Annotated in this window: 34 protein-coding genes, 1 CRISPR repeat array and 1 riboswitch; of the genes, 10 read left to right on the top strand and 24 right to left on the bottom strand. The window is 63.7% G+C overall.

Annotated features, from left to right (window positions below):
* Positions 1–91: 91 nt before the first annotated feature.
* Positions 92–1,483, top strand: coding sequence for an efflux transporter outer membrane subunit (locus tag IAE24_RS25790; protein ID WP_199961334.1), 1,392 nt, complete (start codon positions 92–94; stop codon positions 1,481–1,483).
* A gap of 25 nt (positions 1,484–1,508) precedes the next feature.
* Here IAE24_RS25790 and IAE24_RS25785 read toward each other — a convergent pair whose 3' ends face one another.
* The 10 genes from IAE24_RS25785 to IAE24_RS25740 form a co-directional block, all read right to left on the bottom strand.
* A complete protein-coding gene (locus tag IAE24_RS25785; RefSeq protein ID WP_199961335.1) occupies positions 1,509–2,564 on the bottom strand; it encodes a porin in 1,056 nt (351 codons plus the stop codon).
* 315 nt (positions 2,565–2,879) lie between these two features.
* Positions 2,880–3,227: an L-rhamnose mutarotase gene (locus tag IAE24_RS25780; RefSeq protein ID WP_199961336.1), complete on the bottom strand. Its 348-nt coding sequence runs from the start codon at positions 3,225–3,227 to the stop codon at positions 2,880–2,882.
* Between the two features lie 16 nt (positions 3,228–3,243).
* A complete protein-coding gene (locus IAE24_RS25775; protein WP_199961337.1) occupies positions 3,244–4,020 on the bottom strand; it encodes an SDR family oxidoreductase in 777 nt (258 codons plus the stop codon).
* Positions 4,021–4,036: 16 nt separating this feature from the next.
* Positions 4,037–4,954 (bottom strand): amidohydrolase family protein, encoded by a 918-nt coding sequence (locus tag IAE24_RS25770; protein ID WP_199961338.1) that lies wholly within the window; start codon positions 4,952–4,954, stop codon positions 4,037–4,039.
* Positions 4,955–4,957: 3 nt separating this feature from the next.
* Complete coding sequence (locus tag IAE24_RS25765) at positions 4,958–6,235, bottom strand: L-fuconate dehydratase (RefSeq protein WP_199961339.1); 1,278 nt, start codon at positions 6,233–6,235, stop codon at positions 4,958–4,960.
* 7 nt (positions 6,236–6,242) lie between these two features.
* The gene (locus IAE24_RS25760; RefSeq protein ID WP_199961340.1) at positions 6,243–7,133 is read right to left on the bottom strand and encodes a fumarylacetoacetate hydrolase family protein; all 891 of its coding nucleotides are present in this window, start codon (positions 7,131–7,133) and stop codon (positions 6,243–6,245) included.
* Between the two features lie 18 nt (positions 7,134–7,151).
* Entirely contained in the window at positions 7,152–7,901 is a 750-nt protein-coding gene (locus IAE24_RS25755; RefSeq protein WP_199961341.1) for an SDR family oxidoreductase, read from the bottom strand.
* A 63-nt stretch (positions 7,902–7,964) separates the two neighbouring features.
* Positions 7,965–8,981, bottom strand: a complete 1,017-nt coding sequence (locus IAE24_RS25750) for an ABC transporter permease (protein ID WP_199961342.1) — start codon at positions 8,979–8,981, stop codon at positions 7,965–7,967.
* Positions 8,971–10,500 carry a sugar ABC transporter ATP-binding protein gene (locus tag IAE24_RS25745; protein ID WP_233626271.1) on the bottom strand — a complete coding sequence of 510 codons (1,530 nt, stop codon included), beginning with the start codon at positions 10,498–10,500 and terminating at the stop codon, positions 8,971–8,973. Before IAE24_RS25745 ends, IAE24_RS25750 begins: the two co-directional genes overlap by 11 nt.
* A gap of 17 nt (positions 10,501–10,517) precedes the next feature.
* Positions 10,518–11,522, bottom strand: a complete 1,005-nt coding sequence (locus IAE24_RS25740; protein WP_442778748.1) for a sugar ABC transporter substrate-binding protein — start codon at positions 11,520–11,522, stop codon at positions 10,518–10,520.
* 278 nt (positions 11,523–11,800) lie between these two features.
* On the opposite strand from IAE24_RS25740, the gene IAE24_RS25735 reads away from it, so the two are divergent.
* The gene (locus IAE24_RS25735; protein ID WP_097203029.1) at positions 11,801–12,601 is read left to right on the top strand and encodes an IclR family transcriptional regulator; all 801 of its coding nucleotides are present in this window, start codon (positions 11,801–11,803) and stop codon (positions 12,599–12,601) included.
* 49 nt (positions 12,602–12,650) lie between these two features.
* A CRISPR array of direct repeats spans positions 12,651–20,419; the repeat unit is 32 nt; unit sequence GTTTCAATCCACGCGCCCGCACGGGGCGCGAC.
* Between the two features lie 183 nt (positions 20,420–20,602).
* On the opposite strand, the gene cas2 is transcribed toward IAE24_RS25735, so the two are convergent.
* The 11 genes from cas2 to IAE24_RS25680 all read right to left on the bottom strand — a co-directional run bounded on the left by cas2 (position 20,603) and on the right by IAE24_RS25680 (position 33,348).
* The gene (cas2, locus tag IAE24_RS25730) at positions 20,603–20,893 is read right to left on the bottom strand and encodes a CRISPR-associated endonuclease Cas2 (RefSeq protein WP_016453846.1); all 291 of its coding nucleotides are present in this window, start codon (positions 20,891–20,893) and stop codon (positions 20,603–20,605) included.
* A 104-nt stretch (positions 20,894–20,997) separates the two neighbouring features.
* Positions 20,998–22,038, bottom strand: coding sequence for a type I-C CRISPR-associated endonuclease Cas1c (gene cas1c, locus IAE24_RS25725; protein WP_199961345.1), 1,041 nt, complete (start codon positions 22,036–22,038; stop codon positions 20,998–21,000).
* Positions 22,023–22,679 carry a CRISPR-associated protein Cas4 gene (gene cas4, locus IAE24_RS25720; protein ID WP_199961346.1) on the bottom strand — a complete coding sequence of 219 codons (657 nt, stop codon included), beginning with the start codon at positions 22,677–22,679 and terminating at the stop codon, positions 22,023–22,025. The genes cas1c and cas4 overlap by 16 nt, the downstream gene beginning before the upstream one ends.
* 27 nt (positions 22,680–22,706) lie before the next feature.
* Positions 22,707–23,588 carry a type I-C CRISPR-associated protein Cas7/Csd2 gene (gene cas7c, locus IAE24_RS25715; RefSeq protein WP_034391368.1) on the bottom strand — a complete coding sequence of 294 codons (882 nt, stop codon included), beginning with the start codon at positions 23,586–23,588 and terminating at the stop codon, positions 22,707–22,709.
* The gene (gene cas8c, locus IAE24_RS25710; protein ID WP_199961347.1) at positions 23,585–25,417 is read right to left on the bottom strand and encodes a type I-C CRISPR-associated protein Cas8c/Csd1; all 1,833 of its coding nucleotides are present in this window, start codon (positions 25,415–25,417) and stop codon (positions 23,585–23,587) included. The genes cas7c and cas8c overlap by 4 nt, the downstream gene beginning before the upstream one ends.
* Positions 25,414–26,088 (bottom strand): type I-C CRISPR-associated protein Cas5c, encoded by a 675-nt coding sequence (cas5c, locus tag IAE24_RS25705; RefSeq protein WP_043792880.1) that lies wholly within the window; start codon positions 26,086–26,088, stop codon positions 25,414–25,416. The genes cas8c and cas5c overlap by 4 nt, the downstream gene beginning before the upstream one ends.
* A gap of 41 nt (positions 26,089–26,129) precedes the next feature.
* Positions 26,130–28,373: a CRISPR-associated helicase Cas3' gene (gene cas3 / locus IAE24_RS25700; protein WP_199961348.1), complete on the bottom strand. Its 2,244-nt coding sequence runs from the start codon at positions 28,371–28,373 to the stop codon at positions 26,130–26,132.
* Between the two features lie 172 nt (positions 28,374–28,545).
* Positions 28,546–30,489 carry a phosphomethylpyrimidine synthase ThiC gene (thiC, locus tag IAE24_RS25695; protein ID WP_199961349.1) on the bottom strand — a complete coding sequence of 648 codons (1,944 nt, stop codon included), beginning with the start codon at positions 30,487–30,489 and terminating at the stop codon, positions 28,546–28,548.
* Between the two features lie 265 nt (positions 30,490–30,754).
* A riboswitch (TPP riboswitch) is annotated at positions 30,755–30,880 on the bottom strand.
* Between the two features lie 63 nt (positions 30,881–30,943).
* Positions 30,944–31,606: a nitroreductase gene (locus IAE24_RS25690; protein ID WP_012204232.1), complete on the bottom strand. Its 663-nt coding sequence runs from the start codon at positions 31,604–31,606 to the stop codon at positions 30,944–30,946.
* A gap of 63 nt (positions 31,607–31,669) precedes the next feature.
* Positions 31,670–32,494, bottom strand: a complete 825-nt coding sequence (gene cysE / locus IAE24_RS25685) for a serine O-acetyltransferase (protein WP_013803521.1) — start codon at positions 32,492–32,494, stop codon at positions 31,670–31,672.
* A gap of 35 nt (positions 32,495–32,529) precedes the next feature.
* Complete coding sequence (locus tag IAE24_RS25680) at positions 32,530–33,348, bottom strand: RNA methyltransferase (RefSeq protein WP_199961350.1); 819 nt, start codon at positions 33,346–33,348, stop codon at positions 32,530–32,532.
* 216 nt (positions 33,349–33,564) lie between these two features.
* On the opposite strand from IAE24_RS25680, the gene IAE24_RS25675 reads away from it, so the two are divergent.
* Positions 33,565–34,479: an inositol monophosphatase family protein gene (locus tag IAE24_RS25675; RefSeq protein ID WP_016449664.1), complete on the top strand. Its 915-nt coding sequence runs from the start codon at positions 33,565–33,567 to the stop codon at positions 34,477–34,479.
* Between the two features lie 429 nt (positions 34,480–34,908).
* Here the strand turns inward: IAE24_RS25675 and fusA are convergent, their stop codons facing one another.
* Positions 34,909–37,011 carry an elongation factor G gene (gene fusA, locus IAE24_RS25670; protein WP_199961351.1) on the bottom strand — a complete coding sequence of 701 codons (2,103 nt, stop codon included), beginning with the start codon at positions 37,009–37,011 and terminating at the stop codon, positions 34,909–34,911.
* Positions 37,012–37,269: 258 nt separating this feature from the next.
* Between fusA and IAE24_RS25665 the strand changes: the two genes are divergently transcribed.
* The gene (locus IAE24_RS25665; protein WP_012204227.1) at positions 37,270–37,620 is read left to right on the top strand and encodes an ArsR/SmtB family transcription factor; all 351 of its coding nucleotides are present in this window, start codon (positions 37,270–37,272) and stop codon (positions 37,618–37,620) included.
* Between the two features lie 37 nt (positions 37,621–37,657).
* Here the strand turns inward: IAE24_RS25665 and IAE24_RS25660 are convergent, their stop codons facing one another.
* Positions 37,658–38,041, bottom strand: a complete 384-nt coding sequence (locus IAE24_RS25660) for a hypothetical protein (protein WP_199961352.1) — start codon at positions 38,039–38,041, stop codon at positions 37,658–37,660.
* A gap of 141 nt (positions 38,042–38,182) precedes the next feature.
* Between IAE24_RS25660 and IAE24_RS25655 the strand changes: the two genes are divergently transcribed.
* The 6 genes from IAE24_RS25655 (at position 38,183) to IAE24_RS25635 (ending at position 43,143) form a co-directional block, all read left to right on the top strand.
* A complete protein-coding gene (locus tag IAE24_RS25655; protein WP_199961353.1) occupies positions 38,183–38,476 on the top strand; it encodes a helix-turn-helix domain-containing protein in 294 nt (97 codons plus the stop codon).
* A gap of 60 nt (positions 38,477–38,536) precedes the next feature.
* Positions 38,537–38,959, top strand: a complete 423-nt coding sequence (locus tag IAE24_RS25650) for an ankyrin repeat domain-containing protein (protein WP_046239490.1) — start codon at positions 38,537–38,539, stop codon at positions 38,957–38,959.
* Positions 38,960–39,343: 384 nt separating this feature from the next.
* Positions 39,344–40,318 (top strand): ABC-three component system protein, encoded by a 975-nt coding sequence (locus IAE24_RS25645; protein ID WP_199961354.1) that lies wholly within the window; start codon positions 39,344–39,346, stop codon positions 40,316–40,318.
* Positions 40,305–40,535, top strand: coding sequence for an ABC-three component system middle component 6 (locus tag IAE24_RS30760; protein WP_046239492.1), 231 nt, complete (start codon positions 40,305–40,307; stop codon positions 40,533–40,535). The genes IAE24_RS25645 and IAE24_RS30760 overlap by 14 nt, the downstream gene beginning before the upstream one ends.
* On the top strand, positions 40,526–42,289 hold the full coding sequence (locus IAE24_RS25640) for a DUF2326 domain-containing protein (protein WP_046239493.1): 1,764 nt from the start codon (positions 40,526–40,528) through the stop codon (positions 42,287–42,289). Before IAE24_RS30760 ends, IAE24_RS25640 begins: the two co-directional genes overlap by 10 nt.
* A 446-nt stretch (positions 42,290–42,735) precedes the next feature.
* Positions 42,736–43,143, top strand: coding sequence for a hypothetical protein (locus tag IAE24_RS25635; RefSeq protein ID WP_128422679.1), 408 nt, complete (start codon positions 42,736–42,738; stop codon positions 43,141–43,143).
* 474 nt (positions 43,144–43,617) lie between these two features.
* Here IAE24_RS25635 and IAE24_RS25630 read toward each other — a convergent pair whose 3' ends face one another.
* Entirely contained in the window at positions 43,618–45,666 is a 2,049-nt protein-coding gene (locus IAE24_RS25630) for a P-loop ATPase, Sll1717 family (protein ID WP_199961355.1), read from the bottom strand.
* Positions 45,667–46,362: the final 696 nt, after the last annotated feature.

Raw genomic sequence — 46,362 nt, 5'->3', positions numbered from 1 at the left:
TGCCCCCCCCCAAACGCCACCCCCTCCCCCCCCCCCCCCGCGCCGGGGGCGCCGCGCCTGGACCCCGTCCAGGCCCTCTCCAGAGATTGACATGCATATGCTCAAGACCAGCGCGCTGGCATGCGCCGTGGCCCTTGCGGGCTGCGGCGCCATCACGCGCACCCCCTACGAAGCGCCCCAGGTGGCGCTGCCCGCGCAGTTCGAACATGCGCAGGCATCGTCCCCGGCAGCCACGCCAACGCCCACGCCCATGACCGATGCCTGGTGGCGCGGCTTCGCCGATCCACGGCTCGATGCCTGGATTGACCTGGCGCTGGCGCGCAACCCTGACATGGCCACGGCCGGCATCCGCGTGCGGCGTGCCGCGCTGCAGGCGCAACTGGCAGGCCATGCGCTGCTGCCCCAGCCCAGCGGCAGCGCAGGCACGGGCGCCAGCCGCCCGCTGTCGGGCAGCCAGCGCAGCACCCTGGAGAACGCCAGCGCCACACTGGGCGTGGCCTGGGAGCTGGACCTGTTCGACCGGCTGGGCGCGCAGCGCGATGCCGCCGTCTTCGAAGCACAGGCCAGCGTGCAGGACAAGGATGCCGTGGCGCTGTCGCTGACCACCACCACGGCCAGCCTGTACTGGCAACTGGCGCTGGCCAACGAGCGCCTGGACATGTCACGCCAAAGCCTGGAGTACGTGCGCCGCACGATCGACCTGGTGCAGGCCCAGTACCGCAGCGGCGCAGTGTCCGGCCTGGAGCTGCGCGAGGCCCGGCAAGCCCTGGCCGAGCAGCAGGCCCTGCTGAGCCAATACACCCAGGCCCGCGCCGAACTGCGCCAGGCATTGGCCGAATTGCTGCAGGGAGCCGAGCCACCCGGCGGCGAGCCCCTGGCGCTGCCCGTGGCCGATCTGCCCGCCGTGCAGCCAGGCCTGCCCGCCGACCTGCTGGGACGCCGCCCCGACCTGCGCGCCGCCGAACTGCGGCTGCGCGGCGCCCTGGCCGGCAGCGATGCCACGGCAGCCAGCTACTACCCGCGGCTGTCGCTCACCGGCAGCCTGGGCACCTCCAGCAGCACCCTGCTCGATGTGCTGGCCAATCCCGTGGCGGCCCTGGGCGCCAACCTGGCCCTGCCGTTTCTCAATGTGCGCGAGATGCGGCTGAACACCGCCATTGCACGCAGCCAGTACGAAGAGGCGGTGGTCAACTTCCGCAAAACGCTGTACGCCGCGTTGGCCGAAACGGAAAAATCCCTGTCCGCCCGCACCGAACTGGCCCGCCAGGAAGAGGCCCAGCAGCGCGCCACGCAGGAATCCGTGGAAATCACGCGGCTGTACGAGGCGCGCTACCGCGCCGGCCAGGTGCCGCTGCGCACCTGGCTGGACGCCCAGGAGCGCCGCCGCGCAGCGCAGCTGGCCCTGTCCGCGCTGCACCTGGCACGCCTGCAGAACCAGCTCACGCTGCACAAGGCCCTAGGCGGAGGGTGGCCGGCTTCCTGAAGCCACCACCCAGGGTCCGCCAGAGTCAGAACGAATGCGCCATGCCCACGTAGAAGCCGGTCTGGCTGCCGCCCGGCGCCGGGTTGTTGTTGGTGGTCTCCACCGAGAAGTTCGCATTGCCGCCATTGCGCACATTGCCCACGCTGGCGTACAGCAGCGTGCGCCTGGACAGCGCGTAGTCGGCGCCCGCCATGAACAGGTTGGCGCTGCCGCCGCCGTTGTTGACCGTGGTGCGGTAGCCCGCCCCGATCAGCGTCAGCGGGCCTGACACCTTGTAGCGCGCGCCCATCCAGTACTGCCGCGCCTTGTTGGGCACGCCGGCCGCGCTGTCGGGCGCGGACAGCTGCTCATAGCCCGCGAACAGCTTGAGCGCGGACAGCGTCACCGTGCCGCCCAGCGTCAGGTTGCGGGAGGTGGTGTACAGATCGCTGAAGCGGCCATTGGCATCGCGGGCCACATCGTAGATGGCGCGCAACTCGAACGTGGGCGCGGTATAGGACACGGACAGCGCATCCTTGCGCAGCCGCGATGCGCCCTGCGGCTGCTCGCCCAGGCCGGTCAGCGCCAGCACGCGCAGGCCGCCCCAGCTGGGCGTCTCGTAGGAAATCATGTTGTCATGCCCGCCCCAGTTGCGCCCCCGCACCAGCGTGGCCGAGCCGATGAACTGCTGGCCCGTGGGGTCCAGCGCCCAGTGCGCATCCGAGATCGACAGGTCCTTGCCCAGCTTCAGCGTGCCCCAGCCGCTGCGCAGGCCCACGAAGGTGCGGCGGTTGAAGAAACCTGCGCCGTTGAATTTGGCATCGTCGATGCTGAAGCCCGACTCCAGCGTGAACAGCGCATGCAGCCCGCCGCCCAGGTCCTCCTCCCCCTTGAAACCCAGCATGCTCGTGCCCCACTGGTTGCCCACGGCCCGCCACAGATTGCCAGAGCCCCCCGTGGCCGGGTCGTACACATTGCTCTGGTAGTCCACCCCCGCGACCACACGCCCATAGAGCGTGACCGAACTCTGGGCCTGGGCCGCCAGGGCCGTGCCCAGCGCCAGCGCGGCCAGGCCAGCGCTGCGGATCATGCGTTTATTCATCTCCCTCTCCTCCTTGACATTGCCGATTGGCGAAAATCCCCATGGCCGCAGCACGGCTGCCATGGGGAGCAGCTTGAAACCGGTCGCCAGCCCTTTTTCTTGTGCTTCTTGTTCTTGTGCTTCTTGTTCTTGCGGGCGCATGCAGTCCCGTGGTTGCGATGCCCTGCAGGCTGCTTTCATGAATTCTCCGCAGGGATGGCGCCGGGCCTGAACGATTCATGCGCAGACCTATGCATTTGCGGCGCGGGCGCCCCGGTGTTTTCCCCTGGAAGGGGGCTGAGCGACGTTCGGGGATGGGGCATGGCCGCCGGATGCTCATTCCGCCGCAGCATCGGCCAGCCGGAAGATGCAGGCCATGGGAGTCCACTTGTCGCCGGGCGGTGTCCAGGGCGTGGGCGCCTGGAAGGTCCACATCAGCGCCTCCCATTTGCGCAGCTTCGGGTCGATGGCAGCGGCCAGGGACATGGCCCGGGGGTCATGCACCGCGCCATCGGTTTCCATCACCATCACCATGCGCGTGCCAAGGCGGTGGATTTCCATGACGGTGACGCCATGGCTGCGCAGATGCGCCGCCACCTCCGGCCAGATCCGGCGGTGCAGGGCTTCGTACCGGGCGATCAGCGCCGGGTCATCCCTGAGGTCGAGTGCAAGGCATTGGCGCATGGCGTCTCCATGGTGGTCAGGTCAGCGCGCGGTCCAGGTGGGTATAGCCGCCATCGACGAACAGCCATTGCCCCGTGGTGTGCGATGCCCGCTCGGACAGAAGAAAGACGACCGTGTCCGCAATCTCCTCGGCCGCCGTCATGCGCCGGCCCAACGGAATCCGGGCGCTGATCTGTTCCAGCTGGCGCCCGGGGTCATCGAAGCGGCCCAGCCAGTGCAGGTACATCGGCGTCATCACCTCGGCGGGCACCACGGCATTGACGCGCACGCCATCGGCTGCCAGCGCGGCAGCCCATTCGCGCGTCAGCGAGAGCTGGGCCCCCTTGGCCGCGCAGTAGCCGCTGGCCTGGCCCTGCCCGGTCAGCGCGGTCTTGGACGAGATGTTGACGATGGCGCCACGGCTGGCCTTGAGGTGCGGCAGGCAATGGTGGGCCATGACGTAGTAGTGCACCAGGTTGGCCTGCAGCGAGCGCACGAAGGCGTCGCGCCCTGCCTCCAGGCCCACGCCGTCATTGATGCCCGCGTTGTTCACCAGGCCGTCGATGTGGCCGCAGTCCGCCGCAGCGCGGGCCACCATCTCCCCGCATGCCTGTTCATCGACCAGGTCGAAGCGGAAGTGGCGGGCCCGGGGCTGCAGCTCCATGAGCTGCGCCTCGAACCGCGCGGACATGGTGTCCTTGCCGCAGATCAGCGGAACCGCACCTTCACCGGCCAGCCGCAGCGAGATGGCCGCCCCGATGCCGCTGGCACCGCCCGTGACGATGAAGATCTTGTCTTTCAGGTTCAGGTCCATGCTGCCTCCCATGTGGTCAGGTCATGCCTTGCGGCTGCAGGCCGTAGCAGCGCGCGGCGGTGCCGCCCCACAGCGCCTCGCGCTCGGAGGCCGACAGCCGCGACGACGCCCAACCATGCACCAACTCAAAGACCGTGGCGTATGGCGCGGCCAGCAGGCAGACCGGCCAGTTGGAGCCGAACATCAGCCGCTGCGGACCGAACACCTGCAAGGCCGTGTCCAGGCATTGGAGCAGGCATGCCCGGTCAGGCTCGCGCAGGCCGGATCGCCAGTCGGCCTCGGTCACCAGGCCCGAGAGCTTGCACGCGACATGCGACAGCGGGGCGAAGCGCTGCAGCGATGCCTGCCAGCGGCCGAACGCGGCCTGGGCCTGGCCCTTGTGCTGGTCCCGGGCCAGCCCGGCCAGTGGCGGCTTGCCCAGGTGATCCAGCACCATCCAATGCGCGTCATGCCGTGCACACAAGGCGGCGGCCGAGTCCATCTGGTGGTCGAACACCAGCACGTCATAGGCCCAGCCCTGGCGCTGCAGCACGGACAGACCGCGTGCGAATGCTGCAGAGCACAGAAAAGCCGAGGCATCAGGCTCATCCTGCACCTGATGACGCCACCCGCACAGCGCCGGCTCGGCACGCCAGGACTGCAGGCGCTCGCCAATGCCGTCGCAGGCCAGATCCTCCCATCCCACGACGCCGCAAATCCCGCTGTGCCGCTGCGCCAGATCCAGCAGGTATCGCGTTTCATCGACACTGCCCCTGGCCTGCACGGCAATCGCGCCGTTCAGGCCGCAGGCTTCCAACTGCGGCAATACCTGCTCCGGCGTGCAATCCACCGCCAGCGCCTGCATGCCCTCGCCTATCCAGGGATAGTCCCGGGCGCTGTAATGCCAGAAGTGCAGATGCGCGTCTATGCGCTGAAGGGAAGGTGCTTCGTCCATGGCTCAGGCCGGGAAGCGGTATCTGTGGAGAGAATCCGGCTTCATCGTGATGGAAAAGCCAGGCGCACCGGGAGGCATATAGGCCGCATTGCGCACCACGCAGGGATCCACAAAGTGCTCGTGCAGATGGTCCACGTACTCGATCACGCGCCCCTCACGCGTGCCGGACACGCAGACGAAATCGATCATGGACAGATGCTGCACATACTCGCAAAGGCCCACGCCCCCGGCATGCGGACACACGGGCAGACCGTACTTTGCGGCCAGCAGGAGTACCAGCAGCACCTCGTTGACCCCTCCCAGCCGGCAGGCGTCGATCTGCACCACGTCGATGGCGCCACGCATGATGAACTGCTTGAAGAGAATGCGGTTCTGGCACATCTCTCCAGAGGCGACCTGGACTGGGGCAACGGCTTCGCGCACCGCGCGGTGGCCCTCCACATCGTCAGGGCTGGTCGGCTCCTCGATGAACCAGGGCCTGGCAAAGGCCAACTCCCGCACCCAGCCGATGGCCTGCCCCACCTCCCAGGCCTGGTTGGCGTCGATCATCAGCTGGCGGTCCGGCCCCAGCACCTCGCGCGCGATGGACACGCGCCGGATGTCGTCCTGCAGGCTGCGCCCCACCTTGAGCTTGACGTGGTTGAAGCCGCCGGCCACCGCTTCGCGGCACAGGCGGCGCAGCTTGTCGTCGTCATAGCCCAGCCAGCCGGCGGAGGTCGTGTAGCAGGGATAGCCCTCGCGCTCCAGCACGCCGATGCGCTCGGCCTTGCGCGGCGACTGGCGATGCAGCAGCTCCAGCGCCTGGGCTTCGGTCAGGGCATCCGTCATGTAGCGGAAGTCCAGCGCGCGGACGAACTCCTCGGGCGTGAAATCGGCCACCAGGCGCCACAGCGGCTTGCCCTCGGCCTTGGCCCACAGGTCCCACACGGCATTGACCACGGCGCCGGTGGCCAGGTGCATCGCCCCCTTGTCCGGGCCGATCCAGCGCAACTGGCTGTCGGAGGTGATGTGGCGCCAAAAGCGCCCCATGTCCTGGCGGACCCAGTCGAGCTCCACGCCCTCCACCAGGTGCCGCATGGCCGCGATGGCGGCGCAGCAGACCTCGTTGCCGCGCCCGATGGTGAAGGTCAGCCCGTGCCCCTCAAGGCCGGGCGTGTCCGTCTCCAGGATCACATAGGCGGCGGAGTAGTCCGGGTCCGGGTTCATGGCGTCAGACCCATCCAGGTGCCTGGAGGTCGGAAAGCGCACATCGAGCACGCGCAGGGACAGGATTCGCGTCATGGTCTTCTCAGGCCTTGCCGGTTGTCGAGGGACTCGGTTGCTCGCGGGCCGCCACCATGGTCTGGCGCTGCTCGCCCAGGCCGGCGATGCCCAGCCGCATGGCCTGCCCGGCACGCAGGTACATGGGCGGCTTCTGGCCCATGCCCACGCCCGGCGGCGTGCCGGTGGAGATCACATCGCCCGGTTGCAGACTCATGAAGCGGCTCAGATAGCTGACGAGAAAGGCCACGCCGAACACCATGGTGGCCGTGCTGCCGTCCTGCATGCGCCGGCCGTCCACATCCAGCCACATGCGCAGCGCCTGCGGATCGGGCACCTCGTCGGCCGTGACCAGCCAGGGCCCCAGCGGGCCGAAGCCGTCGCAGCCCTTGCCCTTGTCCCAGGTGCCGCCGCGCTCGAGCTGGTACTCGCGCTCGGAGATGTCGTTGACCACGCAATAGCCCGCCACGTGCTCCATGGCCCGGGCCTCGTCGATATGGCGCCCGCCCTGGCCGATGACCACGCCAAGCTCCACCTCCCAATCCGTCTTCACGGAGCCGGGCGGAATCTCGATGGCGTCGTCCGGGCCGCAGATGGCACTGGTCCACTTGCCAAACACCACGGGCTCGGGCGGCACCTGCATGCCGGCCTCGGCCGCATGGTCCGAGTAGTTGAGGCCTATGCACACGAACTTGCCCACCCGCCCCACGCAGGGGCCCAGACGCAACGCGTGCTGCGGCACGCCTTCCACCAGGGGCAGTTGCAAGGGGTCCAGGGCGCCCAGTTGCGCCAGGCTGTCCGGCAGCAGCACAGGACCGGCAATGTCGTCCACCGCGCCCGAGAGGTCGCGCACACTCCCTTGCGCGTCAAGCAGGCCCGGTCTTTCATGGCCCCTGGGGCCGTATCGCAGCAATTTCATGGCGCGCTCCTGTGCAGTTCAGTTGGACCAGCCACCGTCGATCACGCTCAGCGTGCCGGTGACGAAGCGGGATTCATCGCTGGCGAGGTAGGTGGCCAGCGCGGCGATCTCCTCGGGCTGGCCTACCCGCCCCATGGGCTGGCGCGCCACGAAGGCCGCGCGCACCTGCTGCAGCGGCACGCCCTGCTGCCGGGCCTGGCCGGCGATGCGCGCCTGCAGCGACGGGGACTCCACCGTGCCAGGGCAGATGGCGTTGCAGCGTATGCCTCGCGTAACGAAGTCGGCCGCCACGGCCTTGGTCAGCCCGACCACGGCGGCCTTGGTAGCGCCATAGGCATGGCGAAGGGGCACGCCCTTCACGCTGGAGGCCGCAGACGACATGTTGATGATCGATCCGCCGCCCTGGGCCAGCATGGCAGGCAGCAGGGCGCGGATGATGCGGTGCATGGAGGTGACGTTGAGCTGCCACGCAAAGGCCCAGTCCTCGTCGCTGCAGTCCAGGATGCTGCCGTGGTGCACGAAGCCCGCGCAGTTGAGCAGTGCGTCGAAGGCCCTCTCCTGCCCGGCCAGTGCCAGGATGTCTTGCGCATCGGTCACATCCAGCCGCCGCGTACGCAGGCCGTCACGTCCCTCCAGTTCTGCCAGCGCCTGCATGTCGATGTCGGTGGCCAGCACGCTGGCCCCCTCGCGGGCAAACATCAGCGCGCAGGCACGCCCTATGCCCTGCCCGGCTGCGGTGACGAGAATGTGTTTGCCGCCAAGTCTCATGAAGCCTTCCTTCCCTTGGAAACAGGTTCCAGGTTCTGCATGGGCGATGTGCGGGGCCGGCACCTATTGCTGCTGCTCGCCCGTGAGCCTGGCCAGCATCAGGGCGCCGAGGATGATGGCGCCGTAGATCGCCTGTATCCAGAACGATGGGACCTGGGCCAGCGTCAGCAGGTTCTGCACCACGCCCAGCAGCAGCACGCCGCACAGCGCGCCCGACATGGAGCCCTTGCCGCCGTCGAGCGAAATCCCGCCGATGACGGCCGCCGCGAACACCGTGAAAATCATCGAGCTGCCCTGGTTGGCATTGATCGCGCCCACATAGCCCGTGACCACCAGCCCACCCACTGCGGCCAGCACGCCGGCCAGCACGAAGACGCCCCAGGTAATACGGTCCACATTGATGCCCGCCGCGCGCGCCGCATGGGGGTTGCCCCCAATCGCATACAGCGCGCGGCCCAGCCGGTGGTGGCGCAGCACCACGGCGGCCGTGCCGAACGCCAGCGCCGCCAGCCAGACCGACAGCGGCAGCCCCAGCAGCGTGGCCGTGGCCAGGGCGAAGAAAGGCTGCGGCATGTCGAACAGGGTGCCGCCCCTGGTCGCGCCCACCAGCACGCCGCGCAGCACGATCAGCATCGCCAGCGTGACGATGAAGGCATTGAGCCGCAGCCTGACGACCAACAGGCCATTGAGAAAACCCGTGCATGCGCCCACGGCCGCGATGGCCAGCAGCCCCGCCGCCACCGGCCATTCCGTGCCAAAGCCCCCCGAGGCTGCGGGAATCACCAGCATGGCGCCCACCGCCGGCGCAATGCCCACCGTGGACTCCACCGACAGATCGAACTTGCCCGTGATGATGATCAGCGACTCCGCCAACACCACCAGCGCCAGGGCTGCCGAGGCCCCCAGTATGCTGACCAGGTTGGCCGGTGTCAGAAAGCTGGGGCTGGTCAAGGCTCCCAGCAAGAACAGCAGGGCCAGCGCAGGGACCAGTGCATAGTCGCGCAGCCGGTGCAGGGCGGGCCGCCCGGCGGCCGGCATGGGCACAGCCGTGTTCGACGAGACAAAGGCTTCAGTGCGCATGCAGGCTCACTCCTTCCATGGATGCAATCAGTTCACCGTCGTCCCAACCTCTGGCGAGTTCGGCCACCACATGGCCATGCGACATCACCAGCACGCGGTCGCAGATGCGCAGGTCGTCCAGCTCGCTGCTCGCCAGCAGCACGGCCCGGCCCAACCTTCGCTCACCCTCCACCACGGCCAGCAATGCCTGCCGGGACTTCACATCCACACCCGCAGTGGGATCGATGAGCACCAGCACATCGGGCTCGCTGGCCAGGGCGCGCGCCATCACCACCTTCTGCTGGTTGCCGCCCGACAGGCCGGACACGGCCTGCTGCGGCCCGCTGGCCGCCACATCGAGCGCACGCATGGCCGACAGTGCCGCCGCCTGCCGGCGCGCTGGCGCAACGAAGCCGAACCGGCCCAGCCTGTCCATGATGGTCATGGTTGCGTTCTCGGCAATGGACTGCCCCGGCACCAGGCCCTGGCGGTGCCTGTCCTGCGGCACGCAACCCACGCCGTGCGCCAGCGCGGCGCCCACATCACCGGGCGGCAGCACGCGGCCTGACACCAGGATCCGGCCCGCCGTCGTGCGCCGCAGACCCGCTACCGCCTCACCCACGGCCGTGCGCCCGCTGCTGGTGGAGCCTGTCAGCCCCACGATCTCGCCACGCCGCACCTGCAGGCTGACAGCCCCGAAACCCTTGCCGCACACCTGCTGCAGCGCCAGCACCACGGGGGCAACGCCCGTGCCCCAGCCTGCCGGGGGTGCGTGGGCGGCGCAAGGCGAGCCGGCCAGGCTGTCCCGCTCGCCGGTCATGGCCTCGATCAGTGCCCGCCGGGGCAACTGCGCCACCGGCGCCGTCACCACATGGCGCGCATCGCGCAGCACGGTCACCGTCTGGCAAATCTCATAGATCTCCTGCAAGTGGTGCGAGATGAAGAGAAACGTGACGCCGCCTTGCTGCAGATCGTGCACGCGCCTGAGCAGCCGCCGCGTCTCGTCGTGGTCAAGCTGCGCCGTGGGCTCGTCCAGGATGATGAAGCGCGCGCCCAGCGACAGCGCCCGTGCGATCTCCACCAGTTGGCGCGCCTCCACCGTCAGATCCCCGGCCAGCGCATCCTCGTGCACATCGATCTGCCAGGCATCCAGCAAGGCCCTTGCCTCGCGCCGCAGCACGCGCCAGGAAATCCAGCCATGGCGCAGCGGCTGCCGGTTGATGAACAGGTTCTCGGCGACAGACAGCTCGCCGATGATGGTCGAATGCTGGTAGACACAGGCCACATGCTGACGCCAGGCCATGCGGTCGGCCACCGCAGGCGCGGGCTGGCCGTTGAAGCGGATGCTTCCCGTGCCGGGCTGGTGCAGGCCGGTCAGCAGGGCGACCAAGGTGGACTTGCCTGCGCCGTTGCGGCCAGCCAGTGCATGCGACTCGCCCGGCATGACCGCCAGGCTCACATCGTGCAAGGCCGTCGTGGAGCCGAAACGCAAGCCGAGCCCACGCGCCTCCATCACCGGCGTGCCTGGTCTGTCAGCCATGAATCCGGGGCGCATCGTCATGGCTGGTTGGCCCACAGCGACTTGTCATCCACGTTGTCGCGCGTCACGACGGGCGCGGGCAACTGGTCCTCCAGAATGCCCGGAGCCACCTCCACGATGCGGCTGCCATGCGGGGTGGGCCCGGGCTTGAACGACTGCCCGGCCAGCGCTGCCTTGATGTAGTACAGGCCGTACTTTGCGTAAAGATCGGCGGGCTGCGAGATGGTGGCGTCGATCTCGCCCTTGCGGATGGCATCCAGCTCCTGGGCGATGCCGTCGTTGCTGATCACCACGATGTGCCGCGGATCGCCGGCCGGATGCAGCAGCCCCCTGCGCCGCAGCGTCTGCAGCGTGGGCGCCAGATAGACGCCGCCTGCGTGCATGTAGATGCCCTTCAGGTCCGGATGCGCGGACAGCAGGCCGTCGAGCGCGGCAGCGGCGGCATCGGACTTCCAGGCCGCGGGAATCTCCAGCACCTGCAGCGCCGGGAAATCCTTCATGCAACTGCGAAAAGCCTCGGCCCGATCACGGCCGTTGACCGATGCCAGGTCCCCCATGATCTGCACCACCTTGCCCGCCTTCACCTGCGCTCCCAGGTACTGGCAGGACCGCGTGCCATAGGCGCGGTTGTCGGCACGCACCACCATCGCCACCTTGCCCCGGGTAGGCGCCACGTCCACCGCCACCACAGGAATCTTCCCCTGCTCGGCCAAGGCGAGCGCTCGACCAATGGCTGCCGAATCCAATGGCGCCACCACCAACCCCTTGGCGCCGAGGTTGATCAGATTGGCCACGTCGGTGATCTGCTGGGCCGGGTCCTGGTTGGAGTTCACCGGCGCCAGGATGTCGACCCCGAGGGCCTTCGCCATTTGCGGGAGGTAGCCGTTGTAGGCCTGCCAGAACGGCGAGGTCAGCAGTGGCAGGTTGACCCCGATCCTGCCCTGCGCCGGGCCGGGCTCCACCGCCAGCGCTGCCCCCGCGCATGCCAGCGCCGCAACAGCGGCTGAGAACCGCCAAGCCATGCCGACCCGTTTGGCCGGAGCCTGGGAAACGCCATGCAGTGCTGCCATGGAACTGGCCTCCTCATGTGTGCCGGGACTCCGGCGGTGCGGCGGTGTGACGGGATCGCCTCTTGCCTATGACCAAAATGCCTTGGTTCGGCAAAATCATTCATCCATGAATTTATTATTTATGAATAAATTAAAACTCGGCACCTATGGTTTACCCAGAGCATTGCCCCGATGCGCAAGGCATCCTCCAAAACAGGATCAGTCCTATCCCGAACGTAAGATCTGCACGCATGAGCAAAGCACTGGACAACGCAGAAGACAGCGAGCGCTACCGCGCGCCGGCACTGGACAAGGGGCTGGACATCCTGGAGCTGCTGGCCGAGCACCCCGATGGACTGACGCGGGCCGAGATCGTCAAGGAACTGGGCCGGGGCCCCAGTGAGATCTATCGCATGCTCGAGCGGCTGGTGGCCCGGCAATACGTGATGCGCTCGGCCGGTGGCGACCGCCATGCGCTCAGCCTCAAGATGTTCGCGCTGGCGCACCGCCACCCGCCCGTCAACCGCCTCGTGACCCAGGCGCTGCCCGTCATGGATGCCTATGCGCGGCAGGCCGAGCAGTCCTGCCACCTGGGCCTCTACGACCGTGGCAATGTCCTGATCGTGGCCCAGGTCCCCGGCCCCGGGAACTGGGGCCTGTCAATCAGGCTGGGCGCACGCGTCGGGCTGCTGGACACCGGGTCAGGCCATGTGCTGCTGGCCTGCCAGACACCCGAACGCCGCACGCAGATGCTGGCCGAGCACACGCCTTTGGAAGGCGAGGTACATCTGCCCGAGGCACAGCTGCACGACATGCTGGAACAGATACGCAGCACGGGCTACAGGCAGAGCGAAAGCCTGCAGTCCTATGGCGTGGTGGACATCTCCTGCCCCATCCTCGGGCCTGATGGCAATGCCATGGCTGTGCTCACATCTCCCTATATCCGGCGGATCGATGGGCATGCAGGTCCCTCGCTGGATGAGGCACGCGGGTACCTGCTGCAGGCAGTGGGTGGGCTCTCTCTCAATAGCGGTCTGCGCGGCGAGGAATGAGTCAGGCGCTTCGTTTCAAATGCGTGGGGCGCTTGCTGTGGCGGCAGGGGTTTCAATCCACGCGGCCGCACGGGGCGCGACGAGCGTCAGGGCCTTGGTGATGCCCTGGCTGGCGCGGTTTCAATCCACGCGCCCGCACGGGGCGCGACGAATGCCAGTCGTTGGCAACCTCCCTCTCCTGCTTGTTTCAATCCACGCGCCCGTACGGGGCGCGACCAGGCGCTCCAGCCCGAAGGCACAGGCCTCCTTATCGTTTCAATCCACGCGCCCGCACGGGGCGCGACCCACGGCCAGGCTCATCCAGGCCCCCTGCCCCATGTTTCAATCCACGCGCCCGCACCGGGCGCGACGCCGAGCGCACGTTTCATGCGACGGACCCATTCCTTGTTTCAATCCACGCGCCCGCACGGGGCGCGACGTGATGCTAACCCTACGCGTCGATACACCCCTGAAGTTTCAATCCACGCGCCCGCACGGGGCGCGACCAACCACTTCTGCATGCCTGCAGGGGTCATGCTGTTTCAATCCACGCGCCCGCACGGGGCGCGACGCCCGACCTGCAGCTGCCAGCGGCTGATGCGGAAGTTTCAATCCACGCGCCCGCACGGGGCGCGACCTGCTCGTGCCGCTTGGCCCAGGCCAGCAGGCAGTTTCAATCCACGCGCCCGCACGGGGCGCGACTCGTCAGCAACGCACGCCCCGGCTGGGGCATGCACGGTTTCAATCCACGCGCCCGCACGGGGCGCGACTTCTGGGGGACAACGCCATGAGATACGAGGCGGGGTTTCAATCCACGCGCCCGCACGGGGCGCGACTGGCCTTCGTCCTGTCTCGGGTGGTCCTCTCGTTGTTTCAATCCACGCGCCCGCACGGGGCGCGACATGAGGCCCGCCTGATATTCGACGGGAAAGCGGGTGTTTCAATCCACGCGCCCGCACGGGGCGCGACTGGCGACGCACTTGAGCAGGTATCGGGCCTGTTCAGTTTCAATCCACGCGCCCGCACGGGGCGCGACACAAGGACAAGGTGACATGCAAGCACTGCCTGCGGTTTCAATCCACGCGCCCGCACGGGGCGCGACAGCAATGGACTTGCCGGCAGCGCCCGCGAAAGCGAGGTTTCAATCCACGCGCCCGCACGGGGCGCGACGACACCGATCTTCATGCGTCAGCCCTCCCTCCGAAGTTTCAATCCACGCGCCCGCACGGGGCGCGACCCTGGACCAGCCCCACAAGATCGCGTGCAAGCTGTTTCAATCCACGCGCCCGCACGGGGCGCGACCGGGCGCCAATGATCGACTTCACCCTGCGCAAGGATGTTTCAATCCACGCGCCCGCACGGGGCGCGACTTGCCGCTTCTGCTGGAGGAACGCTGTGAAGAAGTTTCAATCCACGCGCCCGCACGGGGCGCGACTCGCGCAGCCCACACATCATCTGGGACCTCGATCCGTTTCAATCCACGCGCCCGCACGGGGCGCGACATAAACGCATCCCAATATCCTGTTCGCGTGTATATGTTTCAATCCACGCGCCCGCACGGGGCGCGACGCCAAGCTCTTGCACTACCGCCGCGCCGTGCACGTTTCAATCCACGCGCCCGCACGGGGCGCGACCAGGCCATTGGACGTGACAGCCAGGGCCCAGGTGTTTCAATCCACGCGCCCGCACGGGGCGCGACGTCATCCGCGAGCGCATGACCAAGTCCATGGAGGGTTCAATCCACGCGCCCGCACGGGGCGCGACCGGGACGTAATACAGGGTGCTGATCGAGAAGTCGTTTCAATCCACGCGCCCGCACGGGGCGCGACCAAAAGATCATCGCATCGCTCGGCCCGTTCCTGGAGTTTCAATCCACGCGCCCGCACGGGGCGCGACATCGGCGCGGATGGCGTCCGCATCGGTGCCGCTGGTTTCAATCCACGCGCCCGCACGGGGCGCGACACCGTGGGATCGCATGTCGTGGCCCCGGAAGAAGAGTTTCAATCCACGCGCCCGCACGGGGCGCGACGGCATTCGACTTTGGTGGCACTTGGATATTTTTTGTTTCAATCCACGCGCCCGCACGGGGCGCGACTGCGAAGGTCAGCACGCTGGAGCACCCACTCTCCGTTTCAATCCACGCGCCCGCACGGGGCGCGACGTCATGTGCAGCACAGACAAGCTACCGTAAGTTTCAATCCACGCGCCCGCACGGGGCGCGACATCTTTAGCCTCCCCAGCCCACACGGTCGGGCAGCAGTTTCAATCCACGCGCCCGCACGGGGCGCGACGTATCCGGCAACGTCATTGATGCCGGGAAGACTCGGTTTCAATCCACGCGCCCGCACGGGGCGCGACTGGCGGGCACCAAGACGGGCAGCGTCAAGACGCTGTTTCAATCCACGCGCCCGCACGGGGCGCGACCTGTGCGCAACTGGGGTGGCGTCATCGAGCACCCGTTTCAATCCACGCGCCCGCACGGGGCGCGACCTGTCAGCCGGTCCGAAGTCCGCGTTTGCGTAGTTTCAATCCACGCGCCCGCACGGGGCGCGACGAGTCTGGTCTCGGCGGCAACCGGGATCCAGACGTTTCAATCCACGCGCCCGCACGGGGCGCGACCATGAGGCCTCCTTGCGGCCCGCAGGCCAGAAACGTTTCAATCCACGCGCCCGCACGGGGCGCGACCGGGCCTGGGCCTCGTCCTGGGGCGCCATGGGCGTTTCAATCCACGCGCCCGCACGGGGCGCGACGTGGTGCTTGGGGTCTTCAAGACCAGCACCAAGACGTTTCAATCCACGCGCCCGCACGGGGCGCGACACACATTCTTCCCTGTCTCCCAGTTGGGTTCATCGTTTCAATCCACGCGCCCGCACGGGGCGCGACGCGGCTGCCGCTCGGGGCCGCGACGATGATGTAGTTTCAATCCACGCGCCCGCACGGGGCGCGACCTGGCACGACAAGCGCGCGCCACACCGCGACGACGTTTCAATCCACGCGCCCGCACGGGGCGCGACGCAATACCGGCGAATGTGTTTGTATTAACGCGTAGGTTTCAATCCACGCGCCCGCACGGGGCGCGACCCCGGATCCACCACCAGTCCCAATGGGGGCACCTGTTTCAATCCACGCGCCCGCACGGGGCGCGACGTGTCGACACCCTGTTGACCCTCACATATCGAGAGTTTCAATCCACGCGCCCGCACGGGGCGCGACCATTAATGCACATTGCCCCCGTGATCAGAGGCATTGTTTCAATCCACGCGCCCGCACGGGGCGCGACCGCTTTTGCAGATCACCTGAGCGGCTGGTCTAAAGTTTCAATCCACGCGCCCGCACGGGGCGCGACCTGCCAGCTCTTCCTGCCCTGGGACCATGAAATCGTTTCAATCCACGCGCCCGCACGGGGCGCGACGCGGCGCAACAGTATTTGTCCCGGGAATCAAACGTTTCAATCCACGCGCCCGCACGGGGCGCGACGCACACGCTCCGCGGCGACGTGCGACACCAAGCGTTTCAATCCACGCGCCCGCACGGGGCGCGACCAATGCCACCGCTTGTAATTGACATGGCATCGAAGTTTCAATCCACGCGCCCGCACGGGGCGCGACTTAGTCCACCGGTTTGACCACTTCTCACCGTCTGCGTTTCAATCCACGCGCCCGCACGGGGCGCGACACGAGGAGTCCCCTCATCTCGCGTGTCTGAGTGGTTTCAATCCACGCGCCCGCACGGGGCGCGACTACGAGCCGGTGTGCGCCCGCTGGGCACGCTGGGGGTTTCAATCCACGCGCCCGCACGGGGCGCGACGTCGGGCAGGACGGTGGCGTTCAGGCGCGGGATGTTTCAATCCACGCGCCCGCACGGGGCGCGACTGCAGCTGCGGTATCGCAGGTCGACGACGTCGGAGTTTCAATCCACGCGCCCGCACGGGGCGCGACAATCTCACGCACCACGGTGGTCAGGATTTCGATGTTTCAATCCACGCGCCCGCACGGGGCGCGACAGACGCTCAACGCCGGGTTCCTGGTGCGCCTGGACGTTTCAATCCACGCGCCCGCACGGGGCGCGACGCCCTGGCCGTTGCAGTGCCTGCACGCGGGATTGTTTCAATCCACGCGCCCGCACGGGGCGCGACCAGGCGGCCGCACTCGTTGAGCACGCAGCACTCGTAGTTTCAATCCACGCGCCCGCACGGGGCGCGACTATGTTCCCACGGAATTCAATGCGTGGGATGCGCAGTTTCAATCCACGCGCCCGCACGGGGCGCGACTGGGCATCATCGACTGCGACTACCGTGGCGAGCTGTTTCAATCCACGCGCCCGCACGGGGCGCGACCTCCAACTGAGCCACCGCGCCGAGCACTTGAAATGTGTTTCAATCCACGCGCCCGCACGGGGCGCGACCCAGTCTTGTGCAGGGCGATACCCTGGTGGTCTGGTTTCAATCCACGCGCCCGCACGGGGCGCGACCATCCGCGACAAGTGGCTGGCCGACGATGGCGACGTTTCAATCCACGCGCCCGCACGGGGCGCGACCGCCTATCGCCCCGACAGTGGAGCGATTGCCGCCGTTTCAATCCACGCGCCCGCACGGGGCGCGACGCCATCATCATTCCTGCCCACATCGAGGCCGCCGTTTCAATCCACGCGCCCGCACGGGGCGCGACGGGCATGGGGTGGCCTCCTTTGCGGGATCAGCGGGTTTCAATCCACGCGCCCGCACGGGGCGCGACGGTCTTGAGCGCGCGCGACGTGGCCGAGCTGCCAGTTTCAATCCACGCGCCCGCACGGGGCGCGACGTCTGTGACGAGCACGGGCGTGTCCAGTGGGAAGTTTCAATCCACGCGCCCGCACGGGGCGCGACGTGCCGCTGAACCCTATGGAGGATGCCCAATGCGTTTCAATCCACGCGCCCGCACGGGGCGCGACCGGGCGCGACCGGGAATAATGCGGTGCCTGCAAACGTTTCAATCCACGCGCCCGCACGGGGCGCGACACGCCAATGCCGAGATCCCGTTCGTGCTGGGGTTGTTTCAATCCACGCGCCCGCACGGGGCGCGACGCGCTGACGCTGCAGCTCCGCAAGCTCCTCAGCCGTTTCAATCCACGCGCCCGCACGGGGCGCGACACGCGACGGAGCGTGCAGCGGGCTAGGGATAGATGTTTCAATCCACGCGCCCGCACGGGGCGCGACCATGCGCAGCAGTCGTGCGCGATGCCACCAGGGCAGTTTCAATCCACGCGCCCGCACGGGGCGCGACACTGGCTTCCCAACGCTCACGCGGTGAAGGAGTGGTTTCAATCCACGCGCCCGCACGGGGCGCGACGCTGGCGCGGGCGTGCGAAAGCTCGGCCAAGGAAGTTTCAATCCACGCGCCCGCACGGGGCGCGACGGAGACCCGTGCCAAGGTCGATGCGCTGCTCACTGTTTCAATCCACGCGCCCGCACGGGGCGCGACTGGGCAATCCGAAAGATGGACGAAATGGACGCGCTGTTTCAATCCACGCGCCCGCACGGGGCGCGACGCTTTGCTGCGCACATATGCAGTGCGGATTTGCGTTTCAATCCACGCGCCCGCACGGGGCGCGACGCCCAGCATGGCGGCATCGCGTGTGAACTCCTGTCGTTTCAATCCACGCGCCCGCACGGGGCGCGACGCTGCAGGTCCGGGTCAAGGCCGAACTTCACGGAGTTTCAATCCACGCGCCCGCACGGGGCGCGACGCCCGCAGGCCAATGAAAAAGGCCCGTAGCGGTGTTTCAATCCACGCGCCCGCACGGGGCGCGACCAGCGGCACGGCATCGGCGGCATAAAGGAGCATCTGTTTCAATCCACGCGCCCGCACGGGGCGCGACGCCCTCGGCTGCTGTGATCGCGGAGCGCAAGGCGTTTCAATCCACGCGCCCGCACGGGGCGCGACTGCCCAAGGTTCCGGCCTTCTCCATCGCACGGCGTTTCAATCCACGCGCCCGCACGGGGCGCGACCCGGATCTGGACAACCACTGGCCCCTGCTTGTCGGTGTTTCAATCCACGCGCCCGCACGGGGCGCGACGATCAGCACGGCCTTGCCCAGGTCTTCGATGACGTTTCAATCCACGCGCCCGCACGGGGCGCGACCAACGACACGGCAGCGACAAACCAGGCACACCGGGTTTCAATCCACGCGCCCGCACGGGGCGCGACGTGCCGTGCTGATGGCACCAGCGACAATCGCGGGTTTCAATCCACGCGCCCGCACGGGGCGCGACGGCGAGCCAACAAGACCCAGCTCGATAGCTGGGGGTTTCAATCCACGCGCCCGCACGGGGCGCGACACCCCAGCTGCCGCCACGTCGCCATGTTGCAGTTTCAATCCACGCGCCCGCACGGGGCGCGACGCATCGCCCTGGTCATGAAGGGCCCTGCCGTGGTGTTTCAATCCACGCGCCCGCACGGGGCGCGACGCAGCGCGGATTCGGTCCACACAACAGCGTTACGGTTTCAATCCACGCGCCCGCACGGGGCGCGACCACCGGTTGGCGACACGGGCGCCCTGCGCGCGATGTTTCAATCCACGCGCCCGCACGGGGCGCGACGTGGGGAACAGGGTCTCAACAGTTGGCACCGGAGCGTTTCAATCCACGCGCCCGCACGGGGCGCGACGCTGCCAGCGCGCGCATGCTGGACCTCGGCAATGCGTTTCAATCCACGCGCCCGCACGGGGCGCGACGAGCGCACATAACGCTGTGCGCACCCTCTGCATGTTTCAATCCACGCGCCCGCACGGGGCGCGACGGCAGGCAGGAAGGCACGTGCAGGCAGGACAGGAGTTTCAATCCACGCGCCCGCACGGGGCGCGACGCCCGAACTGGTCGAACTTGGCCAGGCTGGCCCAGTTTCAATCCACGCGCCCGCACGGGGCGCGACTCCTGGCCACTGCTGCCACTGGCGCCATGGCTGCGGTTTCAATCCACGCGCCCGCACGGGGCGCGACCATGGCCGCTGGTGTCGTCATCTGGGGCCTGATGTTTCAATCCACGCGCCCGCACGGGGCGCGACACGGGGAGTGGCACATCCGCAATGTCGGCGCGGGGTTTCAATCCACGCGCCCGCACGGGGCGCGACCACATACAATCGCCCCTCCATTGGCCGCATACCAATGTTTCAATCCACGCGCCCGCACGGGGCGCGACCAAGACTGTGGGTGCTGGTATCCGCAGTCTCACTGTTTCAATCCACGCGCCCGCACGGGGCGCGACCTGCAGCGGCACCTCACGCCGATCAAGCAGGAGCTGTTTCAATCCACGCGCCCGCACGGGGCGCGACTTGAGCGCGTAGTCGATGTTCGCGCCACCGGCAAAGTTTCAATCCACGCGCCCGCACGGGGCGCGACCTACGGCAAGTGGCTGCTGGCTACACTGGAGAGCGTTTCAATCCACGCGCCCGCACGGGGCGCGACGGCTGCGCGTGTTGCTGCCGGTATCGTTTTCATGTTTCAATCCACGCGCCCGCACGGGGCGCGACGACATGGAGCGCACCACCGCCGCCATGGCTGCGCAGTTTCAATCCACGCGCCCGCACGGGGCGCGACCCTGGGTGGTAGGTTGGGCGGCTGCCCGTTGGAAGTTTCAATCCACGCGCCCGCACGGGGCGCGACCCCAAGGATGATAAAGACGACAAAAGCGAATGCGAGTTTCAATCCACGCGCCCGCACGGGGCGCGACTGGCAGGTCCAGAAAAGCACCCAGATTCTCGGGAGGTTTCAATCCACGCGCCCGCACGGGGCGCGACTCGCTCCATAGCATGGAACACCTCGAAACCAAGTGGTTTCAATCCACGCGCCCGCACGGGGCGCGACGGGGTACTTATAGAGCAATTTCACCGCTATGAAAAAAGCCAGGCTTCCGCGAACCATACGGCGCTGTCATGCTGCAGGATCGGCGTTCAGCCATTCGCTCGCCCACCCCCTTTTGAAAACAACAGCTTGCGCGGCTGCGAACCTCAAGGGCAGGCGGCGGTCACTTGGGGTTCGCGCGGAGGCTCAGAAGACGAGGGGGGCGTCGAGGTCCAGCACGGGCTTTGCGCCTATGTGTTCGACCTTGCTGCGCCAGTGTTGGCCCAGGTAGTAGAACCTGAGGCTGTCCTGGGCGGGGTCGATGATTTGCATCAGCCGCGCCTTGAGGGCGACCCATTGCGCGGCGTCCACTTCTATTTCGAAGACGGAGTATTGCGCGCGCTGGCCGAAGTCCCGGCAGGCCTTGGCGATGCGCCGCAGGCGGCGGGCACCATCCGGGTCCTGGGTACGGACGTCATAGCTCACCAGGACCATCATCGGCACACCTCATTTCTCATCGCCGGGCTGCCCCAAGATAAAAAAGCGGCTCCCTCGGGGGGGCAGCGGACCTTGCGCAACAAAGAGAGCGTGGGGGCCATGTTTCATTTCCAAAGGAATGGCGGATAGGCATCGAGATCACCGCGCAGGTGGCGGGCCAGCATTTGCGCCTGGATGAAGGGGAACAGTCCGATGGCGGCTTTTTCTTCGATGAAGGCGTGGCGCAGTTCTTCGCGCTTGCGCTCCTGGTAGGCGGTCAGCACGGTCTTGCGTGATGCTTCGGTCAGCAGGACCGCGCCGTTGTCCATGATCTGGAAGTCGCGCTCACCCAGCTGTTTGCGGTTGATCAGCGACAGTGCCAGCCGGTCCGCCAGCAGGGGGCGAAATTCCTCCAGCAGGTCCAGCGCCAGGCTGGGGCGCCCGGGCCTGTCACGGTGCAGGAAGCCCACGGCGGGGTCCAGGCCCACGCTTTCGAGTGCTGAGCGGCAGTCGTGCGTGACGAGGGTGTAGAGAAAGGACAGCAAGGCATTGACCGCGTCGCGCGGCGGACGCCGGCTGCGCCCCTGAAAGCGCATGGCGGGGCTGTCCACGCGAATGAGCATGTCGAACACGCCGAAATAGGCCTGCGCCGCCTCGCCCTCGTAGCCGCGCAGCATGTCCAGGCTGGTTTCTCCGGGCAGTTTTTCCGCAATGCGCCCCAGGCGCCTGTAGGCGTGCGTCAGTGCTGCCTCGGCTTCGGGCTCCAGCTTGTCGCCGTGGTCACGCAGTGCCCGGCCCAGGACCGCGCGCTGGTTGTGCAGCTTGCCCAGCAGGATGTTGTGGACGATGGCGGCGCAACGGTCCGGATCATCGCTGACCCGGTACTGCTGACGGCGCAGCAGCACGTTACCGGAAACAGGCCCCTCCACCCGCGCAAGAAAGCGCCCGTTGGGCGTGAGAAAGCTGGTGCAGATGCCCTGCTCGGCGCAATAGCCCATCAGCGGTGGAGACACCAGCACGCGCCCGAAGCAGACCAGGCTCTCGAGCATGTGCACCGGCAGCCGGGCACGCTCGCGCTGCTCGACCTCCATTACGATGTTGGCACCGTCCTTGCGCAGCCAGGCGCCTTCGGTGGTCACGTACAGGGTGTTCAGTTGCCGTCGCATGGACCTTCTTCCATCTGCTGGCCCCATTGCGCTGACAGCCAGGCATTGACACTCTGGGTGCGCCCCAACAGCCTGGGCTGGCACAGGTCCAGCAGCGAACAGGCATCGCACAGCCGGGGGCTGTAGCGCGCCGTTGGCGTGGTGCCCGAGTCCAGCATGGAGCGCACCGCGGCAATGGTGCCGCAGGTGAGCTGGCGCAGTTCGTCGTCGAAGCGCACATCGGTGCGCCTGCGGGCCTCGCCGTAGTAAAGGGCGCCCGCCTCTACCGGCTGGCCCAGCATGGACTCCAGGCACAGCGCCTGCGCGCAGAGCTGGACTTCATCGGCACGGTGGGCCTTGGGCCGGCCGCGCTTGTATTCCACGGGAAACGCTCGCTCGCCCTGTCGGCCCTGGTGGAACTCCACCACGTCGGCAATGCCGGTGATGCCCAGGCGCGTCTCGGCCAGCGGCATGGCCGTGACAGTGCGCACACCCTTGCGCCGCTCCGCCTTGGGCTTGTCGGCCTTTTCGTGCAGCAGCCGGCCTTCAGCCGTATGCCGGCTTTCGGCCCACAGCTGCTCGACATGGATGAGGGCGCATTGCCTTGGGCAGTACAAGTAGTGCTGCAATGCCGACAGGGCAATGGCGTCGTCTTCGCTCATGGTGCGTCGGCGGCTTTGCCACCCGTCTCAGATCAGTTCCCGCAGGGTCACGCCCGAAGGCACGGCCGCAGTGTCGATGTGCACACGGTAGTCAGCAAAGCGCCGGGGAGCGCCCGCATCGGCCGGCTGTGCGGACTCCACCTTGACGGCGTCAAACAGCACATGCGCAGGCGCGTTGCCCATGGCGCTTTCATGTTCGAAGACGATGAGTTTGCGCGCCGCCATCTCGCCGCGTGCGGCGGAGCGGTCATGCTCGAACATGTTGATCAGCGCGCGCCAGAACAGGTCCAGGTCCTCGTTGGAAAACCCGGTGCGCTCGGCCAGCTTGGCCGAGATGAAGCCATGGGCACGGTACAGGCCGTAGGGAATGATGTGCTTGCGGCCCATGGTGCGGTTGTCGCCACTCTGCGCTTCGGCCTCTTTTTCCGTGGTGACGGCCATGCGCGTGATGGAGATTTCCAGCGGCACCACGGGGTCGATGGAGGTGGCGAAGGCCATCTGTATGGGTCCGCGCACCTGGCCGGCATTGACGCCCGTGGTCATGACAGCGCCGAAGGTGCGGATGTCGAAGAAGTTGGCGCACATCCAGGCCGTGATCTCGCGGGCCTTGGCTTCGTCCTTGGGCAGTTTCTTGTCTTCGGGCTTGATGCCGATGGCCTCGTAGGCCTTGCGATGCTGGTGGTTCAGGATGGCCTTTTCCTGCATGTAGATCGCATGGCCCGGTGCATCGTCCTTGTCCAGGCTCACGAAGTTGCGGATCTTGCGCTTGAGGCAGACATCGGTGACCAGGCCTCGATTGGTCTCGGGGTCCAGGCGCGGCAGGTTGCCGGCATCGGGATCGCCATTGGGATTGCCATTGGTGATGTCGAACAGGTAGACGAATTCGTAGCGGTGGGCGATGGCGGTCATGCGGAGGCTTCCTCGGAGGTGTCTTCTGTGGAATCGTTGCTGTCGTCGTTGGCAACCGATTTGCTGAAACGGCTTTGCGACTGGTGGTAGTAGCCGATGGCGAAACGGCCCTGGTCTTCGATGCGCAGGCTGCGGGGGAAGCTGTCGGTGAGGCCGCCGACAATCTCGCCGATGTCCTTTTCCAGGCCCACGGCAGCGCCCGGCCTGTCCTTGCGCAGGCGCCCCAGATGGTTTTGCGCATTGCGCAGCAGCATGGGAAATACCGATGCCGGCGTGGCCGAGGCGGCGCCGTAGTAGCGGTCGCGGATGGTCGCGTTGACCTGCCCGCCCAACGCCTGGCGCTGCGCGCTTTCCAGCACGGCGAAAAGGCGGCCCAGCCGGTAGGCCGCGTTGGTGGATTCCTTGTCCAGACTCACGGGGATCTCCTCCTTGTCACTGTTGATTCCGAGGCGGCGCTCACGCGCCAGAATGCCTTTGCAGATACCCACGCGCAGCCCCGACAGATGGCCGTCGCTGCGCATGCGCATCAGCACGTTGGCCAGCAGGCTGCGTGGATAGGGGCGGCCGGTGAGCACGGCGCGCATGAACTCCCCCACGAGATTGCTCATGGCGTCATCCATCTTGGGCGCGCTGCCCTCACGGTGCGGTGCCGTGGCCAAGACCACGCGGTAGGCCGACGGGGCCGTCTTCCAGGGCCGTGGCTCCAGCGCGAAATCATGGGCATGCTCCGCCAGGCGGCGCGCAAACAGGCCCAGCGTGCCGACCTCCCAGAAACGGATGGAGATGCGCGAGGCATTGGGCGCCAGGCCCAGCACGTACATGCGCGTGTCTTCCTCAAGCCTGGGATCGATGTCGCTGAGCGGCCGGCCTTTCTGCACCTTTTCCAGTTCGATGCGGATGCGCGCGGCCTCCTGGTCGTCCGAGGGACGGTCATCGAGCAGGTCGGCCAACAGCGACTCGGCCCGTACGGCTTGTTCGGCCTCCTGGCCATCTGCGGCCTCGGCCCAGAAGACGATGCTGGTATCACCGATCTGCAGGCGCTGGCGGTTATGCTCGCCGCGCCGCAGCAGGTGGTTGAGCACGGTGGTGTAGGCAAAGGCGGCCTGCTCCGAGACAGGTGCGTTGTCGCCCTGGCTTTTGCCGTAGGAAGTGAATGACTCCTGGTTGAAGGAGACGATGGAGGCGCCGGAGCTCTGGGCACCACTGACGCCCTTGATGACCGGGTGCAGGCGCGCCACGGGCAGGCTTTCACCGCTCACAAGGCAGGTCGCCACCGATTCCTGACCGCTTTGTCCACCGTCGTCGCTGGCGAGCAGCCGGGCACGCAGGGCCTGAGCGGCCGGGCGTTCGTGCAGATAGGCCTTCTCGCCATCCATGCGGAACACCATGTTGGCATCGAGCATGTCCGGGGTGAAATGGGCCGCTTCGAATTGCTGCGGCGTCCAGGCGTCGAAAAAGCCCAGCAAGGCCTTCAGGCCCGCATCCTGCGTGCCGGCCAGATGCTCGCGGTGCAAGGCCTTGAAGGCTTCATGCTCCTTGTCCGCGCGCTTGCTGGTGGCGCTCACACCCAGCACATAGCTGGTCTTGTCCCAGAGGAAGTTGGACTTGATGCCCACCGTTCTTTTCTCCGGCTGGGGCACGTTCATCACGCACGGCAGCGGCTTCTTGCCCGTGGTGTCCCGGATGTCGTTGACCTGCACCACACGGCCATCGGCGGACAGCAGGATCTCGTAGCTGATCTTCTCGGGGCTGTAGCCAAAGGGCGCCAGGCCCTCCTCACGGCGTTCCAGCAGCCGCTGGTAGTAGGTGGCAAGCGCCTGCAGGATCATGACTTGAGCTCCTCGCTGTGCCAGGGCGGCACGGCGATCACACCACCGGCCATGCTGGCGCGGAAAAAGCGCGGGGCCATGCCGTTGGCAAAGTCGATGTCATGCAGCATCCAGCCCAGGTCCCGCTCGGGCAGCAGGCTTTCGTGCGGCGTGGGCAATGCCTCGCCGTCTTCGAGCAGGCCGAAGTCCGCCGGAAACTCGCGCACGCCCAGGCAGGGCATTTGAAAGCACTGGCCCTTGCGCGCTCGGCGGTTGAAGATGTCCAGGTGCTTGCCCACCGAGTCGTCGGCGCCGGCCTTGGGCGTGAGCTCGAAATGCGCCTCGATCACATAGGCCACGTCGCGCAGCACCGTGGCTGCGCGCTGCTGACGATCCTGGTCCACATGCGTGACCAAGCCTTCCGTGGAGCCGGCCTTCATCGCCTTGGACACACTGGCCGGAGAGATCTTGCTGCCGACCTCGTTGCGCCGTATCGATTCAAAGCGGATCGGCTTCAGAACGTGGATGCGGTCTACGCTCCAACGTATAGCCGGCTTCCAGTGGATGGCCTCCAGAATGCCGCGCGCGGCCGAAGGCGTGATGACGTCGTAGCTGACGCGCTCACCCTTCATCTCGGGTCTGGTGAAGCAGGCGCGCTCACCCCAGACCTTCAGTTTCACTCCAAATCCCATGCCCTCTCCTCTCCTTCAGCGGCAAGACACCGTTGCCTGCGCTACCAGCACAAATGCTCGGTCTGGATCAGCGCGGGCTCATCCCAATGGATGCCATGGCGCGGGTCGTACAAGCCCTCGTGCGCCAGCACCATGAATTGATCACCCCATTTGCTCTCAGCCACCGACACCACGGCCCCGGCCTTGCGCAGCGCATCAAAGCCTTGTCGCGGCAGTTGCACCAGATAGGGCTGCAGGCTGCGCGCCAAGCCCACGCTGCCTTGCGCATGCTCCAACGCCCGCAGCGCGTCCCTGGCCTTGTCGTCATACGGCACGATCACCGGCATCTGCACGCTTTCGATAAGCCGGAACTTCGCCGCCAGGGTTTCCATCGGCAGGCTGTCGAAGCGGCTTGCCGTCAGTTGCCCCAGTAGATCCGGCACATCCAGGGCCTGCGAGCCCTTTTGCCAGTAAAGCAGCGAGAAGTAGCGCTGGATGGCCTCGGGGGCCAGAGGCTGCGCCTCGAACTGCCTGAGCACTTCTCGCGCCTTCTCCGCGTACTGCTTGAGTTCAGGTGGCGGTGCCCAATCCGGATTGCCCGGCAGAAACACAAGCACCTCGCTGGTATCCCTGGCGCGCCGTCCCTCACGGTTGCAGCGGCCAGCGGCCTGGGCGATGGAGTCCAGGCCCGCCTCGGCACGCAGCACGGTGGGAAAGTCCACATCGACGCCGGCCTCGATCAGGCTCGTCGATACCAGCCGGCAGGGTTTGCCTTCCTTGAGCATCTGCCGCACTTCGGCCAGCACCTCGCTGCGGTGCCTTGCGCACATCAGCGTGGTCAGATGGCGTGCGCCGGGCAGATCGGCCATGGCCTGGTAGACGGCCCGCGCATGGCGGCGGTTGTTGACGATGCACAGCACCTGTTCGCGCGAGCGCATGTGTCCGGCCAGCGCCTCATCGTCCAGCACGCCCAGGTGTCGCACGCGCACGCGCTCCAGTTGCGTGAACAGCCGGTCCGGGTCGGGCGCCAGTTCCCGCACTTCGTTCAGGCCGCCCTCGAAATCGGGCGCCACCAGTGCAGGCTGGGTCGCGGTGCACAGCACCACGCTCGCGCGGTAGTTGCGCGCCAGTTCGTCGATGGCCGCCACGCAGGGCCTCAGCAGCTTGAGGGGCATGGTCTGGGCCTCGTCCAGCACGACCACGCTGCCCGCGATGCGGTGCAGCTTGCGGCATTGCGATGGCCGGGCGGCAAACAGGCTTTCGAAGAACTGCACGGCCGTGGTGACGATGATGGGCGCATCCCAGTTCTCCATGGCCAGCTGCAGCTTCTTTTCCGCCTGGTATTTTTCGGGGTCGTCGCGCGGCGGCTCGGTCTGCACGAAAGCGCTGTGGTGCTCCAGCACGGCGGCGTCGCCCAGCGGGCCCAGGGCCCTGCGAAATACGGCGGCGTTCTGCTCGACGATGCTGGTGAACGGAATCACGAAGATCACGCGACGCAGGCCATGGCGTATGGCGTGGTCCAGTGCGAAGGCCAGCGAGGCCAGCGTCTTGCCCCCACCCGTGGGCACCGTCAGGGAAAACAGCCCCGGCGCCAGTTCCGCCTGCGCACGCACATGCTGCAGGATGCCTGAGCGGATGGGGTTGACGTCACCCCCCGTTGGCAAACCTGCCAAGTGGTGGTCGAGTTGCTCGCGCAAGGCCTGCAGGCTGGGCACCGGCTTACCCGCGCTGCGATGATCGGGAAGGCTTTCCGTCTTCAGATAAAAGCGCTCCGTATCGAGAAAATCGGCATCGACCAAGCATGAAAACATCATGCGTGTGAAAAATGCCAACTGGAAATTCTTGCGTTTGCCGTCACAAGGCTTGAGATCGACCATTGGCAGCTTGGCGGGCAATGCGATGTCGCGCTTCCAGGCGGAATCCAGCGCCGGCAATTCGTACCCGTCATCAAGCCGCTGGCGCAATGCGGATCTTTCCCCTTGTCCATCTCCATTGGCCAATCCCGCATGGTGCCCGGCAATGCCATAGGCCAGCAAATGGCCTATTCCGGGATAGTGCCTGGCTGCAATGCGCGCGCCCCAGGTGGAGTGGTCCACGCGCAGTGCGCCGCCTTGCAGCCGAAGTTGGTAGGGCTCGGTGTACTTGCCCAGGTCATGCAGCCAGCCCTGTATCTCAGCCAGCTCACCGGCACCGAAGGCCTGTGCGAACTGTCGAGCCAGTGTGCCCACACCCTTCAGGTGATCCGGCAGGGATTGCCAATCGGCCCTTGAAGCATTGGCTGTGGAATGCGCAAAGAAGTCACCCATAAGACAATTCAGATTCTTCCGTCTATTTCTCGGTAAAACAGGAATAGTCCTAAGAAAAAACACCGCAGGCACCAAAGCGCCTGCGGTGTTTATTTGACCAGTCCAAGGCTGGATCGACTATAGGGGAAATATCAGCCTACATGGCGCATTCCCGATCAGGAGTCAGCGGATTTCAACGCGCCGTCGTATCGCTGCTGGCCGCCACGATGGGGATATAGAACTCCCCGCCCGCGCGGTTGAATTCCTCGGCCTTGGCCTGCATTCCGGCGGCAATGCCTTCCTGCTCGGCAACGCCCTTGGCAGCGGCGAATTCGCGCACTTCCTGGGTGATCTTCATGGAGCAGAACTTGGGGCCGCACATGGAGCAGAAGTGCGCCACCTTGGCGCTGTCCTTGGGCAGGGTTTCGTCGTGGTAGGCCTGGGCGGTGTCGGGGTCCAGGCCCAGGTTGAACTGGTCCTGCCAGCGGAAGTCGAAGCGGGCCTGGCTCAGCGCGTCGTCGCGGGCGCGGGCGCCCGGGTGGCCCTTGGCGACGTCGGCGGCGTGGGCGGCGATCTTGTACGCGATGATGCCCTGCTTGACGTCGTCGCGGTCGGGCAGGCCCAGGTGTTCCTTGGGCGTGACGTAGCACAGCATGGCGGTGCCGAACCAGCCGATCATGGCCGCGCCGATGGCGCTGGCGATGTGGTCGTAGCCGGGGGCGATGTCGATGGTCAGCGGGCCCAGGGTGTAGAACGGCGCCTCGTGGCAGTGCTTGAGCTGCTCGGTCATGTTGGCCTGGATCATGTGCATGGGCACGTGGCCGGGGCCTTCGATCATGGTCTGCACGTCGTGCTTCCAGGCCAGCTGGGTCAGCTCGCCCAGGGTCTTGAGTTCGGCGAACTGGGCCTCGTCATTGGCGTCCGAGGCGCTGCCGGGGCGCAGGCCGTCGCCCAGCGAGAAGCTGACGTCGTACTGCTTCATGATGTCGCAGATGTCCTCGAAGTGCTCGTACAGGAAGCTCTCGCGGTGGTGGGCCATGCACCACTTGGCCATGATGGAGCCCCCGCGCGAGACGATGCCCGTGCGGCGCTGGGCCGTGAGGTGGATGTAGGCCAGGCGCACGCCGGCGTGGATGGTGAAGTAGTCCACGCCCTGCTCGGCCTGCTCGATCAGCGTGTCGCGGAAGATGGGCCAGGTCAGGTCCTCGGCAATGCCGCCCACTTTCTCCAGCGCCTGGTAGATGGGCACGGTGCCGATGGGCACGGGCGAGTTGCGGATGATCCAGTCGCGCGTGGTGTGGATGTTCTTGCCGGTGGACAGGTCCATCACGTTGTCCGCACCCCAGCGGATGGCCCAGACCAGCTTCTCGACCTCTTCCTCGATGCTGGAGGTGACGGCCGAGTTGCCGATGTTGGCGTTGATCTTGACCTTGAAGTTGCGCCCGATGGCCATGGGCTCGATCTCGGGGTGGTTGATGTTGGCCGGGATGATGGCGCGGCCGCGCGCCACTTCGTCGCGCACGAATTCGGGCGTGATGATCTTGGGGATGGCGGCGCCCAGGCCGTTGCCGGCCAGGCGCGCCTCGCGCGCGGCGTCCTGCTGGTACTCGGCCATCCATTCGCGGCGGCCGTTCTCGCGCAGGGCCACGTATTCCATCTCGGGCGTGATGATGCCCTTGCGCGCGTAGTGCATCTGGGTGACGTTTCCGCCGCTTTTCGCGCGGCGCGGCTGGCGCTGCAGTGATGCGGCCTCGGCCCGCAGGCGGGCCACGCGCTCGTCCTCCTCGCCGCGCTTGCCGCCGTCGTCCAGTGCCTGGCGCAGGCGGCCGGCGTAGTACTCGCTGTCGCCGCGCGACTCGATCCAGGCATTGCGCACGCCCGGCAGGCCGCTGCGCACGTCGATGGCCACGGCCGGATCGGTGTAGGGGCCCGAGGTGTCATAGACGCTGACCTGCTCGCCATTGGTCAGCTGGATATCGCGCACGGGCACGTTGAGGCCGGCATGCAGGCTGCCTTGCAGATAGCTCTTGGTGGAGGCCGGGAACGGCTTGCGCGACTGCGCCAGCAGGTCGGAAAAACGCTGTGCGTCTGGAGCTTCGCCGGCTGCGGGGGTGAAGATGGAATCGGGAGCGTTCATGTCGGGTTCCTTGCGTTCAAAGCGTCGATCAACAACGCTCCGGGAACCGGACACTCCTTGGGCTGTGCCAAAGGCCGCGCACCGGGCTATGCCAGTGTGGGCCTGCCAGGGCCGTATGGCCTTGGCCCCTGGTTGCCACGCACGCCAAGGCGCACGAGCAGCCTTGGTTGGCAAGGGTCGATGCGCATCGGATGGTGGCCTGCCTGGCCGTTGCGGCCCTGCGTGTATCCGCCGTGGCGGACTTCCATCCTCTGACTTCGGCCCCGCTTCAGGGTCCCGCTCTTCTTCCGCCGGTATCAACCGGATCAAGTTCGTCGGGTTCGCCGCCTGGTCCATGCAGCGCATGGACCGGTTGGCATCTCAGTGCATCAGCACACCCCGGAGCAGAGCGCAGTATAGGGGATGGCAAGGCGCCCTTGCCCTGCGGGTTTGCCCAGGGGCCTGAAGGCCCTGCTCAGTCGAAGCCGCGCATCTGTGCCCATTCGGCCACCGGTGCGCGCGTGGCGCGCCAGCCGTTGATGGGGGCATCCTTGTCCTCGTAGCCCAGCGCAATGCCGAAGGCCACGTGGTAGCCCTCGGGCAGCGCCAGCGCCTGGGTCACGGCGTCGTTGTAGCGGCGCCAGAAGCCCTGGGCGCAGGTGGCCAGGCCATTGGCGCAGGCCAGCAGCATGAAGGACTGCAGGTAGATGCCCAGGTCCACCCACTGCGGCAGGCCCATGCGCTCGTCCACCGCCACGATCAGGCCCACGGGCGCGCCGAAGAACTGGCCGTTGCGCGCCAGCTGCTCCAGCCGCGCGGGCTTGTCGTCACGCGGAATGCCCAGCGACTGGTACAGCTCCTCGCCATTGGCAAAGCGCCGGCTGCGGTAGGGCTCCCAGAGGTTGGGCGGGTAGGACAGGCCGGGCTGGGCGTCCTGGGGCTCGGCTTCGGCAACGGCGGTGAGCAGCTGCTGCAGCGGCTCTCCCGTCAGCGCCAGCACGCGCCAGGGCTGCAGGTTGCCGCCCGAGGCCGCTTGTGCCGACTGTTCCATCAGGGAGCGCACCAGGGCCGCATCGGGCGACTGGGGCAGGAAGGCGCGCACGGAGCGGCGCGCATGCAAGGCCTGTTCAACGTTCATGCTGGTCGGAGTCTCCGGTCTTCTTGGGGGATCTTGGGGGATCTTTGGTGATCTTCTGCAGGCCTACTTGCCCATGATCTGGTCGATCTTGTCCTTCTGGAACGCCTGCGGGCGCTCGGACTCGCAGGGCACGCAGTCGCCCACCTTGCTGCCGGCCGAGAGCTTGGCAATCGCCTCCCACAGCAGCGCGATCTGCTGCTCATGCGCGGCCGCGCCATCGCTCAGGCCACGCATGGCCTGGGCCACGGGGTCCATTTCCTGGGTGATGCCGTAGGCCGTGAATGGCTGGGGCGCGGCAGAGGCCGGGACCTTGATGGACTCGGCCTTGGCAGATGCCAGGTCGTGCTCGGTCACATCGGCGCTGTGGCCGTTCTTGCTGGCGATGATGCGCGCCGGAATGCCCACGGCCGTAGCGCCTGCGGGCACGGGCTTGATGACCACGGCATTGCTGCCGATCTTGGCACCGTCGCCCACCTCGAAGCCGCCCAGCACCTTGGCGCCCGCGCTGACCACCACGTCGCGGCCCAGCGTGGGATGGCGCTTGGCGCCCTTGTACAGCGAGGTGCCGCCCAGGGTCACGCCGTGGTAGATGGTGCAGCCGTCGCCGACCACGGCCGTCTCGCCGATGACGACGCCCATGCCGTGGTCTATGAAGACGCGCTCGCCGATGACGGCGCCAGGGTGGATCTCGATGCCGGTGAGCCAGCGGCCGATGTGCGAGATGAAGCGCCCCAGCCACTTGAGGCCATGGTTCCAGCACCAGTGCGCCGGGCGCTGCAGCCAGATCGCATGCAGACCCGGATAACAGGTGATGACCTCCCAGGTGCTGCGTGCCGCAGGGTCGCGGTCGAGGATGCACTGGATATCGGAGCGCAGGCGGTCAAGCATCTAGGGGCTGGTTATTGTTGACAAGACCGCTCAGTCTAGCGTTTCGGTGGGGTGCTCTGCAGCATGGCTTTCGCAACACCGCGCAGGATGTGGATTTCCTCGGCGGTCAGTTGCGAGCGGTTGAAAAGCTGGTTGAGGCGCGGCATCAGCTTCTTGGGCGCGGCCGGATCCAGAAAGCCGATATGCGCCAGCGCCTGCTCCCAATGGCCCAGCATGCCGGCCACCTGGGCCGCGTCGGCACGCTGCGGCGCAGGCGTGTGCTCCACCACGGGAAAGCCGCCCAGCGCCTGGCGCCACTCGTAAGCCACCACCTGGATGGCCGCCCCCAGGTTCAGCGAGCCGAACTGCGGATTGGACGGAATCGACAGCGCCACATCGCTGCGGTAGACATCGTCGTTGCTCATGCCGAAGCGCTCGCAGCCGAAGAGGAAGGCCACGCCCGACTGGTTGCAGCGCGGCGTGGGAGCCTGTGCCGACACGGATGCATCGGCAGGCGCCGCCGCTTCATCGGGCACATCGGGCGCAGCCGGCACATCCAGCGCCCCGCTGAGCAGCAGCTCGAAATGCTGGCGCGGCGTGCGCGTGGGCGGGCCGAAGTCGCGCGGCGTCATGGCCGTGGCGCACAGGTGGCTGATGCCGTCCAGCGCCTCCTCCAGCGTCTCGACCACGCGCGCATTGCCCAGCACGTCCAGCGCGCCGCTGGCCCGCTGGATGGTCTCTTCCTTGCGCAGCACGTTGGGCCAGCGCGGGCGCACCAGCACCAGGTCGTCAAAGCCCATGGTCTTCAGGGCGCGGGCGGCGGCGCCCACATTGCCGGCGTGGCTGGTTTCTATCAGTACGAATCGGGTTTTCATGGCGTCGCTGGCCTGCCGGCGCCGGCAGAGCCCCCAAGACGGGACAGGTTGCGCAGCACAAAACGGACAAGGCGGGTAAAATTGCGCGCTATTGTCGCCGCCCCGCATCGCCGGACGCGGCTTTTTCCGTTCTTACCCGCGTCAAACAGCCTGCTTTTGCCAGAGAGGACCGTCCTCTCCTTGCACAGCCGCTGCTCCGCCAACGCCTCACAATCTATGTCGACCAACCTGCATCCCATGCTCAACGTGGCCATCAAGGCCGCACGCGCCGCCGGCGCCATCATCAACCGCGCGGCTCTTGACGTGGAATCCGTGCGTGTCGCACAAAAGCAGGTCAACGACTTTGTGACCGAGGTGGACAAGGCGGCCGAGCAGGCCATCATCGAGACGCTGCTGGGCGCCTATCCGGGCCACGGCATCCTGGCCGAGGAATCGGGCAACGAGTTCGGCGCCAAGAACTCCGACTACGTCTGGATCATCGATCCGCTGGACGGCACCACCAACTTCATCCACGGCTTCCCCGTGTACTGCGTGAGCATTGCCCTGTCCTTCAAGGGCAAGGTGGAGCACGCCGTGGTGTACGACCCCTCGCGCAACGACCTGTTCACGGCCACGCGCGGCCGCGGCGCCTACCTGAATGACCGCCGCATCCGCGTGTCCAAGCGCATCCAGCTCAAGGACAGCCTGATCTCCACCGGCTTCCCCTTCCGCCGTGGCGACAACTTCAAGCAGTACATGAACATGCTGGGCGACGTGATGCAGGAAACCGCAGGCGTGCGCCGCCCCGGCGCCGCCGCGCTGGACCTGGCCTACGTGGCAGCCGGCTTTGCCGATGGCTTCTTCGAAAGCGGCCTGCAGATCTGGGACGTGGCCGCCGGCAGTCTGCTGGTGACCGAGGCCGGCGGTCTGGTCGGCAACTTCACGGGCGAGGCCGATTTCCTGGAGCAGAAGGAATGCCTGGCGGGCAATCCGCGCATCTATGGTGCGCTGGTCGGCATCGTTGGCAAGTACAGCAAGTTTGCTTCGGCTGGGGAGAAGGCTGGTGTGCGGCAGGCGCTGTCTGATTCTGGAGAGGCGGCTCCCGTCGCTGATGCTGAAACTGCTGAGTCTGAGCAGCAGCCTGAGGCCTGATTTCGGCTTCTCCTATCTCTCTTTAAAACAGCTCCTTCAAGGGGCTGTTTTTCATTGGGCCTTTGGATTTGGGTACTTTGTTTTTGACCCTGCCGGGGGGTTGCTTTTCGAGGCCGGGTCTCGGCCCGGCGGCCGACCTACCTTTCTTTGATTCGTCAAAGAAACGTAGGCCAAAGAAAGACGACCCGAATGTCCACGTCCCTTCGCTTCGCTGCGGGCAACCTGCGCCGGGCCGCCTGCGGGGTTCGCCGTGAAACTCGTTGCGCGCTGCGCGCTTCACTCAAACATCACGGCGAGTCAGATGACGAGGCAGTCCTGTCCTGCGGCAGGACTGCAACCCCGCAGGCGGCCCGACGCAGGCGTGGGCATACGGGAGGGGTGAGGGCCACGGCCATGGCCTCACGGCCTGGCCTGTGGCGCGGAGCTCTTTTACTTGACCCGTGCGTTGATCACCGCCTCAGCCACGTTGCGCGGTGCTTCGGCGTAGTGCTTGAACTCCATGGAGTAGGTGGCACGGCCTTGCGTTTGCGAGCGCAGGGAGGTGGCGTAGCCGAACATTTCGGACAGGGGCACTTCGGCCTTGATGGATTTGCCGCCGCCGGCCATGTCGTCCATGCCCTGCACCATGCCGCGACGCGAGGACAGGTCGCCCATGACGGTGCCGGCGTAGTCTTCGGGCGTCTCGACTTCCACGGCCATCATGGGCTCCAGGATGACGGGGCTGGCCTTTCTCGCCGCTTCCTTGAACCCGAAGATGGCCGCCATCTTGAAGGCCATTTCGTTGGAGTCCACGTCGTGGTACGAGCCGAAGGTCAGCGTGACCTTGACGTCCACCACGGGGTAGCCGGCCAGCACGCCGCTGGTCAGGGCCTCTACCACGCCCTTTTCCACCGCAGGGATGTACTCGCGCGGCACCACGCCGCCCTTGATGGCGTCCACAAACTCGAAGCCCTTGCCGGGTTCCTGGGGCTCCACCGTGAAGACCACATGGCCGTACTGACCCTTGCCGCCGGACTGGCGCACGAACTTGCCGTCCACATCGGTGACTTTCTTGCGGATGGTCTCGCGGTAGGCCACCTGGGGCTTGCCCACGTTGGCTTCCACGTTGAACTCGCGCTTCATGCGGTCCACGATGATTTCCAGGTGCAGCTCACCCATGCCGGCAATGATGGTCTGGCCCGATTCCTCATCGGTGCGCACGCGGAAGGACGGGTCTTCGGCCGCCAGGCGCGACAGGGCAATGCCCATCTTTTCCTGGTCGGCCTTGGACTTGGGCTCCACGGCCTGGGCGATCACGGGCTCGGGGAAGACCATCTTCTCCAGCACGATGGGCGCGGACGGGTCGCACAGGGTCTCGCCCGTGGTCACGTCCTTCAGGCCCACGCAGGCGGCAATGTCGCCGGCGTGGATTTCATCGACCTCCAGGCGTTCATTGGCATGCATCTGCACGATGCGGCCGATGCGCTCCTTCTTGTCCTTGACGGAGTTGAGCACGCTGTCGCCCTTGTTGAGCACGCCCGAGTAGACGCGCACAAAGGTGAGCTGGCCCACGAAGGGGTCGGTCATCAGCTTGAAGGCCAGGGCAGAGAACTTCTCGCTGTCATCGGCATGGCGCACGATGATGGAGCCGTCTTCGGCATGGCCTTCCACGGGCGGCACTTCCAGCGGCGAAGGCATGAGCTCGACCACGGCGTCCAGCAGACGCTGCACACCCTTGTTCTTGAAGGCCGAGCCGCACAGCATGGGCTGGATCTCGCCCGCAATGGTGCGCAGGCGCAGGCCGCGCAGGATGTCGGCCTCGGGCAGGTCGCCCTCTTCCAGGTAGCGGTTCATCAGGTCTTCGCTGGCCTCGGCAGCCGCCTCCACCATGGACTCGCGCCACTTCCTGGCGTCTGCCACCATGGCTGCGGGAATCTCCTGGTACTCGAACTTCATGCCCTGCGTGGCCTCGTCCCAGATGATGGCCTTCATCTTGAGCAGGTCCACCACGCCGGTGAACTGCTGCTCCGCGCCAATGGGCAGCACGATGGGCACGGGGTTGGCCTTGAGGCGGTCGATCATCATCTGCCGCACGCGCAGAAAATCCGCGCCCGTGCGGTCCATCTTGTTGACGAAGGCCAGGCGCGGCACCTTGTACTTGTTGGCCTGGCGCCAGACCGTCTCGGACTGCGGCTGCACGCCGCCCACGGCGTCATAGACCATGACGGCGCCGTCGAGCACGCGCATGGAGCGCTCCACCTCAATGGTGAAGTCCACGTGGCCCGGGGTGTCGATGATGTTGATGCGGTGCTGGTCAAAGCGGCCGTCCATGCCCTTCCAGAAGCAGGTGGTCGCCGCCGAGGTGATGGTGATGCCGCGCTCCTGCTCCTGCTCCATCCAGTCCATGATGGCGGCGCCCTCGTGCACCTCGCCCAGCTTGTGGCTCACCCCGGTGTAGAACAGGATGCGCTCGGTCGTGGTCGTCTTGCCGGCATCGATGTGCGCGGAGATACCAATGTTGCGATAGCGTTCTATGGGGGTATGGCGGGCCATGAAAGGACTCCTGGGTGCTGATAAGCGTTGATGCGTGGATCTGCCGTGGGCTGGGATTCTCGCGGGGGTTGAATGAGGGTTAATGACAATTTGAATGTACGAAGACAATCGTACTATCTTCCGCAACTTCTTGCAGAACGATTCATGTTTTCACCACGCCATGCCCCTGTCTGCCAGATAACTGCCCGCGCCACGCCGCATCAGCGACGTACGGCATTGCTTCCATGGCACAGTGGCGCCCCATTGACTGGACGATTCATGCTTGCCAACCACCCCGACCGCGAACAGATACGCCTGGAAAACCTGCTCAACGCCCTGGGCAACCCCCTGCGCCTGGCCGTGGTGCGCGCGCTGGCCGCAGGCCATGAGCGCGCCTGCGGCTCGCTCTTGCAGGGCCAGTCCAAATCCACCATGACCCACCATTGGCGCGTGCTGCGCGACAGCGGCGTGATCTGGCAGCGCCCCGATGGCCGGGAAAACCTGCTCTCCCTGCGCCGCGAAGACCTGGACGCGCGCTTTCCCGGCCTGCTGGATGCGCTGCTGCAGGCCCTGGCCGAAGACCCGCTGACCGAACAGGCCACGGCGGCCCACCTCAAACCCTGCCCCTGAAGCCAGGCCCCTGCAACGCAGGCGGCAGCCCTGCGCCCTACCCTTTCACGGCAAGCGCCACAGCAACGCCCTCATCCGCAAACCGCTTGGCCGCCTTGAGCAGATAGCTCACGGCATAGAGGATGGGGTCATCGGCCTCATCGCCATTCAGATGGTCCACCACCTCGATGGCATAGCCCAGGTCCACTGCCGTGTCGTGCAGCAGGCCCAGCAGTTCCTTGTCCTGCGGCTCCAGCGACTGCGCCTGATCGGCCTTGGCGTAGTAGATGCGCAGCAGGTCGCGGCAGACGCAGTTGATGGCCGTGACCTTGTGGCGAGCGTGCAGCTCCAGCACTTCAAGGGCAGCGCCCAGGTGCAGGACGGCGTCGATGGCCAGGTCGTCGAGGTTGGGTTGAGAAACGGTGCGGATGTCTTGATCCATCGAAGCCTCCTCTGATGATTGAAGCCTGCGTCTCGGCCTCGTACCGAGCTGTGCCGGATGCAAGGCAGCAGCAGCCCAAGATCAACAAAAGAGTTAAATATAACGTGGTTTAAATTGCATCAAAAACTGACGCTCTTGCCCATGCAAAAGCGTCCTGTCAAACGCGGCCGTCCAGTCGGCGCCACTTCATTTGATGCAGACATTGCCCGGGCTTTCGGCGCGGCGGTGCGCGCCCTTCGCAACGAGCGCGGCATCTCTCAGGAATCACTGGCCAACCTCGCCGATATCGAACGCTCTCACATGGGCAAGGTGGAGCGTGGGGAGCACATGCCGACCCTGGTCATCGTGTTCAAGATTGCGCGGGGGCTGGGGTGTGGCGCGGCTGAGGTGATGGGGAGGGCTGAGGAGGAGCTGCGGGGTGGGACTGCGGACTAGCAGCCGAGACTCGCTGAGCTTCGAGACTTCCAAAAGAACGGCCGAGACCGGAGGTTGGGCATGGATGACATCAGTGCGCTCATGAAAGCCATCGACGATGGGCAAATCACCGAAGTGAGACGGCTGCTTGAGGCTGGCGTCGATGCCAACGCAATGGATGAGGAAGGCCAGTCGCCGCTGATGGCAGCGGCTTGTGCAAACGACTTGAAGGCCCTGGACTTACTGCTGCAGTACGGGGCGGATGTGAGGCGGGCCTATGCGGAGGGTTGGACTGCGCTTCACACGGCCGTCGATTTTTCAATCGACTCGACTATTCAGCGCGGAGAGGCTCCTGGGGATGAGCCGCTTGATGCCATCTTATGGCTGCTCGCGCATGGGGCCGACGTGTGCGCGAAGACTGAGAGGGGAGAAACGGCGGTTGACTTTGCTCGGGCGTATCGGTCGGGGCGCGTAGAACGGGTGCTCTTGGTAAGCCAGTCTTGAAAGTGTCGAGCGTTCTCCTGCAGCCTGGCATGCATTCAAAGTCGGCAGCCGTCCGGAAGGTGCCAGCTCAACTCCCGCTGGCTGCCTGGCTACTTCAGGCTGATCTGCGCCATTCACGGCGCATCGCCTGAGCAACCGCAGCGGCCAATACTAGCCATTGAACATTGCCGGCCTTCTACTAACACTCATGCCTGAGAGCAACCACTCGATAGCGTATCGACCCAAAGTACCGATTCTTTATGCCTTTGGCTGACTCGTGTCGGCCCAAAGCGGCCAGCGACGTCGCATCACTACCACCCGGCCACCTTTATGCATCAAAAGATGGCTCTGTGCTCAAAGTACAAAGCGTACAATCAGACACAGAAAAGAGAGCAAGGGGTATGAATGAACCGAAGCCACATTTTTGATGCATGTGAGGAGCACTTATCCGTACTAGCAACGCGGATCGCACTTCGGGGTAAGTTGAATATACTTAATTTACATTTGCACTGTGAAGATTTTTACGCAGGACTTCTCAACCGGCTGTACTCACTTCAGCTAAAAAATATGAACGTTTACGTTCAGAATGCTGAAGGCATTGACCTAATTGACGCTGCTGCAAAGGTAGTTCTTCAAGTTTCCGCTACTGCCACGAAGCAGAAGGTAAATGCAGCACTGAGCAAAGACTTGTCTGCGTACAAAGGGCATTCCTTTCGTTTTATGTCAGTATCAAAGGATGCCTCGCATCTTCGAACCGAGACATTCGCAAATCCGCATCAGTTGGTTTTCAACCCCACAACTGACGTCTATGACGTAGCGTCGCTTCTTCATATCATTCTACATTTAGATCTCTCAAAGCAGAGAGAAGTCTATGCCTACCTGCAAGAAGAACTGAGTGAGCTCGGCGGCGATCGAATACTTCAAGAGTCCAATCTTGCCTCGATCATAAATGTCATTGCTAAGGAAAATCTGACTGCAAAATTTTGCGATACAAACATTGCAGATTTCAACGTAGACGAGAAGATTGTCTTTAATAAGCTGGATGCTGCAGCTAGCATGATTGAAGACTACAAAGTCTACAGTCATATTGTTGACAGAATTTATACAGAATTCGATAACAGCGGCGTCAATAAAAGCAAGTCTGTTCTTGATACATTCAGGAATATATATCTCCGACTGAGCACTAAATACTCAGGGGACGAACTCTTCTTTCAGATAGTCGAGGAAGTGACAAAAAGTATTAGAGGGAGCTCTAATTTTTCTCGACTTCCCATTGAAGAATTGAGTCTCAGTGTGAACGTGATCGCTGTGGATGCATTTATTCGATGCAAAATTTTTAAGAAGCCGTCCAGCTTAGGGGCATCGCATGTTACTACCTGAAAATATCCATCCGGAAAATACCCTGATGTACAACGGTATACTCATTGTGAAAGTGCTTAGGAGCGCAGACCAACATTCGCTTATAGATCTGTACTTGAACGCCAAAAAAGAAAACGACAGATTGACGATGGGGTTATTCGTACTTTCATTGGACTGGCTTTTTCTTGCTAACTGCGTGAGCCTCAATGAGCACGGCAAGGTGACCCTATGTTCCTAAAGTCACTGCGTATTGAAAATCAAGATGGCCTTATACGCCACATCCCGTTTCATGCCGGATTAAATCTTATAGTAGATGAGACTCCAAGTGATAGCCAACACAATACCGGCAACAACGTCGGAAAAACCACCGTATTGAAGCTAATAGACATCTGCTTAGGAGCCGATCCTCGCAGGGTCTACACTGATCTTGAAAATGCAAAATCGGAGTATACCGAGGTCAAGCAGTTTCTTATAGAAACGCAGGTTCTCGTGACGCTGACGCTGTGCGAGTCTTTCGATGTGCCATCAGAGCGTGATTTGATTATCGAACGCAATTTTCTTCCAAGAAAAAACCTGGTCAGGCGGATAAATGGACGCAACTACACTCAGGAGGGATTTGAAGAATTTCTAACAAACCATCTATTTCCTGATCATTACGGAAGAAAACCAACTTTTGCACAAATCATCTCGCACAACATCCGCTATAAAGAGCCAAGTGTTAGCAATACGCTAAAGACTCTACATCAGATGACAAAGGATGATGAGTACGAAGCTCTCTACCTTTTTCTGCTTGGCTGCTCCTTTACGGACGGGGAAAGAAAGCAACAGCTTCTCGCAAAACTTCGCAGTGAGACCACATTTAAGCGACAGCTGGAATCAAAGCAAACGAAGTCGGCATACCGGCTATCGCTCGCTCTACTGATGGATGAGATCACGGAGCTAGAAGCGAAGAGAGCATCTTTCAAGCAAACGTCGGACGTCGACGTACGTATCCAACGGATCGCCGAGATCAAGTACAGGAAGGGAGTAGTAGCTAGCGAGCTATCCAAAGTGCGTCTACGACGAGACCTGGTCCGCGAAGCCGTCCACGAAGTCAGTGCCCAGAAGAGCCACATAGACATTGCAGAGCTGAAAAAGCTTTATGGCGAAGTGTCAGAGCGCTTTGGCAGTTTGACGAAGTCGTTTGAAGAGCTCGTATCCTTCCACAACAGAATGGTTGACGAGAAGGTTCGATACATCGCTAAAGATCTTCCGCATCTGGAAGTACAAATCTCCGCTAAGCAAAATGAGTTGCACGCCCTTAACCGATCTGAGTCAGAGAACATCGTCGAGATTACGGAGACAGGAACGCTTGAGGAGATCGAGGCAATTGTCGTTAGACTAAACGAACGCCATCGCATGCGTGGAGAATTCGAGACCGTTATTGAGCAGATCAGCGCTGTCGATGATTCAATTTTAGGCATCAGATCGGAGTTGGCTGAACTTGACCGCTCTCTTTTTTCTAAAGATGCCACATGGGCGATCGAAGCGCAACTCGCAAAGTTCAATCGCCATTTTGCTTCGGTTTCTGATGAACTTTACGGCGAAAAATATGCACTGAAAGTTGACCGAGTCACCAATGCAAAGACAAGCCAACAGGTCTATCAATTTACCTGCTTTAATACGAATTTCAGTTCAGGAAAAAAACAGGGAGAAATCACATGCTTCGATATCGCCTACACTCTGTTCGCTGACGAAGAAGGCATTCCTTGCTACCACTTTCTCCTGAACGACAAGAAAGAATTGATGCACGACAACCAGTTGCAAAGAATTGGCAAACTTGTTGTCAGTAAGTCAAATCACGTGCAGTTCGTTGCATCCATTCTTCGCGACAAGTTGCCGCCAGAGCTGAATGAAGAAAAGTATTTGGTGGTAAAGCTGTCTCAGGACGACAAGCTTTTCCGCATTGAAAGTGGCGGTGCGCCTCTTACCAGTATTGATTCAGAAAGTTGATAGTAGAACTGTAAAGTACAGATGCGGGATAATCGCAAAGTAGGCGTTGCGTCGCTAGTCTATTTTCTTTTGCAAGAATTCGCGATTGGGTCGAGTTATAAGACCACTTATGCCCACCTCCAGCTATCTCATGCCCATCCGAAGCCGACAGTGGGTGTGCTAGTAAAAACGGTCATTGATCCGCCCCCAAAAATGTGGCTATCGATAGCACAGCTGTGTAAATTCGTAGGCTATAGTTGGGCCGGAGAAAGCTTCCGGGGGTTGCCGAAATTCCTATACCTGATTTTTTGGACAGCTCCTACGCTCGCAAACCCCGGTTGCAATCCGATTTCAGGGGCAAGTAGTATCCAGAAAGAATATCCTGCATACTCCAGTTTATTCCGTAGATTCTGCGGGACATTACGTTAGCCACCTCAGTAACCATCGTTTGCAGTCGTAGGAATTTAATGAAGAAACACAAAGCACTCTATCAACTCGGTGCAAATTTACTGATGTGGCTCTGCATGCCAGTCGTCATTGGTGGACTTTCAATGGCAAGAGGCGGTTCACCGACCTCGCCATTTCCGAAAGAAGAATTTCTCAAGCTTGTCGAACCGAGTCAGTTGTTCATGCTCTTGGGGGCTGGCTTGTTGTTCTTCCTAGTGTTGTCGATCATCAGGCACAAGAGCAAGAATGAAGAGGACCAGAAGCGCGCATTCTACTTCGCGGAATTGGGCCTCGACGAAATGGCCTCCGCGCTCTATAGTTTCGGATCGATACTTTTGGTGAGTGTATTTCTCGGCGCAACGCTATGGTACATTTTGGCCGCAATTTCTTGCTACGGGGTTGGTTTGTACTTTAAGCCTTCTGAATAAATGACTAAATGATCTTGCAACACGGACTTCAATGCTTAGACTGGGCAAAGAACTCGGCCCAGACCGTGCCGAGTACGGCACGCATTCTGTGCGTAGACAAAGTCAATACTGATCTACCGGTGCACTAAGAATCGCAGGGCGGTTCAACTGTTTCTACAACACTCCCAGCTTGAGCCGAGCATGAGATACCTCGGCATCGGGGTTGATAACAACCTGGAATTCGCGAACCAGACGGAAAAATCGGCAGTGCTCACTGATGGCCGCGCAGGCGTAGGCTCGGTTCGACCGTGCTGGACGGGGCAGATAGCAGATGCCAGCGAGAACTAGAGATAACGGTCAGCAGCGGAAATACATCAGGAGCCTCTTGGATCCCGTCGAATTGCACGCATCCATTGTAACTACCCATAGGAGTCGGTCTTAGACAATAGTGATAACCTGTGGTTTCCAGAGTAAGATATGTTGGCTCGTACGATTTTATGAAATTGATCTAACAAAGAAGTCGTAGCGATCTTGTATATGTGTCTCTTTAAAAACACCATTTATCGCCTGACGGAGAAATACTTCCAAATCCCGCTGCGTCAAAACAAGAATTAATCCAGCCTGATTCTTGTTTGCGACATTTGATATGTGACGCAAATAGGAGTCTTTGATCTCGGAGCCGCGAAAGAAAATAATTCCGAACCGTCCGAAAGTTTCACTAAAATAGTAATTTACCTGCTGAAAATCATCTGCAGCAAGGTCTACATAGTTTTTGCATTCAAAAACAACTTGCGTTGCACCATATTTTGTCCTAACGACATCCCAGAAACCACCGCTTGCTCGATTTGCTGCAATCCAATCTCGGATCTGAGAACCGTCGGCCATCCTGACTTTGGGTTGAGTATTCGTGAGCGAGCGGAAAAAACACAGTTTCACCACGCGACCTACAATCTCCTCGAATGCCTGCGCGCCCGGGTGTCCTAGTGGAAGAGTCTTGAGATCCTCCAATGTGCGCTTCAATTCCTCCTTGTACTGGTCAAACCGGTAATTCTCAGGTAGCTCTTCAAGAATACCTTCATGTTTCAGAGGCGTTTCCTCCGAAACCTTCTGTATGAGGATATTGCGCAGATTTAGTGCAGGCTGGTAAGTGGGGTGGATCACGAAGTGAGTCGCCTGATCAATAGGGAGCTTGGCATTGGAGTCTTTTCCGGCTTCTTTAAATATAGTTCGCCCAGACCGCCGCAGTCCCATGAATCCGATGCCGTACAACAACTCGATTAAGCGACTTGCCGTTGTATAGTCGAAAAACCAGGCCGCACAGTGCTTCTTAATTTTCTCATTGACAAGCAATTTAGCGATCAGGTCTTCAATGCCTAAAAGCGAATACTCATTCCCTAGGCCGTAGAAGAGCTCTAGCAAGACGCTGATATTTGGATAGTTTTCGGCGAATTCATCGCCCAAATCCTTTAGGCGGCTGGTGCTGTACCGCTTTGCGGCCGCCTCCACGTCTGGCAGCTGGATGTTCTGATTCCCAGAGTTCACTGCAGACTCGATGGCATAGCTCACGAGCATCAGGATGTCGCGTGGACGGTGCTGGCACAGAGACATGACAGCTGCCCTGCTGCTCCTGTCTGGTTCCTCTTCAAAGAAGCAATTCCATGCTTCACCGCCTAACTTCGGCTTGGTCGGGAGGGCGCGGACCATGCGACGCTCAACAAGCTCGATAAGCTTGTGCTCCGACCAGTCGAGGAATACGACAGCGGTCTCTAGGCGCGAGAACTCGTTATCGATCGCCCGGATGCGGTCATAGATGTTCTCGCGAATGAAGATGTAAGGCCGAACCGCAGGGTAAGACGCGCTGAGCCTGACCGTCGCATGCATAAGCGCCATCAAGCATACGATGGCGGAATCTGATCCATCCCATGACTCGTCGAGCCGGTCGATCAGTAGCACGAAGCGATATCCCGATTGCGCACTCAGTGAGGCGAGCTCTGCTCCCAGCTCCTTGCTGCGATTGATCTGCCTAAGCCAGAGCTTGTCTTGAGACTTGGCATAGGCGTCAAAGATCTCCTGCGTAAGGCTGAGTACTCGCTGATCGAAGTCACAGTCTTCAATGAGATTGCGCTCTTTCGTGACCGTTGACGGCAAGCCCTTGTTCCTGAAACGCTGTGTTTGGAACAGTTGCCGAAAGCACTCATCGAGGAGGGCCCGTTCGAAAGTGTGCATCAACGACTTAAATGGACGTTGCCTGGTGTCCCGAAACTCCTCATGCGCAAAGGGAAGTTCCAACAAGTCGAAGATCTGCGGCACGATGGGAATGGCGTCCGGCGTGCGGCGCAGCAACTCATACGTTATTGCTGTCTTGCCCGCTCCGCGGCGTCCGATGAAGAAGCACTTTTGGGTGGTCTGATCCAGCGCAGCTAGCGCCGCTGGCGTCGAAACGAACAGTTCGGGCTCGTCTCGAATCAGGTCGTACTCGGCGAAAGCTTGGCCAATGTGAATGCGCTCCAAAGCACGCTTGGGAAGAACAAATTTGTTGCTCATGTATGCCTGTCTGTAGTTTTTGGCAAACGTGCTTAGGCCGCTTGCCTCCCATATCTCGGCAGACTATCAGGTCAACCTAGCTGGAGTACTAGGGAGTACATCAGTGTCCGACTCCCCTGACCCGGGAAGGCAAATTAGCCCAGCCCAGTGAAATCGTAAGAGGCAATTGAATGGGCGGGGCACTCTGCTCAGTTATCTTTATCGTAGTTCTCGCACGACTTCAAGCAGTTCGGCAGGGTCGCGGGCAACGAGCGCAACGAACTCTCGAAGTCACCCTCGTTTACAGGCGCCTGAACGCGCGAACGCGTCCGTCCTACGAACCGCCCAGCTCGATACTGCGATCGCCCTTTCTCTTGAACTTGCCGCTTCGGGGTGATTAGTCAAACTAGTAAGCCGGCCGCTCAGGGTCGGTAGTACCAGTTCATGAGCCGCGATAGCGGACTTCCAGCAGCCTCCCGGCAGTACAGACGGTCACTCTCGGCTGCCCACCTGAAACCTATCGTGGGGCTGCCGCGAGATTTGGCACTCGGATGACTACTATGAAGCTGTGACCGATCGTTCGCTATGCCTTGATGAGTAGCATCAATCGCCACAAAGCCAACGCCAATGGGTCGCGGATCAAAACCACCAACGGGTCGATCGCAGCCCCCTCTGCTTCCACCCACACACTCCCTCCACACCCCCACCCCATAATCC

Source organism: Delftia sp. S65 (assembly GCF_016516495.1).
Taxonomy (GTDB): Bacteria; Pseudomonadota; Gammaproteobacteria; order Burkholderiales; family Burkholderiaceae_C; genus Comamonas; species Comamonas acidovorans.
Note: the sequence above shows the minus strand (reverse complement) of the source record. Positions and strands in the feature narration are given on the sequence as shown.

Bases quoted from the DNA above. Each gene is read 5' to 3' on its own strand.
- IAE24_RS25790 (WP_199961334.1), top strand. From the start codon at position 92: ATGCATATGCTCAAGACCAGCGCGCTGGCATGCGCCGTGGCCCTTGCG.
- IAE24_RS25785 (WP_199961335.1), bottom strand. From the start codon at position 2,564: ATGAATAAACGCATGATCCGCAGCGCTGGCCTGGCCGCGCTGGCGCTG.
- IAE24_RS25780 (WP_199961336.1), bottom strand. From the start codon at position 3,227: ATGCGCCAATGCCTTGCACTCGACCTCAGGGATGACCCGGCGCTGATC.
- IAE24_RS25775 (WP_199961337.1), bottom strand. From the start codon at position 4,020: ATGGACCTGAACCTGAAAGACAAGATCTTCATCGTCACGGGCGGTGCC.
- IAE24_RS25770 (WP_199961338.1), bottom strand. From the start codon at position 4,954: ATGGACGAAGCACCTTCCCTTCAGCGCATAGACGCGCATCTGCACTTC.
- IAE24_RS25765 (WP_199961339.1), bottom strand. From the start codon at position 6,235: ATGACGCGAATCCTGTCCCTGCGCGTGCTCGATGTGCGCTTTCCGACC.
- IAE24_RS25760 (WP_199961340.1), bottom strand. From the start codon at position 7,133: ATGAAATTGCTGCGATACGGCCCCAGGGGCCATGAAAGACCGGGCCTG.
- IAE24_RS25755 (WP_199961341.1), bottom strand. From the start codon at position 7,901: ATGAGACTTGGCGGCAAACACATTCTCGTCACCGCAGCCGGGCAGGGC.
- IAE24_RS25750 (WP_199961342.1), bottom strand. From the start codon at position 8,981: ATGCGCACTGAAGCCTTTGTCTCGTCGAACACGGCTGTGCCCATGCCG.
- IAE24_RS25745 (WP_233626271.1), bottom strand. From the start codon at position 10,500: ATGGCTGACAGACCAGGCACGCCGGTGATGGAGGCGCGTGGGCTCGGC.
- IAE24_RS25740 (WP_442778748.1), bottom strand. From the start codon at position 11,522: ATGGCTTGGCGGTTCTCAGCCGCTGTTGCGGCGCTGGCATGCGCGGGG.
- IAE24_RS25735 (WP_097203029.1), top strand. From the start codon at position 11,801: ATGAGCAAAGCACTGGACAACGCAGAAGACAGCGAGCGCTACCGCGCG.
- cas2 (WP_016453846.1), bottom strand. From the start codon at position 20,893: ATGATGGTCCTGGTGAGCTATGACGTCCGTACCCAGGACCCGGATGGT.
- cas1c (WP_199961345.1), bottom strand. From the start codon at position 22,038: ATGCGACGGCAACTGAACACCCTGTACGTGACCACCGAAGGCGCCTGG.
- cas4 (WP_199961346.1), bottom strand. From the start codon at position 22,679: ATGAGCGAAGACGACGCCATTGCCCTGTCGGCATTGCAGCACTACTTG.
- cas7c (WP_034391368.1), bottom strand. From the start codon at position 23,588: ATGACCGCCATCGCCCACCGCTACGAATTCGTCTACCTGTTCGACATC.
- cas8c (WP_199961347.1), bottom strand. From the start codon at position 25,417: ATGATCCTGCAGGCGCTTGCCACCTACTACCAGCGGCTGCTGGAACGC.
- cas5c (WP_043792880.1), bottom strand. From the start codon at position 26,088: ATGGGATTTGGAGTGAAACTGAAGGTCTGGGGTGAGCGCGCCTGCTTC.
- cas3 (WP_199961348.1), bottom strand. From the start codon at position 28,373: ATGGGTGACTTCTTTGCGCATTCCACAGCCAATGCTTCAAGGGCCGAT.
- thiC (WP_199961349.1), bottom strand. From the start codon at position 30,489: ATGAACGCTCCCGATTCCATCTTCACCCCCGCAGCCGGCGAAGCTCCA.
- IAE24_RS25690 (WP_012204232.1), bottom strand. From the start codon at position 31,606: ATGAACGTTGAACAGGCCTTGCATGCGCGCCGCTCCGTGCGCGCCTTC.
- cysE (WP_013803521.1), bottom strand. From the start codon at position 32,494: ATGCTTGACCGCCTGCGCTCCGATATCCAGTGCATCCTCGACCGCGAC.
- IAE24_RS25680 (WP_199961350.1), bottom strand. From the start codon at position 33,348: ATGAAAACCCGATTCGTACTGATAGAAACCAGCCACGCCGGCAATGTG.
- IAE24_RS25675 (WP_016449664.1), top strand. From the start codon at position 33,565: ATGTCGACCAACCTGCATCCCATGCTCAACGTGGCCATCAAGGCCGCA.
- fusA (WP_199961351.1), bottom strand. From the start codon at position 37,011: ATGGCCCGCCATACCCCCATAGAACGCTATCGCAACATTGGTATCTCC.
- IAE24_RS25665 (WP_012204227.1), top strand. From the start codon at position 37,270: ATGCTTGCCAACCACCCCGACCGCGAACAGATACGCCTGGAAAACCTG.
- IAE24_RS25660 (WP_199961352.1), bottom strand. From the start codon at position 38,041: ATGGATCAAGACATCCGCACCGTTTCTCAACCCAACCTCGACGACCTG.
- IAE24_RS25655 (WP_199961353.1), top strand. From the start codon at position 38,183: ATGCAAAAGCGTCCTGTCAAACGCGGCCGTCCAGTCGGCGCCACTTCA.
- IAE24_RS25650 (WP_046239490.1), top strand. From the start codon at position 38,537: ATGGATGACATCAGTGCGCTCATGAAAGCCATCGACGATGGGCAAATC.
- IAE24_RS25645 (WP_199961354.1), top strand. From the start codon at position 39,344: ATGAACCGAAGCCACATTTTTGATGCATGTGAGGAGCACTTATCCGTA.
- IAE24_RS30760 (WP_046239492.1), top strand. From the start codon at position 40,305: ATGTTACTACCTGAAAATATCCATCCGGAAAATACCCTGATGTACAAC.
- IAE24_RS25640 (WP_046239493.1), top strand. From the start codon at position 40,526: ATGTTCCTAAAGTCACTGCGTATTGAAAATCAAGATGGCCTTATACGC.
- IAE24_RS25635 (WP_128422679.1), top strand. From the start codon at position 42,736: ATGAAGAAACACAAAGCACTCTATCAACTCGGTGCAAATTTACTGATG.
- IAE24_RS25630 (WP_199961355.1), bottom strand. From the start codon at position 45,666: ATGAGCAACAAATTTGTTCTTCCCAAGCGTGCTTTGGAGCGCATTCAC.